A 57,671-nucleotide genomic window follows, 5' to 3' on the forward strand; every position below is an offset into this window, starting at 1 on the left:
ATCGCCGAAGACATCGAAGCCTATCTCGAGGCTCACCAGAACAAGTCGCTGCTGCGCTTCATCACCTGCGGCAGCGTCGACGACGGCAAGTCCACCCTGATCGGCCGGCTGCTCTACGACAGCAAGATGATCTTCGAGGACCAGATGGCCGCCCTCGAGGCCGACTCCAAGCGGGTGGGCACGCAAGGCGGGGCGATCGACTTCGCCCTGCTGGTCGACGGCCTGGCCGCCGAGCGCGAGCAGGGCATCACCATCGACGTCGCCTACCGGTTCTTCTCGACCGACAAGCGCAAGTTCATCGTCGCCGACACCCCCGGCCACGAGCAGTACACCCGCAACATGGTTACCGGCGCCTCGACCGCCGACGCGGCCGTGATCCTGATCGACGCCCGCAAGGGCGTGCTGACCCAGACCCGCCGCCACTCCTACCTCGTCAGCCTGCTCGGCATCCGCAACGTGGTGCTGGCGGTCAACAAGATGGACCTGGTCGACTGGGACCAGGCGGTGTTCGACGCCATCGTCGCCGACTACCGCGCCTTCGCCGACAGGATCGGCCTCTCCGTCTTCACCCCGATCCCGATCTCGGGCCTGGGCGGCGACAACATGGCCGTGCGCAGCCAGCACACGCCCTGGTTCGACGGCCCGATCCTTATGGACTGGCTGGAGAGCGTCGAGGTCGAGGACAGCCTTCAGGCCCAGCCGTTCCGAATGCCGGTGCAGTGGGTCAACCGCCCGAACCTCGACTTCCGCGGCTTCTCGGGGCAGCTGGCCTCGGGCGTGGTCAAGCCGGGCGACCGGGTTAAGGTGCTGCCCTCGGGCCGCGAAAGCCGTGTGTCGCGCATCGTCACCCTGCCGGGCGACCTGGACCAGGCCGTCGCCGGCCAGTCGGTGACCATCACGCTCACGGATGAAGTCGACGTCAGCCGCGGCGACGTGCTGGTCGCCGCAGACAGCCCCTGCGCCGTCGCCGGCCAGTTCGAGGCCACCCTGGTCTGGATGGACGACGAGCCCCTGCCGCCCGGCCGCTCCTACCTGCTGAAGATCGGCGCGCGCCTGGTCGGCGCCAGCGTCACCGAGATCAAGCACCGGGTGAACGTCAACACGCTGGAGCACACGGCCGCCAAGCGGCTGGAGCTCAACGAGATCGCCCACGTCAACCTCTCGCTCGACCAGGCCATCCCGTTCGAGGCCTATGCCGACAACCGCGACCTGGGCGGCTTCATCCTGATCGACCGGATCAGCAACCGCACCGTCGGCGCGGGCCTGCTGAACTTCGCCTTGCGCCGGGCCGACAACATCCACTGGCAGCATACAGACGTCTCCAAGACCTCGCGCGCGGCCCTGAAGAGCCAGCGCGGCCGGGTGGTCTGGCTGACGGGCCTGTCGGGCGCGGGCAAGTCGACCATCGCCAACCTGGTGGAAAAGCGCCTGCACGCGCTGGGCCGCCACACCTACCTGCTGGACGGCGACAATGTGCGCCACGGCCTCAACAAGGACCTGGGCTTCACTGAAGAGGACCGCGTCGAGAACATCCGACGCGTGGCCGAGGTCGCCAAGCTGATGGTCGACGCCGGCCTGATCGTGCTGACGGCGTTCATCTCGCCCTACCGGGCCGAGCGCCGCCTGGCGCGCGAGATCCTGAACGAGGGCGAGTTCGTCGAGGTGTTCGTCGACACCCCCCTGGCCGTGGCCGAGAGCCGCGACGTCAAGGGCCTCTACAAGAAGGCGCGCTCGGGCCAGCTGAAGAACTTCACCGGCATCGACAGCCCGTATGAAGCGCCCGAAGCGGCCGAACTGGTCATCGACACCACCAAGGTCGATCCGGTGGTCGCCGCCGAGCGGATCGTCGAATGGCTGGAAGGCCAGGAGATCTCGTACGAGATCTGATCAGGTCTCCCCCTTCCCCCTTGATGGGGGAAGGGTCGGGGATGGGGTGACCTGCTGAATTGGCGGCGGCTCAGCGTCGAACGCCGCATCGCCCCACCCCTGCCCCTCGCCCAACAAGGGGGAGGGATGAGCGTCACGCCCCCGCCCTCACCCGCGAACTACGTCCCAGCACCAGAGCGCCTGCCAGCCCGGCCGCGCCCAGCCCCGCCATCGCCCAGTACCCCCGCACGCCCAGGGCGTCGAACAGCGGGCCCGAGGCCAGGGTCGCCAGGCCCAGGGTGAAGCCCTGCGACACCGCAGAGTTCAGGGCCTGGGCGGCCGAGGCGCTGCGGGGCGGCGTCAGGCGCTCGATCAGTTGCAGCGAGGCCAGGAAGCTGGCGGCGAAGGTGAAGGCGTGCAGCATCTGCAGCGGGAACAGCGCCCATAGAGGCGGGGCGAAGGCGTAGGCGGTCCAGCGGATCACAGCCGCCCCAGCGCCCATAACCAGCAGGCGTCCGGGGCCGACGCGGCGGCGCCACGACTCCAGGAACCACATGAAGCCCACCTCGGCGGCGACGCCGACGCCCCAGAGCACGCCGATCATCGGCTCGGGGATTTCCTGCTTGCGCCAGAGGATGGTCGAGAAGCTGTAATAGAAACCGTGCGCGCCCTGGATCAGGCCGGCCGTGACCACCGCCAGCACGAACACGCGGTCGGTGAGCAGGCTGCCCAGGCCCTTCCAGCGATCCCGTCTGGCCGGCGCCTCGCCCTCGTCATGCACGCGCTCTGGCGGAACCAGGGCGAAGGCGGCGAAGGCGGTCAGCAGGGCCGCCACGGTGATCCAGACGACGATGACCTCGGCGCCGACCAGGGTCAGCACCACGCCCATGGCCAGGTTGGCGGCGATGAAGGCGCTGGATCCGCTGCCGCGCGGCAGGCCATAGTTGAAGCCTTCCAGCCGCGCCCGGCGCAGGGTCACCACGTCGATCAGCGGCGAGATGGTCGAGAACAGCGTCGCGCCCAGGAGCCAGCAGACCAGCAGGCTCCAGAAGCCCGGCGCGACCAGCATGGCGAGGTAGGCGGCCGCGGCGGCGACCGCCAGCAGGATCATCGGCGAGCGGCGCAGCCGGAAACCGTCGGCCCATACCGCCAGTATCGAGCCGGTGAAGGGCTTCAGCAGCAACGGCGCTGCCAGCACGGCCCCGATCTCGGCCCCCGACAGGCCCTTGGCCCGCAGAAAGGTGGCCACGTAAGGCAGGCTCACCCCGATGACCAGATAGATGGCCACATAGAACAGGCTGAGACGGGCGACGAGCGGCATGGCCGCTCCGTAGAGCGCTGTGCGATGAAGTGGAAGGACTTTCAGACCCTCCCCCTGAAGGGGGAGGTGTCGGCGAAGCCGACGGAGGGGGAACTGGCTTCCCACGCCTACGGCTTCACCAAGTTCAGCAGGGACTTCCCCCTCCGGCCCTTCGGGCCACCTCCCCCTCGGGGGGGGATCTTTTACTCCGCGCCCCCAAACCGCGCGGCCCATTCGGCGATCATGTCGTCGTCGATCTTCTTGAACAGCACTTCGGGCGCGCGGACGGTCTGGCCGGCCGGGACGGTCGAGAGTTCGGCGGCGACGTCAGACGACGGCCAGGCCGGCGGCCAGGCCTGACCGAAGGCCTCGCCGATCTTCTCGGCGGCGAACGGGATGAACGGGGCCGAGATGCGGGCGTAGAGCGCGGCCAGGTTCAGGGCCGTGCGCACGATCACCGCGGCGCGGTCGCGGTCGGTCTTGATCGCCGTCCAGGGAGCGGCTTCCTGCAGGTACTCGTTGCCGACCACCCACAGGGCCCGCAGCGCCTGGGCGCTCTTGCGGATCTCGATGGCGTCCATCTGTTCGGCGAGGTCGGCCAAGCGCTCGGCGACGTCGGCGTAGAGCTTTTCCTCCAGCGGACCGATCTCGCCACCTTCCGGCACGACGCCGTCGAACTTGCTTTCGGTGAACTTCAGGATGCGGTTGACGAAGTTGCCCAGCACGTCGGCCAGGTCGCGGTTCACGGCGCTGGCGAACTGCTCCCAGGTGAAGGCCGTGTCGCTGCCTTCCGGCGAGTTCGAGGTCAGGTACCAGCGCCACAGGTCGGGCGGCAGGATGTCGAGCGCCGCATCCATGAACACGCCGCGTTTGCTGCTAGTCGAGAACTTGCCGCCGTACCAGTTCAGCCAGTTGAAGGCCTTGAGCATGTCGACGCTCTTCCACGGCTCTTCCGAGCCGAGGATGGTGGCGGGGAAGCTGACGGTGTGGAACGCGACGTTGTCCTTGCCCATGAACTGCACGTAGCGGACGTCGCCTGCGCCGGCGTCGGTGCGCCACCACGAGCGCCAGTCGCGATCGGCGCCGCCTTCCGCCCACTCCTGGGTGGCGGCGATGTATTCGATCGGGGCGTCGAACCAGACGTAGAAGACCTTCTCTTCCATGCCCGGACGCGGCAGGCCGTCCTTGGTCACCGGCACGCCCCAAGCCAGGTCGCGGGTGATGCCGCGATCGATAAGGCCTTCATCGAGGTGCTTGTAGGCGATCGACTTGGCCAGGGTCGGCCAGTCGGGGTGGCTGTCGACCCAGGCGCGGATGCGGTCGGCCATCTTGGTCTGGAGCAGATAGAGGTGCTTGGTGTCGCGCACCTCCAGGTTCCGCGAGCCCGAGATCACCGAGTACGGGTCCTTCAGGTCGGTCGGATCCAAGAGGTTGCCGCAGTTGTCGCACTGGTCGCCGCGGGCCTTTTCAAACCCGCAGTGCGGGCAGGTGCCCTCGATATAGCGGTCGGGCAGGAAGCGGCGGTCGTCGATCGAGTAGACCATCTGGTCGACCCGCTCCTCGATCAGCCCCTGGGCTTCCAGGACCTCGGCGAAGTGCTGGGTCAGGCGATGGTTCTGCGGCGAGGACGAGCGGCCGAAATGGTCCCATGACAGGCCGAAGGCGCGGCCCACGTCATGCTGCAGCACGTGCTGCTCTTCGCAGTAGGTCGCAACGTCCTGGCCGGCGGCCGAGGCGGCCAGCTCGGCCGGGGTGCCGTGCTCGTCGGTGGCGCAGATGTAGAGGGTTTCGTGGCCCCTCGCCCGCTGGAAGCGCGCATAGACGTCGGCCGGCAGCATCGAGCCCGCCAGGTTCCCCAGGTGCTTGATGCCGTTGATGTACGGCAGGGCCGAGGTGATCAGAATGCGGGCCATGGGACGGGGCGTCTTTCCGGGGGCGAACAGCGAAGGGGAGATGTCCGCATATAGAAGCCCCCGCGCCGAAGGGAAAGCGTCGCGCGCGTCCCTCGCGATCCGGCGGCAGCCCCTGGCTCCAAAGGGGATGAAGAGCCAGGGGCGCCCCCCGGCGTCAGTTCGTGTCCGCGGCCACCGGATCGGCGGTCGAAACGACGCCGTCCTTGTTGGTGTCGTGGGTCACGAACATCCGCCAGCCCGAATAGGCGAACTCGGCCGGGGTGATGCCGCCGCTCTTGTCGCTGTCGAGCACGCCGAAGCGCACATCGGCCTGGCGCATCTGGCGCACGCGCTCCTCTTCCTTCTTCTCGGCGGTCTCGGTCGAGGCGGCCAGGCGCTTTTCGAGCCGGCCCTTGAACTCGCCGACGTACTCTTCCTTGGACAGCACGCCGTTCTTGTCGGCGTCGATGGCCTTGAAGAGCTGGTCGCGGGTGATGACGAACTCTTCCTTGGTGACGATCCCGTCGCCGTTGACGTCCTGCTCCTTGATGAAGGTGTCGCGGGCGTGCGAGGCGGCCAGGGCCGGGGCGGAGACGGCGGCCAGGACGGCGGCCAGGATCAGGGTGTTGCGGATCATGTCGGCTCTCAGCGCAGGGATTCGAAGGTCAGGGAATAGGTGTGGCTCTGGCCCGGCTGGCCGGCGGCGGCGGGGGCGACGCGGTAGCGAGCCTGCGCCTGGTAGACGCCCGAACGCTCGGGCTTCAGCTCGAAGCGGCCCTGGGCGTCGCTCTTGACGGTGACCGGGGCGGCCTTGGCGTCGGCGTAGCGGTCGCCGCCGGCGCTCAGGGTGATCTCCTGGCCGGCCACGGGCTTGCCGTCGTACAGCACCACGAACTTGGCCGGCTGGCCGGTGGTGATGTCGCTGGGGTGAGTGACCGCCTGGAACTCCAGGCCCTTGCCCACAGGGGCCAGGGCCCCGTTGCTGGGCGCGCCGCGGGTCACATAGACGTCGGCGGTGGTGATGCTCTGCATGTCGACCAGTTCGGCGCCGGCCGGGGCCTTGCCCGGTTCCAGAAACTCCCACTCGCCGTTGACCAGCGTGGCCTTGCCGACGCGGCCGGCGCGCTGGCCGGTGGTGATGCGGTAGGTGCCGGCCGTCTCGACCGGGGCCTCGACCAGGGCCATCTCGCGCAGGTAGGTCGGGGTCAGCGGTTTGCGGACGCCGTCGGGGCCGACCACCGCGTAGGTGTCGGACTTCATCACCACTTCAGGCGTGAAGAAGCTCTCGGTGAACGAGCCCTGGACGGTCACGATCTTGCGGTCGGAGACGTCGAAGGTGCTGGGCAGCATGTAGGGCGAGTGGGCGTGCGCCAGGCCGGACAGGCCAAGGCCCGCCAGCAGCGCCGCCGAAGCGAGCATGGTCTTCATCGGAATCCCCCTCAAGGACGATCGGTGCGTGGTCCAGGCTCCTATTGCGGATGAATCTAAGAATCAATTGCAAATAACTTGACCAAGCCGCCAGACGGTCGTAGCTCCCCATCCAACGAATGCGAACAATTCGCATCTGAGGCCGAAAACCGGGGGTTACTTCTTTTGTCGCGCAACAAACTCGTCTGCTTCGCCGCCGCATCGGCCGGCGCCCTGCTCTCAGCCACGGCCGCCTTCGCTGCCGACGCGCCCGCCGCCGACGGCGCGGCCGAGCTGGACAAGGTCACCGTCACCGCCACCCGCAGCGAAAAGTCGGTGCTGGCCGTGCCGGCCACCGTCAGCGTGGTCACCGAGCGTGAGATCGAGGACGGCCTGATCGCCGACATCAAGGACCTCGTGCGTTTCGAACCCGGCGTGTCGGTGCGCAGCGCCCCCGCCCGCTTCACCGCCGCCGGCGCCTCGACGGGTCGCGACGGCAATGCCGGCTTCAATATTCGCGGCCTGGAAGGCAACCGCGTGCTGGTGCTGGTCGATGGCGTGCGCGTGCCCGACGGCTACGCCTTCGGCGCCCAGTCGGCGGGCCGCGGCGACTATGTCGACCTGGACGTGCTGAAGTCGGTCGAGATCGTGCGCGGCCCCGCCTCGGCCCTCTACGGCAGCGACGGCCTGGCCGGTTCGGTCAACTTCTTCACCAAGGATCCGTCCGACGTGCTGAAGGGCAAGAGCTTCGCCGGCCGCGCCCGCGTCGGCTACAACTCGGCCGACGAGAGCTGGAGCGAAAGCGCCCTGGTCGCCGGCGCCTCGGGCCGCTGGGAAGGCCTGCTGGCCTACACTCGCCGCGACGGCCACGAGACCGAGACCCAAGGCACGAACGCCTCGGCCAACATCAGCCGCACCGTCGCCAACCCCGAGGACAACAGCTCCAACGCCGTCCTGGCCAAGCTGGCCTTCAACCTCGACGACCGCAACAAGTTCACCCTGACGTTCGACCACCTGGACCGCGACGTCGACTGGAACGTGCTGTCGGGCCGCGCCATCGTCGTGACGGGGGGCGCCCCGGCCTCGACCGCAGTCGTCGGCCTGACCGCCTTCGACAAGCTGCGCCGCGACCGCGTCAGCCTGGCCCACGTCTTCACCGGCGGCGAAGGCCTGATCCAGAGCGCCCGCTCCACCCTCTACTACCAGAGCAGCACCACCCGGCAGTTCTCGGCCGAGGACCGCTACACGGCCGCCGACCGCACCCGCGACGCCAAGTTCGACAACGAGGTGTTCGGCGGCGCGATCGAGCTGACCAGCAAGGCCAGCTTCGCCGGGCTCGACCACACGATCGTCTGGGGCGGCGACGCCTCGCTGACCCGCCAGGAAGGCCTGCGCGACGGCACCGTGCCGCCGGCCGGCGAGACCTTCCCCAGCCGCGCCTTCCCCAACACCGACTACACTCTGGTGGGCGGCTATGTTCAGGACGAGTTCGCGGTCGGCCAGGTCACCTTCTATCCGGCCCTGCGCTACGACTATTACAAGCTGGAGCCCAAGAACGACCCGCTGTTCACGGCCAACGTGCCCCAGGGCCAGAGCGACTCGCGCTTCTCGCCCAAGCTGTCGGCCGTGTGGCAGGCTACCGACCTCGTCAGCTTCTTCGCCAACGCCGCCGCCGGTTTCAAGGCTCCTGCCCCGTCGCAGGTCAACACCGGCTTCGCCAACGTCGTCTCGAACTACAAGTCGATCTCCAACCCCGACCTGAAGCCCGAGACCAGCCGCTCGTTCGAGGCCGGCATCCGCCTGGTGCAGCCGACGTGGTCGATCAGCGTCACGGGCTTCACCGGCAAGTACAAGAACTTCATCGAGCAGGTTCAGATCGGCGGCAACTTCACGGCCGCCAACCCGGCGATCTACCAGTTCGTCAACCTGGCCGAGGCCGAGATCAGCGGCGCCGAGGCGCGCGGCGAAGTCTCGCTGGGCGGCGGCTTCGCCCTGATGGGCGCGGCCTCCTACGCTCGCGGCCACTCGACCACCAACGGCGTCAACACCCCGCTGCAGACCATCGACCCGGCGAAGTTCACCGCGGGCCTGGCCTGGCGCGACCCCGAGGGCCGCTTCGGCGGCCAGCTGAGCGCGGTCCACGCCAACAAGAAATCGCTGGGCCGCGTGGGCGTGACCTGCACGGGCGGCTGCTTCGCGCCGCCGTCGTTCACGACCCTCGACGCCACGGCCTACCTCAACCTCACCGACGCGGTCACCCTGCGCGGCGGCGTCTTCAACATCACCGACGAGAAGTACTGGTGGTGGTCGGACGTGCGCGGCCAGTCGGCCGTCGCCATCCCGCCGTCGGCGATGAACCCTGCCGGCACGCCCCTGGTCGTCGACGGCTACACCGCTCCGGGACGCAACTACAGCGTCTCGCTGGCGGTCAAGTTCTAGGACCCCCAAGGTCCTAGCCGAGACACGCGGTCGTAATGTTGCGGCGACCGCGTGGCCCCGTCCTCCTCCGCGCCATGTCGGCCCGGCGCCTGGAGGACGGGGCGTTTTACTGTCTGGAGCAGGCTTCAGCGCCCGCCTTCGCGGCGTCGCAAAAAGAACCGGAAAACGTCGTCGCATCGCCCGGGACAAGCGCGCCGACCCCTGCTAGCAACGGCGCATCCGCAAACGGGAGTTCGCATGCTGCGCCGCCTCTACGACTGGGTCATGGGCCTGGCCGCCTCGCGTCACGCTCCCACGAGCCTGTTCGCCGTCTCCTTCGCGGAGAGCTCGTTCTTCCCCGTTCCGCCCGACGTCATGCTGGCGCCGATGGTGCTGGCCCGGCCCGACCGCGCCTGGCGCTACGCGGCCATCTGCACCCTGGCCTCGGTGCTGGGCGGCATCCTCGGCTACGCCATCGGCTACTTCCTGACCCCGGTGGGCCAATGGATGATGGCCGCCACCGGCCACGCCGGAGGCCTGGCCGAATTCAAGTGCTGGTACGACAAGTACGGCGTCTGGGTGATCCTGGCCAAGGGCCTGACCCCCATCCCCTACAAGCTGGTGACCATCGCCTCGGGCCTGGCGGCCTTCAGCTTCCCGATGTTCATCTTCGCCTCGGTCGTCACCCGCGGCGCGCGCTTCTTCCTCGTCGCCTTCGTGGTCAAGAAGTTCGGCCCGGCGCTGCTGCCGGTGATCGAACGGCGCCTGGCCCTGGTGGCCGGCGGTTTGATCCTGCTCCTTGTCATCGGCCTCGCCGCGAGCCATTTCCTGGGAGGAAGCAGCGGAGGCGCGTGCGCCGTATGACCACCGACACCCCGGCCGTGACCACCGGTCCCCTCGTTCCCAAGCGTCCGCCCCTGGCGTGGGTCGCCAAGCACTGGCCGGTCCTGGCCTTCGCCGCCAGCGCGATCATGCTGGGCGCGGCCCATGCCTTCGAAAGCTTCGGGGGCCTGGCGCCCTGCCACCTTTGCCTGAAGCAGCGCGAGGTCTACTGGGTGGCCGGAACCGTCGGCCTGGTCGCGACCATCCTGCAGCGCACCCCGCTCTGGGCCAGGCTGCGCGCGCCGGCCCTGTGGCTGCTGGGCGCGATCTTCCTCTACGGCGCGGGCCTGGCGGCCTTCCACGCGGGCGTCGAATGGAAGTGGTGGCCCGGCCCCAGCACCTGCACCGGCGGCGGCCTGGCCACCTCCGACGACCTGGTGGCCATGCTGAAGGGCGCCAAGATCCAGCCTCCGATGTGCGACAAGGCCGCCTGGGTGTTCCTGGGCCTGTCGATGGCCGGCTGGAACGCCCTGGTCTCGCTGGGCCTGGCCGTCGTCTCGGCCTTCGCCGCCCTGGGTCGCAAGGAGGCCGTGCGATGAGCGCCGCCGAACAGAAAGCCGTCCCGCCCCGTCCCGGCCGCGGCGCCCAGGCCGCCCGCCTGGCCGAGATCCTGCGCGTCGACCAGGCCGGCGAACTGGCCGCCGTCCACATCTACCGCGGCCAGCAGGCCGTGATGAAGCACGCCCGCGGCCGCGAGCGCATCGCCGAGCAGTTGAAGGAGATGGAGGGCCACGAGCAGGTCCACCTGTCCCGCTTCGACGAGCTGCTGTCCGAGCGCAAGGTGCGCCCGACCCTGATGTCGCCGCTGTGGCGACTGGCGGCCTTCACCCTGGGCGCCGGCACGGCCCTGATCGGCGACAAGGCCGCCCATGCCTGCACCGAGGCCGTCGAGTCGGTGATCGAAAAGCACTATGCCGGCCAGATCGACGAGCTGAGGGACCGCGACCCGGCCCTGGCCGCCGAGCTGTCCAAGTTCCGCGACGACGAGCTGATGCATCGCGACCTGGCCATCGAGGAAGGCGCCCACGAGGCTGCGGCCTACCCGCTGCTCAGCGCCGTCATCCAGACCGGCTGCAAGGTGGCCATCAAGATCAGCGAGAAGATCTAGAACCCCCCCTCTGTCTTTGAGGGAGGGTTTCAATAAGCCCCGGCCTCCCCTACCGATGACGGTTCATCCTCGGGGGGAGCCGCATGTCCGTTTCACCAGTCCAGCGTCTGGCCCTCGCCGCCGTCCTTCCGCTGCTCATCGCCGCCGCGCCGGCCAAGTCGCCCAAGCCCGCGCGCGCCGCGCCAACCGCCCAGACCCTGGCCACCGGCGGGGCGCTGAAGCCCGATCAGGCCGGCGTGCATATCGAGCACGTCGACCTGTCGATCGAGGTGTTCCCCCGGCGCAAGGCCATCGCCGGTGAGGCCGTGCTGGCCCTGCGCGCCGACCGCGAGTTGCCGGTGATCGTGCTGGACCTCGACCGCGAGCTGGCCGTGTCGGCGGTGTCTCTGGACGGCCGCGAACTATCCTCCTCGGCCTGGCGCAATCCCGACGGCCGCCTGTCGATCACTCCGTCCGCGCCGATCCCCGCCGGTCACACCACCGCCGTGCGCATCCGCTATGCCGGCGTGCCGGTCGAGGCCAAGCGCGCCCCGTGGGACGGCGGTTTCGTCTGGACCAGGACCCCCGACGGCCGCCCCTGGATCGCCACGGCCGTGCAGGGCGAGGGCTGCGACCTGTTCTGGCCGTGCATCGACCATCCGACCGGCGAGCCCGATCTCGTCGACCTGCGGATCACCGTCCCGGCAGGCCTGTCGGCGCCGTCGGGAGGGATCCTGATCGACGTCGCCGAGGCGGGCGACGGCCGGCGCACCTTCCATTGGCGCATGAAGACGCCCAACACCTACGCCGTAGCGCTGAACATCGGCCCGTACGTCCACCTGACGGCGGCCTATCGCAGTCGTTTCGGCGACAGCTTCCCCATCGAGTTCTGGGCCATCGAGGGCAACGAGGCCAAGGGCCGCAACCTGCTGGGCCAGTTCGCCCCGATGCTCGATTTCTACGAGGCGATGATCGGTCCCTACCCGTTCCGCTCCGAGAAGATGGGCGCGGTCGAGACCCCGCACCTGGGCATGGAGCACCAGACGCTGAACGCCTACGGCGCCGGCTACGCCCAGGAAATCTACGGCTTCGACTGGCTGTTGAACCACGAACTGGCGCACGAGTGGTTCGGCAACCAGATGACCAATGTCGACTGGGACGACATGTGGCTGCACGAGGCCTTCGGCACCTACATGCAGCCGCTCTATTCGCAGTGGCTGCATGGCGACATGGAGTACATGGTTCGCCTGAACGAGATGCGCGTGAAGAGCTTCAACCGCTTCCCGATCGTGTCGGGCAAGCCCATGGAGGAAGAGGCCGTCTACGACGCCAAGATCGGGCCGGGGACCGACATCTACTACAAGGGCGCCAACATGCTGCACAGCTTGCGCGCCCTGATCGGCGATGAAGCGTTCTTCAAGGCCACGCGCGTGCTGGTCTATGGCCGGCCCGATCCCAGGCCCGGCAATTTCGCGCCGCGCTATGCGGTCACGGCCGACTTCATCAAGGCGGTGAACGAGGCGACCGGCGCCGACTACGGCTGGTTCTTCGACGCCTATCTGCGCCACGCCGAGCTGCCTGACCTGGTCGAGACCCGCGAGGGCGAGGATCTGGTGCTGGCCTGGAAGAGTCCGACGGGCCGCTTCCCCATGCCGGTCGAGGTGAAGGTCGGCGGCAAGGTCATCACCCTGCCGATGGCCGACGGGACGGGCCGCGTGAAGGTGGGCGACGTCGCTCCGGTGATCGTCGATCCCGCCTCGAAGATCCTGCGCCGGCAACCTTACCTGGAAGCCTACCACGCCTGGAAGACGGCCAGGGACGCCGCCGCCAAGGCTCCCCCGGCCAAACCGCGGAAATAGTCATCTTCCGTTGACTGTGTTCCTTCACGGTTTGCGAGGCATGCGGCCTTAGGACTCAGGGCTCCACCGCGAGCCGAGCCCATGCTGACGCCCAACCATGTCGTTATCGCCGCCAAGGCCGTGCTTTTCGCCGGAGCGGCGACGGCCGTGACCTTGATGCTCGGCCCGTTCCAGGGGCTTGAGGAGGCCTTCGGGCTCAGCGACAAGGCCGCTCACGCCCTGGCTTTCGGCGGGCTGACCGCCGTGGCTTTCCTGGCCTTCCCGAGGATGCGCCGCAACGACCTGGCGATCGCCGCGATCCTGCTGGGCGCCAGCGCCGAGATCGCCCAGCTCTTCGCCCATCGCAGCGCCAGCTTCACCGACTTGGCCGCCGACGTCGCCGGCATCGCCGTCGTCTACCTGGCCAGCCATATCGAGGCCGTCCGCCGCGACGCCCGCGAGCGCGGGGCCATGCGCTTCTCCGACATCTCGGCCCAACGCCAGCGTCGTCGTCGCCGCAAGAGCAGCGTCGTCATGCCGGCCGCCTCGGTTTCGCCAGAAAGCGAAGCCGCCCGCGGCAGCTTCGCCTCACGCGCCGCCTCGCGCTTCCCGCGCGAAGCCTGACACCGTCCCCGGATCAGGTGATCCGCTTGACGCTGACCGGGTCGCTGCCCGGGAAGCTTTCTTCCAGGCCCTCGTCCAGCAGGGCTTCCTGGCGGCTTTCCGAGCACTCGACCTTATCGGCCAACTGGTCGTGCTTCTCGTTCTCCGCCAGCGGCTTGTCGGCCACCTTCGAGTGGGGGGCCTCGATGTGACGGTCCTCCGGCCGCAGCTTGCCTTCGGACGCGCAGTCGGCGGTGGTCGCCGAGGTGCCGTGCGTGAAGTGGCGGCCGTCTTCCTTGTGATGCCTGTGACCGATCATGACCGGTTTCTCCCGTGCTTCACCCCATGAGGGCGTCGGAAGTTAAACCCGCAGGCGGCGGCCAGGGTTGCTCCGCCTCCAGACAAGCGGCGCGAAGCAGGCTATGCAAAACGCCATGCGGAAACCGCTCACCTTGCTCGCCTGTCTCCTGCTGGGCGCCTGCGCCGCGACGTCCGCGCGGGAGCCCGCGCCGACGCGCGCCCCTGCGCCCAGGCTAGCGGTCGAGACGCGCAGCTACGCAACGACGCCCCTGGCGCCGACGCCATCCGACCTGCCGCCGGCCGAGGCCTTCGCCGCCGCCAGCTTCACCGCGCCGAACGGCGTGCGCCTGCCCTATCGCCTGCTGTCGCCGACGACCAAGGAGAAGCTGCCGCTGGTGGTCGTGCTGCACGGTTCGGGCGCGGTGGGCCACGACAACAAGGCCCAGATGGGTCCCTTCGTGCGCAGTTGGGCTCGCCCCGGCACCGCCAAGACCTTCCCCGCCTTCGTGCTGGCGCCCCAGGCCCCGCTCCGCACCGCCAACTACGCCAAGGGCGCCGACCGCCTGCTGGCCTCACGCCCAGGGACCAGCCTGCGGGCCATACTGGCGCTGATCGACGACCTGTCGACCCGCCTGCCGATCGACACCGACCGCATCTATCTGGTCGGCTTCTCGATGGGCGGTTCGGCGGCGATGAACGCCGCGGCGCTGGAGCCGGGCAAGTTCGCGGCCGTGGCCGCCTTCTCCGGCGTGCCGCCCGAACGCACCCAGGCGGCCAAGGTCGCCCCGACCCCGGTGATGATCGTCCACGGCGACAAGGACCGCGAGAACCCCTACGCCCCCAACCTGGCCTGGGCCGGCGCCCTGGCCGACGCCGGCGGCGACGTGCGGTTCGTCTCGTACTCCGGCATGGCCCACGTGGTGCCGCCCGACATGATGCATGACGACGCTTGGCGGACCTGGCTGTTCTCGCAGAAGCGCAAGAAGGGTTAGAGCGCGTTAGGCGAAAGTGCAGGCGGTTTCGCCGTCCAACGCGCTCCAGCTCTGGAGGCCCCTTACGCCGTCCAGGTCTCGGCGAAGACCCGCTTGAAGTTGCCGCCCATCACCTTGTCGACCACCCGCGCCGAATAGCCCCGCCTGCGCAGTTCGCCGGCGATGACGGTGAAGCGATCGGGACGGTTCAGCCCGGTCACGAACGGCGGCGGCCCCTCGCCTGGCGCGGCCACGCCAGCGGCCTTGCGCTCTTCCAGGCTCCTGTTCCACTGGGCCATGCTTTCGGGCGAGGTGTCGAACGGCCACAGCAGGGCGTCGCTGCCGATGCCCACATGATCCTCGCCGCACACCTTCAAGGCATGCTCCAGGTGGGCGAAGTAGACGTCCAGCGAGGGCTGGGCCGGCGGAGTTGTCAGGTAGGACAGCTCGTAGATCCCCATCACACCGCCGCGCTCGGCCATGGCCCGCATCAACCGATCAGACTTGTTGCGCGGATGGGCATGCACCGCGCTGGCCCCTGCGTGCGTGATCAGGACCGGCTTGCTCGACGCGGCCACCGCGCCCAGGCTGGATGGCTCGTCGCTGTGACTGACGTCGATCGTCACGCCCAGAGCGTTCATCCGCTCGACGGCGCGGCGGCCAAGCTCCGTCAGCCCCGTGGACGGCGACGACATCGTGCCCGACGCGAACGGCGTGGTGCGGTTGTAGCTCAGCCCCATCACCAGCACGCCAGCGGCGCGGAACTGGTCGATGGCGGCAAGATCGCCCTCCAGCATCTCCGACGCCTCGAACGAATAGATGATCCCGAGCCGCCCCGTCGCCCTGGCGCGGTCGAAGTCGGCGACGGATGCGACCTTGAGGTAGACGCCGGGATTGAGCGCAACGGCCTTGTCGATATTGGCGATGGACTGGGCAGTCTCGGCCCGGGTCTCCGAGCCCGGCCCGCCGATGGTCTGCTTGGCCGCCGTGAGGCCCGAGTTCCTGATCATATCGCGCATCTCGCGATCCAGAGGCTTCTGCGGATCGATCGGCAGCATCAGGTTGCCGTTGATCTTGAAGGCCGGAGCCTTGCCGGCAGCCGTCGCCGCTCCGGACGCGCAGGCCGCCAGCGCAGAGGCCGCCGTTCCCAGGAAGATACGACGCGTGGTGTCCATGGGGTCCTCGATACGAGATATATGTAGGCCCCTACATATCCATGTCGGCCTTTGCCTCGTCCAATGAAATTCCCGCCATGATCCGTTCGAACATCGAACGACGATCCAAGGCGTCGTCGAGCCGGTCGAGCAGGCGGACGATCTCGCCGGCCTCGGCGTCCAGCTCGCGCGCGGCGGCGTTGAAGGCCTCCCACAGCGGGGTCAGCTGCGCGACCATCGCCCGCCCCTGCTCGGTCAGCTCCACCAACCTGCGCCGCCCGTCCTGCGCCGATGCCCGCGAGACGATCAGGCCGGCCTTCTCCATCGAGCGACTGGCCTCGCTGACCGAGACATGGGTGATGCGCAGGATCGTGGCGATCTCGCCGACCCCCATCGGCCGGTCGTGCTCCACCAGCTGGCGCAGGACGCCATACCAGCGCTGCTCGAACCGAATTCCCCTGGCCGCATAGACCCGGGCGCCGTCGCGGTCGAGCCGCTCGGAGGCGCGCCGCAGGCGGGCCGCCAGGGCTTCGCCGCCGAAGCCGCGGCTGTAGTCTTCGGAATCGGCCATCTTACGAATCCGCTGGCGGAGGAACTGCCTCTTCTGGGCCATCCGGATCCAGCAGCCTAGAGGCCGGCGCGCGTCAGGGCCTCTCGCACCACGTCAGGCGCATGATCGATGACCCGCAGATAGGCCAGCATCGCAGCGTCTGGACGGCTCTGGCCCAGCTCCAGATCGCTCAGGGTGGGCAGCGGGATGGCGAAGGCGCTGGCGAACTCGGCCTGGGAGAGGCCGCTGCGCCAGCGCACCGCCTGCACGAGGGCGCGGGACGAGCGGACCTCGCTGGGCGCGACCTGGTCGTCGATGGCGATATCGGTGGTGGTCAGGCGCGCTGCGGCCATAAGGATCGCTCCCTTTGCTGCTCTTCTCCCCGACCGCTCCTCTATACGCGTTCGATTGCACAAATTCGACGGCGCGACGTCGCCAATACGACGGTTCGGCGGCGGCTTGGCCTGGAGGATCAGCCCTGCGGCTTGGCCAGCAGGGCGCGCGCCTTGAGCTCGACCGCCTCGACGCCCTTCAGAGGGTCGCCGGCGTCGTCGAGGATATTGGAGAAGCGCTTGAGGTCCTGGGTCGAGATCCGCTTGATGCGGCGGTCACGCGCCCATTCCATGCCGATCAGCTGACCCAGCTTGCAGGCCTTGGGCAGCAGGGCCGGCTTCTCGGACGGTCCGCCCTTGACCAGCAGCTTGGTGACGATGTCGTTCCAGTTGGGCGAGCCGGGAAAGCACAGGTTCAGGTCCTGGCAGTTGCCGGTCCAGAACCGCTTGTACCAGCGGGCGTGGTCGTCGTTCTCGAAACGCAGGCCGCGCGTGGGCTGGACCACGTTAAGGCAGTCGCCGCGCACGAACTCCTGCGCGGACGCGGAGCCGGCCATCAGGCCGGCGCACAACAGGGCCGTCGCCCCCAAACGAAACGCCAAGTCTTCCTCCTGGAATCCTCCCCCCACGGAGGATGCTCACGGCTCGTTTAATCGCGTGCTTCGGACAGAAATGCGGCCGTCGCTTCAATGACTTCCACGAGCGTGAGTCGCTCGATGGTCACCCCTTCGGGCAGACTTGAAAAGAGCCTCGTGGGGGCTGCCGCATCGAGCATCACGAAAACGCCCCTATCGTCAGCGCGGCGGATCAGACGGCCGAAGGCCTGGCTGATACGGGCGCGGGCGATGGAGTCGTCATAGCCCTTGCCGCCGAACTTGGTCCGGCGAGCCTTGTGCAGAATGTCCGGGCGCGGCCAGGGCACCCGATCGAAGACCAGCAGGCGCAGGCTGCGACCCGGCACGTCGACACCGTCGCGAATGGCGTCGGTGCCCAGGAGGCACGCGTCCTCTTCCGCGCGGAAGATATCCACCAGGGCGCCGGCCTCCAGCGGATCGACGTGCTGGGCGTAGAGCGGCAGGCCCTTGTCGGCCAGGGGCGCCGCGATGCGTTCGTGCACGGCTTTGAGCCGGCGGATGGCGGTGAACAGGCCCAGCGCCCCACCGTTGGCCGCCAGGAAGAGTTCGCGCATGGCCGCCGAGACCTGGCGCGCGTCCTCTTTATTGACGTCGGTGACGACGAAGGCGCGGGCGTTCTTCTCGTAGTCGAAGGGCGAAACCAGGCGCAGCACCTTGGGCGGCTGCGGCAGGCGGGCCGCGCCCGTGCGCATCTCGGCCAGGGCGAAGGGATCTTCCAGGGCCGGGTCCACCAGGGTGGCGCTGGTCACCAGAACGCCGTGGGCGGGGGAAAGCACCGCCGCGCGCAGCGGCTCGGTCGGATCCACCCAGTGGCGGCGACAAGCGGCGTCGACGACACGGCCATAAAGGAAGGTGGCCTCGAACCAGTCAACGAAATCGGGATCGTCCTCGGCGTCCTCGTCGATGGCCTTCAGGATCGAGCGCCAGGCCGGCAGGGTCATGCGCGCCCGGCGGTCCAGGCCTCGCAGCGCGCCCTCGATACGGGCGCGTTCGGACGGCCCCAGGTGTTCGGCGTCCTCGTCGAGCACGTCTTCCAGCTGGCGGGCCAGGGCCAGCAGCGGGGCCTCGACCCCGGCCAGGGCCCGGGCGGCCTCGCCGGCCCGCTCGCGCACGAGGTCGACGGCCGGGCGGGCTGCGCATTGCAGGCCCTGCTCGGCCCCGCCACGCTCGCTGGACCGCGCGCGCAGCTGCTCGATGACGGCCACGAGGTAGTTCTCAATCGGCCCGATCGGATTGACCTGGCCGTCCGGCGGCGCGATGCGGCCCGACCAGCCTTCTCCCGGCAGGGCCGTGGCGGCCTGGATCACCGCGCTCAGCGCCTGACGCGCGCTTTCCTTGTCGCCGAGGATATCGAGCAGCCTCGCTTCGAGCCCCCTGCCCCGGCGGCCGCGCCCCTCGGGACCGCGGATCCAGCGGCGCAGCTCGGCGGCCTCGGCGCCGGAGAGCGCGGCGGAAAAGGCGCTGTCGGCGGCGTCGAACAGGTGGTGGCCCTCGTCGAACACCACGCGCTTGACCGCCGTGGTCTCGTTGTCGCCCTTCAGGCCCCGCGCCGTGCGCGCGCCGTCGAAGGCCGCCTGGGTCATGACCAGGGCGTGGTTGGCGATGACGATGTCGGCGCGCTTGGAGGCCCTCACGGCCTTTTCGATGAAACAGACGCGATAGTGCTGGCAGCCGGCGTGGATGCACTCGCCCCGGCGGTCGACCAGGTTGGCGGCGCTGGCCTGGGCCGACGGCGGCACGGCGAACAGGGTCGGCAGCCAGGCCGGATAGTCGCCGCCGGTCATGTCGCCGTCGCGGCTGACCCGCGCCCAGCGCGCGGCCAAGGCCAGGCCCACAAGATCGCCATTGCCCAGCTGGGCGCTGTTGACCTGCTCCTGCAGGTTCAAGAGGCACAGGTAGTTCTCGCGCCCCTTGCGCACCACCGCCTTGCGGGCCCGCACCTGCGGGTCAGGATAAATGGCGGCGCTCTCGCGCTCGATCTGGCGCTGCAGGGCCCGGGTGTAGGTGCTGATCCACACCGACGGCCCGTTGGCCTCGGCCCAGACGCTGGCGGGCGCGAGGTAGCCAAGGGTCTTGCCGACGCCGGTGCCCGCCTCGGCCAGCATCATCCGGGGCTCCCCCTCGCGCTCACGCGGCTGGAAGGCGAACGAGGCCTCGCGGGCGTAGGCATCCTGGGCTTCGCGCACTTCGTCGAGACCCGCGCGGGACAGCAGCGACTTCAGGCGCTCGGAGGCGGCTTCCGGCTCGATGGGCCGCGACAGCGGCTCGCCGACCGGCGCCTGGTCTTCCCACTCAACCAGGCGGCTCCAGACGTCGAGGCCCGAGCTTCTGAACTGATTGCCGACCGGAACCGAGCGCAGGGCGCCGACCACCGCCGGTCCCCACGACCAGCCGGCCCGGGCCAGGGTCTCGGCCACGGCCAGGGCTTCTTCACGCGACGGACGGGGCGTCAGGGCCAGTTCGCGCAGCAGGAAGTCGGCGGCCTCACGCAGGGTCTGGGCCTGGGCGGCCGCGCCCTTGGGTTCCGGCAAGCCCAGCGCCATGGCCAAGCCCACCGACGACGGCGCGCAGAAGGTCGCCGGCCGGGTGAAGGCGTAGAGCTCCAGCACGTCGAAAATGCCGGGATAGCGCAGCGGCGCGTGCAGGTTCAGGCGCTTGGCGGTCATGGCCGCGTGGGCCACCAGCACCGGCCCATGCTCGAACAGGTCGCGCGCGTCCGGCGGCCGGATCACCCGGCCCTCGCCCGAACCATCGGCCAGCCCCGCGCGCGGTCCGGGCAGAACCACCAGGGCCGGGGCAAGATCAAGACTCGGGGGAAGCGCGCTCACGAGCAGTGATTAACACTTTGGCGCGGGGAAACGAATGGGGAACTCGGCGCACGCCGCCCAACCTCCGTGAAATCCCTGCGAAAGCGGGGACCCAGGTGTTTTATCGTCGAGCGCCGCGCGTTTCAGAAAAAGCCTGGACCCCCGCTTTCGCGGGGATTGGTCGGATGTAGAAACCTATTTCCGCTCACCCGCGCTGGCCGCGCGGACCGGCTTGAACTCCGAACCGGCGTTCCAGTCCGGCCACACCCGCGAATTGGCGATCGCCTTCCCGGCCTCGTAGACCAGGGCCACGTCCTGGGCCGCGCCGCGCAGGTCCCAGTCGGCGCTCCAGGCGTCGCACGGCTGGTGGTAGCAGCGGGCGGTGTAGTCGGCGACCCAGGCGTCGCCGGCCGCACGGCCGCCGTTCAGCAGGTCCGCCCCGCCTCCCAAGCCCATCACCAGCAGCACCGGCACGCCGCGCTTGGCCAGCGAGAAGTGATCGGCGCGGTAGAACAGCGCCCGCTCGGGCTTGGCGTCCGGCGTCACGGTGCGGCCTTGCGCGGCGGCGGCCTTGGCCAGCCCCTGCTCCAACTCGTTCTGCCCGGCGCCGACCAGCACGATGTCCTTGGCGGGACCGGCCGTCTGCAGCACGTCGAGGGTGTAGTTGGCGGCCATCTTGCCGAGCGCGGCGTCGCCGGCCTTCACCGCGTAGTATTCCGAGCCCAGCAGGCCCCGCTCCTCGCCGGTCCAGGCGGCGAAGACGATCGAGCGCTGCGGCGCCGGACCCTGCTTGAAGGCCCGCGCCACTTCGATCACACCGGCCACGCCGATGGCGTCGTCGGCCGCGCCCGGACGGATGGTCTTGCCCTGCGCGTCCGGCGCGCCCACGCCATAGGCGTCCCAGTGGGCGGCGTACATGATGCTCTCGTCGGCGTGGGTCGTACCCGGCAGTCTGGCGACCACGTTGTGGCTGACCATCGGCTCGTGGGCCACCTTGTAGGCCGCCGAGAAGGCCGCGCCCTTCAGCGCCACCGGCTTGAACGACGGATCCCGCGCAGACTTCTTCAGCGCCTCGAAGTCCAGGCCCGAGCGCTTGAAGAGGTCGACGGCCACGTCGCGCTGGATCCAGCCCTGCAGCTGCAGCTTCTCCTTGGCCGGTTCGGGACGGACGATGTCGTAGCCCTCGCCGTTCGAGGCCTTCACCGTGCTCCAGCCATAGCCGGCGCCGAGGGTCTCGTGGACGATCAGGGCGCCGACTGCTCCGCGCCGCACGGCCTCCTCGTACTTGTAGGTCCAGCGGGCGTAGTAGGTGGCCGCCTTGCCGCCGAACTTGCCGTAGGCGGGCTTCCCCTCGATCGCTTCCAGGTCCGGGTCGCTGATCAGGAAGACGGCGACCTTGCCTTTCAGGTCCACGCCCTTGAAGTCGTCCCAGCCGCGCTCGGGCGCGGAAACGCCATAGCCGACGAAGATCAGCGGCGCATCCTTGATCGCCACCTTGTCGACCGGCAGGAGGGTCATGACCTGGGCCTGCTCGCCCTGGGCCAGGGTCATGGCGCCGCCGGCCGTGGCGAAGCTCATGGCCACCGGGCCGTCGATGCGGGTGTGCACCAGCGGCACCTTCTGGGTGTAGGAGCCCGCATCGCCCGCCGGCTCCAGGCCCAGCGCCTTGAACTGGCCGGCGATGTAGTCGGTGGTCTTCTGCTCGGCGGGGCCGCCGGGCGCGCGGCCCAGGAACTCGTCCGAGGCCAGCACGCGGGTGATCTCCGACAACCTGGCCGGATCGACCGGGCCGCTATCCTGCGCGTGGGCCAGGGCCGGCAAGGCCAGGGCGGCGGTCAGCAGAAGGGCGGCGCGGCGGGACATGGCGAACTCCGAAAACTTTCGGGGGCGACCCTAGGAAGCTTGGCGGCCGAGAGCAAACTTCGCACGCTGTTCGATCTGAACTGTCGATTCCCCGCCAGAAACAGAACAGGAACATGCTATAGCCACCGCGATGGTTCCGGCCGACCTGCTTCCTCTGCGCTTTTCCGAGTGGTTCGCCGCCCGCGGCTGGTCTCCGCGCGTCCACCAGCTGGCGATGATCGAGAAGGCCAAGGCCGGCCGCGACGCCCTGCTGATCGCCCCCACCGGCGGCGGCAAGACCCTGGCTGGCTTCCTGCCCAGCCTTATCGAACTCTACGAACGCCCGCCCCGCAACGCCCCGGCCGGCGTTCACACCCTCTATATCTCGCCGCTCAAGGCCCTCGCCGTCGACGTCGAGCGCAACCTGATGACGCCCATCCGCGAGATGGGCCTGCCCATCGTCGCCGAGAGCCGCACCGGCGACACCGGCGAGAGCCGCAAGGCCCGCCAGCGCATCCGGCCGCCCGACATCCTGCTGACCACGCCCGAACAGCTGGCCCTGTTCTGCGCCTGGGAAGGCGCGCGCGAGTATTTCGCCGACCTGTCGTGCGTGATCGTCGACGAGGCCCACGCCATGTGGCCCTCCAAGCGGGGCGACCTCCTGGCCCTGGGCATCGCGCGACTGCAGACCTTCGCACCGCGGATGCGCCGGGTGGGCCTGTCGGCGACGGTGGACGACCCGGATCTGGTGCGGCGGTGGCTGGGACGCGGCGCAGCCCAAAAAGAACCTCCCCCTCTGGGGGAGGCGGCGGCGCGCGCCGGTGGGGGGACGGTTTCAGCTTTCGAGACGCCCGAAACACTCCCCCCTCCGTCGGCTTCGCCGACACCTCCCCCACAGGGGGAGGTTCCTTCCGTTTTGGGCTCGTCCGTCGACCTCGTCCACGGCTCCGGCGGCGCCCAGCCGGTGGTGGAGGTCCTGGTCTCCGGCGGCCGCGTGCCCTGGGCAGGGCACACGGCCCAGCACGCCATGGCCGAGGTTTACGCCATCATCGCCGCCAGCCGCACGGCGCTGGTGTTCGTGAACACGCGCTTCCAGGCCGAGTTCGCCTTCCAGGAACTGTGGAAGCTCAACGACGAGGGCCTGCCGATCGCCCTGCACCACGGCAGCCTGTCGGCCGAGCAGCGGCGCAAGGTCGAGGCGGCCATGGCCCGGGGCGAGCTACGGGCCGTCGTCTGCACCTCGACCCTGGACATGGGCATCGACTGGGGCGACGTCGACCTCGTCATCCAGCTGGCCGCGCCCAAGGGAGCCTCCAGGATGGTCCAGCGGATCGGCCGCGCCAACCACCGGCTGGACGAACCCAGCCGCGCTCTCTTCGTGCCCGCCAGCCGCTTCGAGATGCTGGAGTGCCGCGCCGCCGCCGACGCCATCCTGGAAAACCACCTCGACGGCGAGCCGGCCCGCGTCGGCGCCCTCGACGTCCTGGCCCAGCACGTCATGGGCTGCGCCTGCTCCGAGCCGTTCAAGCTGCTCGACCTCTATGACGAGGTCCGCACCGCCGGCCCCTATGCGGACCTGTCGTGGGAAGACTTCGAGACGGTCGTCGATTTCGTCTCCACCGGCGGCTACGCCCTGAAGACCTATGACCGCTTCCGCCGGATCGTGGAGGACAAGGATGGCTTCTGGAAGGCCCGCAACGCCCAGGCCATCCAGCGCCACCGCATGAACGTCGGCGCCATCGTCTCGCCGGCGGTAGTCAACGTGCGCATCGGCGGCGGTCGTCGCCCCATGGGCGGCCGCAAGATCGGCGAGGCGGAGGAAGGCTATTTCGAGCAGCTGGCGCCGGGCGACACCTTCGTCTTCGCCGGCCAGGTCTGGCGGTTCAACAGCCTGGTGGGGGCCGACGCCTTCGTGACCCCCGCGCCCGACAAGGACCCGAAGATGCCCAGCTGGGGCGGGTCGAAGTTCCCGCTGTCGACCTATCTGGCCGGCCGCGTGCGCAAGATGATGCACGATGAGGCCGAATGGACCGCCCTGCCCCCCGACGTGCAGGAATGGATGGCCTACCAGAAGCTCCGCTCGCTGATCCCCGACGAGGACGAGATGCTTCTGGAGACCTTCCCGCGCGGGAAGCGCTTCCACATGGTCCTATATCCGTTCGAGGGACGGCTGGCGCACACCACCCTGGCCATGCTGCTGACCCGCCGGCTCGACCGGCTGGGCGTCGGGCCCCTGGGCTTCGTCTGCAACGACTATGCGCTCAACATCTGGTCGCTGAAGCCGATGGACGAGCTGGATCTTTCCGATCTGTTCGCGGAGGACATGCTGGGCGACGACCTTGAGGACTGGCTCAACGAGAGCTTTCTGATGAAGCGGGCCTTCAAGGCCTGCGCCCTGGTCGGCGGGCTGATCGAGCGGCGCTATCCCGGCGAGGAGAAGTCGGGGCGGCAGGTGACCTTCTCGACCGACCTGATCTACGACGTGCTGCGCAAGCATCAGCCCGACCACCTGCTGCTGCGGTGCGCCCGCGCCGATGCGGCGACCGGTCAGCTGGACGTGGCGCGCCTTGGGGATCTACTGGCCCGCATCAAGGGCCGCATCCGCCATGCGGCGCTGGACAAGGTTTCGCCCTTCGCCGTGCCGATCATGCTGGAGATCGGCCGCGAGCGCGCGCCCGGCGACGCGGCCAGCGACATGATCCTGGCCGAGGCGGAGGAAGACCTGATCGCGGAGGCCCTGTCTTGACCAAGTTCCAGTCCAGCGACTGCGGCGGCCTGGCGGTGCTGGTGGCCCAGCGCCTAGTGCTGCTGCGTGGCTCCGGCGCCCTGTGGCTGGAGGCCGAGCGCGCCCTGGTGGTCGCCGACCTGCACTTCGAGAAGGGCTCGTCCTACGCCGCGCGCTTTGGCCAGATGCTGCCGCCCTACGACACTCGCGAGACCCTGAACCGACTGGAGGCGGAGGTCGCGGCCCTGACGCCGGCGACGCTGATCTTCCTGGGCGACAGCTTCCATGACGGCGCGGCCGAGGATCGCCTGGCCGCCGACGACGCAGCGCGCCTGCGGGCCCTGTCTGTCGGCCGCGACCTGATCTGGGCCGTGGGCAACCACGACGCCGACGGCCCTCGCGCCCTGCCCGGCCAGATCATCGACGAGCTGGCCGTCGGCGGCCTGATCCTGCGCCACGAGCCCGAACCCGGCGCCCAGCCCGGCGAGGTGGCCGGCCACCTGCATCCCGCCGCCCGCGTCTCAAGCGGACGCGGAAGCGTGCGCAAGCGCTGCTTCGTCACCGACGGCCAGCGGCTGATCCTGCCTGCGTTCGGAGCCTATACGGGGGGCCTCAACATCCTCGACCAGGCCTTCTCGAACCTGTTCGCCGCTCCGCCCCTGGCCGGCGCCCTGGGCGGCAAGCGGGTGCATGCGGTGGGGCCGCGCTCGCTGCGGCCGGACTGAAGGCAAGCTTCACGCTAGGATCGCTGGCGCTACCAGCGGCGTTTGCCCGGAAACGTCCACCCGGGAGACCCCGCCCCATGCGCCCGCTGATCCCGAGCCTCACCGCCCTGCTGGTCCTGTCGGGCTGCGCCACCCATCCCGCGCCGCGAGACACCGTCGCCAGGCTCGACGCCAGCCATCCGCGCTACGACAGCGCCAAGTGCCGCAAGGCCCGCGCCGAGGCCGAGCAGTACAACGAGCACCGGATCGTCCGCGCCGTGGTCGGCGTCGGCGGCAACGTGGTCATGCCCTTCGCCGGCGCGGCGGCGGGCGGCGCGCTGACCCATCGGCTGGAAAAGAAGAAGGCCAAGCTGAACCACGCCGTGGCCAGGGCCTGCCTGGACGATCCGCTGGCGCGAAAGGCCGTGGCGACGCGCTAGAGCGCCAGCGCCTGTTCCAGCGCGAAAGCCAATGACAAAGCCGCACCCGTGGTCAGCAAGGTGCGCAGGCGAGGCCGCCAGGCGGGGCCTTCATGGCTGGTGACGTCCCACAGCCACTGCAGCAGGAACACGAACAGGAAACCGGAAAGCTGCCAGGCCGGGCCGAAGCGCTCGGCGCCCAGCATCAGCGCCACCCCGGCCAGCGGCGGCAGCAGCGACAGGCCCAGCGTGGCCCACCGCGGACGGACGTGGTCAATCTCGAGCCCGCAGCGCACGCCGCCGAGATAGGACAGCATGGCCGTCGAATAGGCCAGCAGCGCCACTAGGGCCGGGCCGCGCTGGCCCGGAGGCCCATAGCAGAACAGACCGGACGCGACGATGAAGGGCGCCAGGGTGAAGAGGCCGAACACCCATACGGCGCGGGGAACCGGCACGCGTTCGCTCACGTGTTCCGTCATCAGCTCGTCACTCCTCCGGCAGGCCCGAAGGCCTTCCCCCGCCCCGTTCACGACCGCCGGCGTCCCGGGCGATCGCGTGAATCCTAGTCCAGACCGCGCCCTGGATTGTTTCATCCGGCCCGGTTTGCGTCGAAACGGTGACTATTACCGAGGTCGGCGGTCAGGTCCACGCCGGAAGTGGACGGCAAAACGCCCCCGGAGCGTGCTCCGAGGGCGCTGCGGTGCTTCAGAAGGCTGGCTGCGCTATCGGGCGAAGGCCGACAGCCGGCTCAGCGTCTCGCCGTCCAGGGCGCCGGAAGCCGGCAGGTTCTGGTCGCGCTGATAGGCCTGGACGGCCATCCGCAGGGCGGGCGACGACACGCCGTCCTTCGGCCCCTGATAGTAGCCGAGGCTGGACAGGGCGCGCTGGGCGGTGGCGGTACCAGCCGACGGCGCGGCGGCGGTCGCCACCTGGGTCGTGCGCGGCGCGGCGGCCAGGCGCGAGCGGAAGGCTTCAGCCGACCGCTCGGCGATGCGCTGGCTTTCCGGCGTCAGCTGACCGCGCAGCGCCGTGGCGCGGGCGCGGGCGTCGGCGTCGCCGGCGCGGGCCGCGATCAGGTACCAGCGATAGGCCTCCGCGGGGTTCTGGGCGACGCCCCGGCCGTTCTCGTACAGCTGGGCCAGGTTGAACTGGCTGTCGACGAGGCCGGTCTCGGCCGCCTTGCGGAACCAGTTGGCAGCCGTGGTCAGGTTCTTGTCGCCGCCGTCGCCGCGATAGGCGAACAGGGCGATATTGTGCATGGCGCTGGGATCGCCTCCCTGGGCCGCGCGCTCGTACCAGCGACGGGCTTCGCCCAGGTCCTTCCTGACGCCGCCCTCGCCCATCTCGGCCATCTTGGCGAGCAGGAACTGGGCCTTGGGCTGGCCGAGATTGGCGGCCTTGCGCAGCGGAACGAGGCCGCCGCGATCCTTGGCCTCCAGGCGGCTGACCGCTTCGGCGAACAGGGCCGAACCCTCGTCGACGGCGGCCGGAGCCGGCGTCTCGGCGTCGACCGGCGTGGCGCTGGTCTGAACGGCCGGCGTGACGACGGCCATGGACACGCGCGGCTGGGCCGGGGTGGTGTCGGCTTCGCCGGTCTTGATCTCGACGTCGGTCGCGCGACCGGCGATAGCCCGGGCCACGCGGTCGTTCAGCTGGCCTTCGCCGTCGCGCGGCAGCAGGGTCAGGCCGGCGGCGCCGACGCCCAGGGCCGCGGCGCCGGCCGAAACCAGCAGGGCGGTGACCAGGGTCGAGGACGCGCCGCGCTTGTCCTTCTTCTGCAGAGCCTTGCCGAAGCCGGAGAACAGCGACTTGGCGGCGGCCTTGTCGGCCTTGGTCTTCGCCTTGGCCTTGGTCTCGGCGCCGGCGGCCGCAGCGCGGGCGGCGGCGCGGGCCTGCTCGATGACCTCGCGGGTCGACAGCGCGCGCGGCGGCGCGATCGGCAGTTCAGGCTCGGGATCGAAGGCGTCGGCCTCGAACGACGGCGCCTCGACCGGCGGGGTCGCGGCGAAACCGTCGGCGGCCTCGAAGTCCTCGTCGGCGAAGCCCGGGGATTCCGGTTCCTCGACCGGGAAACCGGCGTCGAAGCCGCCCGAGGCCGACCAGCCGGTGTCGACGGTCGGCGCCTGAGCCTGGGCCTGGACCTGAGCCGGCGCCGGCGCGGCGGGGGCGGCGAAGCTGGGCTGCGGGAAGGCCGGCTGGTCGAACACGTCTTCCGAAACGGCCTCGCCGCCGAACGAGAAGCGGTCGGCGTCGAAGGGCGACGGCGCGGCCTGGCGAGCCGGAGCGACCGCGGGGGCCGGCGTCTCGGCCAGGCGACGCTGGGCGTCGGCCAAGCGGGTGTCGATCTTCTCGCGGGCCTCGTCGAGCAGGCGCGCGGTGCGCTCCTCCGACTGGCGGATGCGGTCGAGCAGTTCCTGAGAGCTGCGCTCGGCGCGCTGGTTCAGGCGGTCGGTAACCCTAACCACCTGATCGCCGACGTCGTCGATCGCCAGGGCGTTGCGGCGCTCCGAGGCGCTGATGCGCTCGGCCAGCTTCTCGGTGATGCGAGCGATCTCGACGCCAAGCTTCTCGAGAGCCTGGGCCTGGACGCTGTCGGCGCGATTGAGCTTGTGCTCGACGCTGGAGGCGATGCGGGCCACCTCGCCGCCGACCTGCTCGATGGCGTTGGCCTGGCGGGCTTCGGAGGTCTGGATGCGGCGGTTGAAGGCGTCGGCCAGGCCCACGACCTCGCGGCCCATGCGCTCGATCGCCTGGGCCGAGCGGGCCTCTGCGGCCTGGATGTGGGCGGTCATCTCGCCCAGCTTGCGCTCCATGCGGTCGAAACGGCCGTCGGCCGTTTCGCGCAGCTTGGCGGCCATCTCGGCGCGAGCGGCCTCCATCTTGGCCGACAGGCTGCCGGCCAGCTCCTCAAGACGCTTCTGGGCGCTGCCGCCGTCGCCCTCGACGGCCGACAGGCGGGTGTCCAGAGCCTGGAACGAACCGCCCAGCTGCTGCAGCGCCTCGGCGGTGCGGGCCTCGGCGGCCTCCAGGCGTTCCTGCAGACGGGCGACGACCTCGTCGACCACGCCGGCGGCCGGCGCGGCATCGCGGGCGGCGACCTTGGCTTCCAGGGCCGCCAGGGTCTCGCGGGTGCGGCCCTCGCCTTCATAGAGATGGTTGGCCACGCGGCCGACGGCGCTTTCCAGCGCGCGCAGGGCCTCGGCAGAGCGCGGGCCGGCGGCCTCGTTCTCGATGCGGCGCAGGCGTTCGGCGTTGCGGCTCTGCTCGGTCTTGATCTCGTCGGCCAGGCCTTCGAAGCGTGCGGCGACGGCGATCTGTTCGCGCTCGGAGTGCGACAGGCGCTGCAGCGCACCGCGCACCGACTGGTCGATGCCCGTGATGGCCTGGGCCGAACGGGCCTCGGCGGCCTCGATGCGCTGGGTCAGGCGGTCGAGCGCCGACGCCATGCGGCCCACCTCGTCGGCGGGATGCTCGGGCGCCTCGATGCGCGGCGGCGCCTCGGCGCGGTCGGCTTCAAGGTAAACGGATCGGCCGTTCGAACGGCCAGTATCGTTAACGGGATCGGCGGGAGGCGCATCGAAACCGGCGGAATCGCCCTCGATGATCATCCGGTTCAACCACTCGCCGAGGGTCATGCCCGAGCGACGGGCGAGGTCCTTGGCGACCTCCCGTGCCTTCGGGTCAATTCCCTTTACGCTCCATGGCGCTGCAGCAGTCATGCGAATCGCTCTCCCCGCACCTGGGGACCCACGCTAGTCACCGATTCCTAGCGTGTAAACGCGACGGAAAACGCTAGATTTAGCGTTCCTGTGGACAGGTTAACAGACACAGTTACCAAGGTATGTACAGATGATTTGGTTCCCATGTGTTAATGCATATTAACCTATTGCCAGGCCGATTGTCGCAGGCCATCTGCGCTCCATGGAAATGACGACCACCCTGATAGCCGGCGCGACGACGATCGCCCTCACCGTCCTGTTCGGCTGGCTGGGCGCGCGTCCTTCCAACCCTGCAAAGGGTCCGCGCATGGCGCCGTGGCGTCCGCTGATGATGGCGACGGCTGTGGCGACCCTGCTTCTGGCCGCTCACGCGCTCAATCTGCTGGGATTTAAGACGGGCGACCCGCGCTATTAGGCCGCGGCCGCTTGGTCAGGCCCGACATGCCGCCGGACGACAGCAGACCGATGTCGGCGAGCAGGAAAGGGATGGCCCAGCGGCGAGGCGCGGCAATGTAGCGCGGCTGCCAGACGGGATCGTACTTGTCCTTGTAACGCCGCACGCCCTGGAAATTGTAGATTCCCTCGCCGCGCTCGTAGAGCAGGCGACCCACGCGCGACATGATCGGGGCCAGCGGCCGGTCGTCCAGGCCCGCCAGCGGAGCCATGCCGAACTCGAACGCCGTATAGCCCTGCGCCTTGCCCCACTGCAGGAGCTCGACGAACAGGTAGTCCATGATGTTCTTGGGCGCCTCGTCGGAGTAGCGCATCAGGTCCATCGAGAACGATGCCTTGTGGGCCGTGGTCCAAAGCGTGGCGAAGGCGACGATACGGCCTTCCGAGCGCACCAGGGCGACCGGGAACTCGGCCACGTAGCGCGGATCGAACCCGCCCATGGAAAAGCTCTTCTCGCCGCCGGCGTGGTGGCCCAGCCAGGCGTCGGAGATCACCCGCAGCTCGGCCATCACGGTCATGGCGGCGCCGGCCGGCAGAACCTCGAACGCCGCCCCGCCCTCGCCGGCCTTGCGCCAGTTCCGGCGCAGGACCTCGCGGCGGCGGCCGGCCAGGGAGAAGCTCTCCAGCGGCACGATGGCGCTCTCGCCGGTCTTCTGGATGGCGAGGCCAAGATCGACGGTGTCGGGCAGGTCTTCCGGGCCCAGGGCATAGAAGCCGGCCCGGGCCGCGTGGGCGTCGGCCAGCTCGCGGAAGCGCCAGAACAGCTCCATGCGCTCGTCGTGGCGGCCGATCGGCGGGCCAAGCGCGATCCAGGAGCGGCGGCGCACGCCGAACATCAGGAAGCTTTCGCCCGAGGCCGAGAACAGGAAGCGCTTGTCGCCGAGCAGGGCAAGGTTCGAAGCCGGCTCGGCGGCTTCGGCCTTGGCCAGGATGGCGCGCACGCGGTCGAAGTCGGGGTCGGTGTCGTCGACCACGGGGGGCGTGGCCGGGGTGGCGATCAGGCGCCAGACGCCGATGCCCATCAGCACCACCGCCGCGGCGATCGACGAGCGGATGGCGCGGGCGGCCTCGCGGTCGCCCATGATCCGCATCCACGAACGGTCGGCGTATTCGACGTGGTTGAACATCCACCAGCCCAGGAACGCCGCCCCGCCGATGGCGGCGGCCGCCGACAGCAGCCAGCCGGGCGTGATCTCCATGCGCGACAAGGCCGCCTTGCGCGGGAAGGCCTCGTGGAACGGCAGGATGGCCACGAGGAAGGCGGTCAGGGTCGCCGTCTCCTCCCAGTTCAGACCCTTGAAGATCGCCAGGATCGCCCCGGCCGCCAGCATCACCAGGCTCGCCCACCAGGCGGCGTCCAGGCGCGCGCGCAGGCCGAACGCCAGAAGCACCAGAACGAGGCCGATGATCGACGAGACGAAGTGGCTGATCTCGATCAGGGCCGAGGGAGCGAAGGCCAGCAGAATGGCGAAACGCGTCGGCTCCGACGGCGTCGCGCCCGACGCCAGCAGCAGCACGCCGGCCGAGGCGGCCAGGATGGCCGCGAGAGTCGGGGCGACCGCCAGGGCGGCGGGTCTCAGTTCTGGCGCGGACATCAAGACCCCTGAACGGCGAATCCCGGACCGGGAAACGTCATCGGTGCTTCTATAACGCGCCTGGGCGCGTCTCGTCGCGCATGGCGATGCGAACGATCGTTTGAATCGACTTGCCCCCAGCGTTCCGTGGCGTAGTCTGCTGCCGAAGCGGGCCTCCAAGCGCCCGGCACGATCCAGGGAGAGCCCGCCATGGCCGACTTCGGCGCCACCGAACTCGACACTTTCCGCGCCGAGACGCGCGCCTGGCTGGAAGCCAACTGCCCGCCGTCCATGCGCACGCCGATGACGGACGAGAAGGAAGCCCCCTGGGGCGGCCGCAAGGCCGAATGGAAGAACCCCGAGGCCAAGCTCTGGCTCGACCGTATGGCCGAAAAGGGCTGGACCGCGCCGATGTGGCCGACCCAGTACGGCGGCGGCGGCCTCTCGAAGGCGCAGAACAAGGTGCTGGAACAGGAACTGCGCCGCATCAAGGCGCGCCCGGCCCTGATGAGCTTCGGCGTCTGGATGCTGGGGCCCGTGCTGCTGGAATACGCCACCGAGGAACAGAAGCAGCGCTTCCTACCGTCGATCGTGCGCGGCGAAACCCGTTGGTGCCAGGGCTACAGCGAACCGGGCGCGGGCTCCGACCTCGCCTCGCTGCAGACCAAGTGTGAGGACAAGGGCGCCCACTGGCTGATCAACGGCCAGAAGGTGTGGACCAGCTATGCCGACCAGGCCGACTGGATCTTCTGCCTGGTGCGCACCGATACGAGCAAGAAGCACGAAGGCATCTCGTTCGTGCTGTTCGACATGACCTCGCCCGGCGTCGAGGCCCGGCCGATCAAGCTGATCAGCGGCTCCTCGCCCTTCTGCGAGACCTTCTTCGACAATGTGAAGGTCCCCAAGGAGCAGCTGGTCGGCAAGGTCAATGGCGGCTGGGAGATCGCCAAGCGGCTGCTGCAGTACGAGCGCCAGAACATCTCGGCTTCCGGTTTCGGCGGCGGCGCGGGCCTGGACGTGGTCGAGGCCGCCAAGACCCATGTCGGCGTCGACGACAAGGGCCGCATCGCCGACGGCGACCTGCGCGCCCGCATCGCCACCCACAAGATGGACGCCCACGCCTTCCTGCTGACCGTGCGCAGAGCCGAGGCGGAGTCCAAGACCGGCTCTGGCCCCAGCGCCGCCGTCTCGATCATCAAGTACGCCGCCGCCAAGATGAACCAGGAACGCACCGAGCTGCTGGTCGAGGCCCTGGGCCTCCAAGGTCTTGGCTGGGAAGGAGACGGCTTCACCCCCGACGAGATCGCCGCCCTGCGCTCGATGCTGCGCGCCAAGGGCAATTCGATCGAAGGCGGCACCAGCGAGGTCAATCTCAACGTCGTCGCCAAGCGCGTGCTTGGCCTGCTCGATCACCAGTGACAGCCTTCCGCCGAGCCGCGGAGACCATGTCATGATCGAGTTCTGGTACGAGTTCGCCTCCACCTACTCCTACCCCGCCGCCATGCGGGTGGAGCACCTGGCCGCCCAGGCCGGGGTGGCGGTGCTGTGGCGGCCGTTCATCGTCGGCCCGCTGTTCAACGAGCAGCAGGGCCTGACCGACAGCCCGTTCAACGCCTTCCCGGTGAAGGGCGAATACATGTGGCGCGACCTGCAGCGGGTCTGCGACCGCGAGGGCCTGCCGCTGCATCATCCCAGCCAATTCCCCCGCAACAGCCTGCTGGCGGCTCGCGTCGCGATCTGCGGGCTGGAAGACGGCTGGACGCCGGCCTTCAGCCGCGCCGTCTACCAGGCCAATTTCGTCGACGACCTCGATATCGGCAGCCCCGAGGTCCTTGCCCCCCTGATCGCCGGCGTCGGGGCCGGACCCGAGCACGTGCTGGCCGCCGCCCAGTCGGCGCCGGTCAAGGACCAGTTGAAAGACCATGTGCGCCAGGCCCGCGAGCGCGGCCTGTTCGGCGCCCCTTCCTTCGTCACCGCCGACGGCGAGCTCTTCTGGGGCAACGACCGTCTCGAACAGGCCCTCGACTGGGCCGCCCGCCATCAAGACCTGGAGAGCGCCTGACATGGCCGTCCTGACCGAAGAACAGACGATGCTGCGCGACGCCGCCAAGGCCTGGTCGCAGGAGAGCGCGCCGGTTTCCGCCCTGCGACGGCTGCGCAACGAGGGCTCGAAACAGAGCTTCGATCCGGCCGCCTGGAGCGAGATGGGCCAGATGGGCTGGGCCGGCGTCGTGGTCCCGGAGGCCTATGAAGGCTCGGGCTTCGGCTATCTGGGCCTGGGGCTGATCCTGGAAGAGACCGGCAAGACCCTGGCCGCCTCCCCCCTCCTCTCCACCGCCCTGATCGCCGCCTCGGCGCTGGAACTGGGCGGCTCCGACGCCCAGAAGGCCGCTTGGCTGCCGAGGATCGCCACGGGCGAGGCGGTCGCCACCCTGGCCATCGACGAAGGCGCCCATCACAACCCGACGCGCATCGCCCTGACGGCGACCACGAGCGGCGACGGCTACGCGTTGAACGGCGTCAAGACCTTCGTCCTCGACGGCGAGGCCGCCGACCTGCTGATCGTCGCCGCCCGCACAGGCGGGACGAGCGGCGACACCGACGGCGTCACCCTGTTCCTCGTGCCGGGCGACGCAGCCGGAGTCGTGCGCACGCATCTGTCGCTGGCCGATAGCCGGGGCGCGGCCCAAGTCGCCTTCGACGGCGTCGAGGTCGACGTCGAGGCGGTGCTGGGCGAGGTCGGCAAGGGATGGGCGATCCTGGAGCCGGTGCTCGATCGCGCCTATGCGGGCCTGGCCGCCGAGATGCTGGGCACGGCCAGCGCCGCTTTCGAGATTACGCTAGACTATCTGAAGACCCGCACCCAGTTTGGCCAGGTGATCGGCACTTTCCAGGCCCTGCAGCACCGCGCGGCCAAATGGTTCACGGATCTGGAGACCACCCGCTCCTGCGTCGAGGCCGCTCTGGAGGCCCTGGATGGGGGCGCGGACGCCCGGGCCCTGTCGTCCCTCGCCAAGGCCAAGGCCAGCGAGGTGCTGCATCTGGCCTCCAACGAGATGGTCCAGATGCACGGCGGCATCGGCATGACCGACGAGCACGACTCCGGCCTCTACATGAAGCGCGCCCGCGTGGCCGAGGCCCTGTTCGGCGGGGCCTCGTTCCATCGCGACCGCTATGCGCGGCTTATGGGGTTTTAGGAAGCGGAGCGTAGCTTCGCTCTAGGAACCGCTCTTCCCGCGACAGGTTCTCCTGCCTCATCCGTAAAGGCAGGAGATAACCTCATGAGCACCGATCCTCACGACAAGGCCGACGTCGAAAAGCGCCTCTGGAAAGAGATCGAGGACGCCCGCTTCGGCATGCTGGGCCTGGTCCAGTCCCACCAGCACTACCAGCCGATGACCGCCTTCGCAGAACCTGAGACCGGCCGGATCTGGTTCTTCACGCGCGACGACACCGACCTGGCTCAGGCCGTGGCGGCCGACGGGGGCGATGCGATGTTCGTGGTCCAGGCCAAGGACGGCGACTTCCAGGCCTGCATCGGCGGCCGCCTGAGCCGCGACCACGACACAGCCCGCATCCAGCGCTGGTGGTCGCCGATCGTCGCGGCCTGGTACCCGGACGGCAAGGACGATCCGCACCTGACCCTGCTGCGCCTCGACGCCCGAGACGCCGAACTGTGGATCTCCAAGGGCGGCGCTGTCCGTTTCGCCTGGGAGATCGCCAAGGCCAACCTCACCGACAGCAGGCCCGACCTCGGCGATCGCGCCCATCTGGGCCTTGGCGGATAAGTCGGCCTACTGACGGTACAGACCTGCCTGGCCGCGCCGCCCCCCGCCGGCGCGGTCACCGGTTGCAGAGGTCCGTCAACACGACCGCGCGCCGTTGATTTCTTTCTAGTTTTGCAAAGCCTCAACACTCTTTGTCGGGAACCCGACATACCTCGGAAATCGCGAGATTTTCCCAGAACGAGAGCCACAATATAGGCTCGACTCGATTTACCCCCGACCGCACCTGCATTGCGTCGGCTACCTGACAGCGCCGCACCCCAGTCCTGCCTATAGCTTGCAACCCTTGCCGCAAGCCGGCGTTCGATTCGCCATGACAGGGCCTCTACATCCCTTGAAGAACCGTCTGCTCGCTTCCCTGCCCCCCGAGGACTTCGGCTATATCGCCGCCCAGCTGTCCCACCAGGACCTGGAAAAGGGGAAGCTGCTGTACGATCCCGGCGACCAGATCGACACGATCTACTTCCCGCACGACTGCGTCATCTCGCTGATGACCCTGATGGAGAACGGCGCGGCTATCGAGTCGGCCACCATCGGCCGCGAGGGCGGGCTTGGCCTGATGGCCGCGATCTCGCCGCGCCAGTCGCTGTCGCGCGCCATCGTTCAGGCGCCGGGCGGCGCCTCGCGCATCAGCGCCTCGGCCCTGCGCGAAGGAGCCGAGCGCAGCGCGGTGCTGCGCGACTTGATCGAGCGCCACAACGAGGCCCTGTTCGGCCACGCCATCCAGTCGGTGGCCTGCAACGCGCTGCACGCGGTGGAGGCCCGTTTCTGCCGCTGGCTGCTGGGCTTCCGCGACCGCATAGACGTCGACACCATCAACCTGACCCAGGAGTTCCTGGCCGACATGCTGGGCGTCCAGCGCACCACGGTCACGGCCGTGGCCGGCGCCCTGCAGGCCAAGGGCCTGATCCGCTATCGCCGCGGCATCGTCGACATCCTCGACCGCCCCGGCCTCGAAGCCATCGCCTGCGAATGCTACGGCGCGGTGAGGAAGGGTTACGAGCGGCTGCTGCCGGAGCCGTTCGGCTCCTAAAGATCCCCCCCTCTGGGAGGTGGCCCAGAGGGCCGGAGGGGGACATTCTCAACCGCCGAGGCGCTGGCCGTCCTCCCCCCGCCGATCGCAAAGCGATCGCCTCCCCCAGAGGGGGAGGTTCCTACTACCGCTTGCGCACCGGGAACGGCGCGTGCGCCAGACGCAGCAGATTGGCCGCGCCGGGAGCGCCGAAGGGCGTACCGGCGACGATCAGGATGCGCTCGCCGGGCTTGGCCAGGTCCAGCTCCAGGGCCCGGGCGGCGGCGTCGGTGGTGACGACCTCCAGGCTGTCGGGCTGGGCGCTGACACGCGGCTCGACGCCCCAGACCAGGGCCATGCGGCGCACGGCCTCGATCTTCGGCGACAGGGCCAGCACCGGCTGCAGCGGTCGTTCCCGGGCGAGGCGGCGAGCCGTGGCGCCCGTGGTGGTGAAGGCCACCAGACACTTGGTCGAGCCCGACTTGGCCGCACCGGCGGCGGCGACCACCAGCACGTCGGCGTCCTCGTCGACATGCGGCTGCTCGGCCTGCATCAATTCGGGCCAGCGGGGGTCGCGTTCGACGCGCTCGATGATGCGGTTCATCATCGCCACCGACTCTTCGGGATAGTCGCCGGCGGCGCTTTCGGCCGACAGCATCACCGCGTCCGCGCCCTCGTACACGGCGTTGGCCACGTCGGAGGCCTCAGCGCGGGTCGGGGTCGGCGAGCTGGTCATCGACTCCAGCATCTGGGTGGCGACGATCACCGGAATCCCGCGCTCACGGGCGGCGCGGAGGATTTCCTTCTGCGCCACCGGCACTTCTTCCGGGGCCATTTCGACGCCGAGGTCGCCACGGGCCACCATGACGCCGTCGCAGAGGTCGAGGATCGGACCCAGGGTCTGCAGCGCCTGCGGCTTTTCGATCTTGGCCAGCACGGCGGCGCGGCCTTCGACGATGCGACGCAGCTCGGCCATGTCTTCGGGCGCTTGCACGAACGACAGGGCGATCCAGTCGACGCCCAGGCGCAGGGCGAAGGCCAGGTCCTCGCGGTCCTTCGGGGTCAGCGGCGACATCGGAATGATGACGTCCGGCACGGCCACGCCCTTGCGTTCCGACAGCTTGCCGCCGTTGACGACCGTGGTGTTGGCGTAGCCGGGGCCGGCTTTGGTCACGGTCATCCGCAGCTTGCCGTCGTCGAGCAGCAGGGTCGCGCCCGGCTTCATCGCCGTCAGGATTTCGGGATGGGGGAGATGAACCCGCGTTTCGTCGCCCGGGGTCGGATCGGAATCGAACCGGAAGGCCTGGCCGGGCTTCAGCTGCACCGGACCGTCGGCGAACTTGCCGACGCGCAGCTTGGGCCCTTGCAGGTCGGCCAGGATGCCCAGCGGACGCCCGACCACCGCCTCCGCCGCACGGATGGCGGCGTAGACGGCGGCATGGGTTTCGTGGGCGCCGTGGCTGAAGTTCAGACGGAAGACGTCGGCGCCGGCCCTGGCCAGCTTGACGATCATTTCCGGCGAACCCGAGGCCGGGCCGATGGTGGCGACGATGCGGGAACGACGCGCGCGGATCATGCGGCCGCTCCTTTGTCAGTTTGGGGGATTACTTGGGACAGAAAGCGTCGCCCTCGTTGGACGCCAACTGGATTTCGGTGACCGAAATCGTCAGCGGCCCCGAGGTGCTCAGGCCGAACGGAGACGAAACGTGCGCCATCTGGGCGCCCGCTGCTTGGAAACAGGAAAGTTTGATCTTGGCAGAACGCCATTCGCCGATTTTCAAGCCTGACAACGTTGACGTTACGTCTAGCCTCCCACCGCAGGATTCGCCACAACCGACAGTCAGATAAACCGGCGCAACCGGCGCCTTGTCGACTCGCCATCGCACGAGCACCGCCATGTCGCCCGTCGTCTGGCGCGACAGGTCGACTGGCGGCCCCTGCACGGCCAGAAGGCCTTCGCCCTCCCCGCTCCAGGTCGCCTGACGGCCGTTTTCCTGGGCGCCGGCGTCGATCGTCTTGACCGCGCCCGCCCCCGAGAAGCTCAGCATCCACGGCGCCGGCACGCGGCCGGCCACGAAATAGCGGTCGACGCTGGAGGCGGTTCCAAGCTCGCCGGCGCTCTCCGACAGCGCCCCGACCTTGGCCGGCTTGGCGTAGCTCAGGCCGTACCCATAGGCGAACTGCGGATCGTAGCCTTGCTGGCCACGATTCAACGGACCCTGGTCGGCGCGCTTGGGCCAGCTGAACGACAGCTTGCCGGTGAAGTCGCGCCTGGACTTGCCGTCCTTGCCCGCCACCAGCACGTCGGCGACGCCGCCGCCTTCCGAGCCCGGCAGCCAGGCGGCGACGAAGGCGTCCGAGGCGTTGATCTCGGGGTTCACCCACAGCGGACGGCCCGACAGGAATACCGCCACCACCGGGATCCCTTGCGCCTTCAGCTTCCTGAGCAGCTCCAGGTCGGTCTTGCCGTTCGGCTGGTAGGCCAGGTTGGCCACGTCGCCCTGGAACTCGGCATAGGGATCCTCGCCGAACACCACGATGGCCACGTCGGGCTTGGCGCCGGCGAACTTGCCGTCCCTGGCCAGGGTCGCCTTGCCGCCGGCCGCCTCCACCGCCTCCTTCAGCCCGCGCCAGATCGACTGGCCGTTGGGGAAGTCGCTGTTCTTGTTGCCCGTGCCCTGCCAGGTCAGGGTCCAGCCGCCGGCCGCCTTGCCGATATCGTCGGCGTCGCCGGCCACCAGCACGTTGGCGCCGGCCTTGATAGGCAGCACGCCGTCGTTCTTCAGCAGCACCAGCGACTTGGAGACAGCCTCGCGAGCGATGGCGCGATGATCGGCCGAGCCCAGGCGATCGAACCTGCCCTGCACCTGCGGCGCGACGCGGTCGAACAGGCCGGTCTTGACCTTCACGCGCAGGATGCGGCGCACGGCGTCGTCCAGCCGCGCCATCGGGATCTCGCCCGACTTCACCTGGCGGACGGTGTTCTCGTAGAGGCCCTTCCAGCTGTCTGGGGCCATATACATGTCGAGCCCAGCGTTCATCGCCTGCGGGCACGAGACGTTGGAGCAGCCCTGAAGCTGGCCGTGGGCGTTCCAGTCGCTGACCACGAAGCCCTCGAAGCCCATCCGCCCCTTCAGGACGTCGGTGATCAGGGTCTTGTTGCCGGTGATCTTCTGGCCGTTCCAGCTGGAGAACGAGGCCATCACCGTCAGGATGCCGGCGTCGATGCTGGGCGGATAACCCTGGGCATGGACCGCCACCAGCTCCTGCTCGGAGATCACCGCATTGCCCTGGTCGCGACCGTCCTGGGTGCCGCCGTCGGCCAGGAAGTGCTTGGCGCTGCCGGCGATGCGGCCCGGCGCGATCGGCTTGCCTGCTTCCAGCCTGCCTTGCAGGCCCAGGGTCATCGGACCCGAATAGCTGGCGACGATCTCGGGATCCTCGCCGTAGCCCTCATAGCTGCGACCCCAGCGGTCGTCGCGGGGCACGGCCACCGTCGGGCCGAAGGTCCAGTCGCCGCCCACCACCGCCACCTCTTCGCCAGTGGCCTGGCCGATGCGCTCGATCAGGGCCGGGTCGCGCATGGCGCCCAGGCCGACATTGTGCGGGAAGATCGTCGCGCCGACGATGTTGTTATGGCCGTGCACGGCGTCGATGCCGAACATCAGTGGGATCGGCGTGCGGCCCGGACGCTTGGCCAGGGCCTCCTTGCGGTAGGCGTCAACCAGGTCGGTCCAGGCCTTGGGCGTGGCGCGGTCGTTGCCGTCCGGCGCCGAATTGCCGCCGGCCAGGATCGAGCCCAGTGGATAGGTCGCCAGGTCCGCCGGAGTCATCGAGGCGATATCGCCCTGGATCGTCTGGCCGACCTTCTCCTCGACGCTCATCTTGCTCATCAGCTGGGTGATGAAGGCCTCGGTCCTGGCGTCGGTGAGGCTGGAAGGACTCTTGGCCGCCGGCCACTGTTCGGGATGGGCCGTGGTCTGCGGGGTCGTCGCGATCAGGCTCGGCTTGGCCGCCAGCGCCGGCAGGGCCAGGCCCACGGTCAGGGCCAGCGACGAGGCGCGAAGGAGCGGACGGCGAAGCTTCATGACGGAGCCCTTGAAAGCGAGAAAATCGGAAAAGATCGGCGCGGCGAGCCCGCCGCGCCGCAGTGGGAGCAACCCCTTGCAGGAGGGGCCTCCAGCCACCGCCTTCGGCCGGAGGGGGGACCGAACAGCCGAAGGCGGCATCCCGTCGACGAAACAGCGTCGACGCTGGAGCGGGATGAATGGCGAAAATCGGAGACAAGGCTCGGCGGCGTGGTCGCGCGCCGATCGGCCAAAGCGGTTTCCTTCCCTGGTTTCGTTGCGTGGCCGCCCAGCCCGCCGCCCTTCGAGGCGCGTGGCGATAGCGGTCACATCGATCAGACACCATATATTGACAGCGCTGTCTATCCTCTTTTTGTATCGTTGCGTTGCGAGGCGCGGCGCGGCGCGGCCCCGCCGTCAGGCCGCCGGTCGCCTCCGCCCCGCTATCTGGTCCAGCGCCGTGTCGTGCAGGGGCGCAGCCTGAACGATCTCGGCCACGCGCCGTCGCCAGCCGGCCAGCCCCTCGCGCACCTGCGACAGGTTTGAGAGATCGACCAGCGGATCGTAGGCGGCGGGCCGCACGCCCATGCCCTCCAGCACGTAGAACCACGACAGCTCGGTGAAGAGTTCGGTCGGCCGGTGCGGGATGCGTCCCGTGCCGCGATAGAGCGCCAGCCGTTCGGCCAGGTCCGGCGGCAGCGTCGCGGCGGCCCGCTCGCGCCAGAACGGCTCCTCGCGCCGGGTGGGCTGGTAGTGCAGCACGATGAAGTCGCGCGCAGCCTCGTACTCCGCGATCAGAGCCGCATTGTAGTCGGCGATGTTGGCGCCATCGAAATCCTTGTCCGGAAAATGGTCGAGCAGCTTCAGCAGGCCGCTGGTCACGAAGTGGATGCTGGTCGACTCCAGGGGCTCGATGAAGCCCGAGGCCAAGCCCAGCGCCACGACGTTGCGGCTCCAGAACGCCTTGCGCCGTCCGCCCGTGAACTTCAGAACGCGCGGCTCGGTCAGCAGCTTGCCCGCCTCCCGCTCCAGGTCGGCCAAGGCCTCGTCGTCGCTGACATGGGCGCTGGAATAGACATAGCCGTTGCCAGTGCGATGGCGCAGCGGGATCCGCCAGCGCCAGCCGGCCGGCCGCGCGGCGGCCTGAGTGAAGGGCGGCGGGTTCGCGTCGCGCACGGTGAGGCCGGCCACCGCCCGGTCGCACGGCAGGAAGGCGCTCCAGTCCTCGTAGCCGGTCTTCAGGGCCCCCTCGATCAACACGCCGCGGAAGCCCGAGCAGTCGATGAAAAGGTCGGCCGCCAGCCGCTCGCCGCCGTCCAGGACCAGGGCCTCGACGAAGCCGTCGGCCTTCAGCGTCGCGCCCTCGACCCGCCGCTCCAGCCGGCGCACGCCGCGCTCTTCCGAGTAGGTCCGCAGGAACCTCGCCACCAAGCCCGCGTCGAAATGCAGGGCATGGCGCATTCCGCCCAAAGGCCCCTGCCCTCGCCCGTCCGCGAAGGCCATGCGGCTGGCGTCGCCCAAGGCCGCGGCCAGGCTGTAGGCCTCGACGCGCGGATCATCGCCCGCCGACCGCAACCTGTGCCAGATGTGATGGAACGGACGCCGGTCGACCGACGGTCCGAAGGCGCCGAACGGATGCCAGTAGCGTTCGCCCACGGCCCGCCAGTCGTCGAAGCGGATGCCCAGTTTGAAGCTGCCCTCGGTGGCGGCCATGAACTGGCCCTGGTCGATCTCGAGCAGCCGCAGGAAGTCGACGATCGGCGGAATGGTCGCCTCGCCCACCCCGACGGTGGGGATCTCGGCGCTCTCGACCAGGGTGATGGTCGTTTGCGTCCCACGCAGCACCTGGGCCAGCGCGGCGGCGGCCATCCAGCCGGCGGTCCCGCCGCCGAGGATAGCGATCGAGCCGATGGCGCGATCCATGGCGTTTCCTCCCCGTTCGCGCCCTCTTGCGGAGCGCGTGTCAGGAAAAGAGCCGGCGGCGGGCTCGCAGTTCGTCCGCCGCCGGCGTGAGAGGCCTTACATGCCCAGCTTGAACCGCGCGCCCAGCACGATACGGCGATCGGCCGTGGCGTAGCGGAACGGCAGGTTCTCCCACTGCAGATAGCGGCCGGTGGGCTCCTCGGTCAGGTTGATGCCCTCAAGCACGATCTTGATCGCTGGGGTCACCTGGTAACCGACCTGGGCGTCGAGCTGACCATAGGCCCGCTCCCACGTGCCCAGGCTGTGGCGGTCGGTTCCCGAGCCGAACGAGAAGTCGCCCTGATAGCTCTTGTCGCGCCAGGCATAGGAGACGCGGGCCTCGAAGCCGTGGCCCTCGTAGAAGCCCTGCAGGTTGAAGGCGTGCTTGGCCACGCCCGGGATCGGCAGGTTGTCGTCGTAGTCGTTCGACTTGGAGGTCTCGGAGTCCGAGAAGGTGTAGTTGGCGTTGAAGCCGAACCCGTTCTCGAAGGCGTATTGCGCCGCCAGTTCGACGCCCTTGATGCTGCCGCCATCGCCGTTCACCGGCGCGGTGTAGACACCCAGGGTCGCCCCCTCGACCGAGCCGTCGGCCACGGTGCGCGGCACGGTGTCGGTCTGGATGAACGAGTCGACGCTCTTGTAGAAGAACGCGCCCGAGATGATGCCGCTACGCCCCAGATACCGCTCGTAGGCGATGTCGAATTGCGAGGCGCGGTACGGGTCGAGGTCCGGATTGCCGCCGCTGCCGTTGGTGTAGAGGAAGCGGTTGAGGTTGGGACCCGGGGTCGAGCTGCGGGTGAAGTTGAAGGCCGAGCCCTGACCGAGCTGGAACAGGTCCTGACGGGAGACGACCCGGGCCGCCGACACGCGCACCTTGTCGCTGTCGTTGACGTCGAACACCGCGCTCGCGCTGGGCAGGACGTCGGTATACTCGCGGGTGGTCTTGATGGCGTCCGGATTGCCGATGACGCCGTTCCAGCTGTCGGTGCCCCAGTACCAGGGCGTGGTCGGCGTGCCGCTGGAGTCGATGGTCAGCTCGGTGCGGACCACGCGGACGCCGGCGTTGACGTGATAGCGATCATCCGAGCCGCCCAGGTCGACCATGCCGTAGCCGGTCGTCGTGCGCTCCTTGATGCGGAACGACTGGATCGGGTCGGCGAACTTCTGGAACGGCGTCGAGGAATAGAGGTTCGACAGCCAGGCGACCGGATTTTCCATCTGACTGCGGTTCTGGAACAGCGCCGTGATGCCGCCGACCGTCAGCGTCTCAAACCGCTCGGGGTTCGACGCCGCCGTCTGATAAGGCGTGATCAGGGCCGGCGAAGCGCCGAAGCGACCGTCGTCGGTGGCGGTCTGGCCGCAGTTCGGACGGCCCGGCGTGCCGGCCGGCAGGCCGCACGACTTGAAGCCGATGGCTCCGTCCTGGAAGTAGCCGTACGGGGTCCAGTCCTGGCCGTAGGTCCGGCCGTTCAGCTCGCCCTTGCCGGAATAGTCGGCCAGCAGTTGCCAGAACTCCGAGTCGATCTTGCGCTCGGCGTAGCGGAGGCCGGCGCTGATCACCAGGTCGCCGCTCTCGCCGAACTCGGGCCGCCACTTCAGATCGCCGCGGATCGAGGTGTTGTCGATCTGGGTGTCTTCACCGAACACCCAGTGCGACTTGGCGAACACGCTCGAAGGCGTGGTGAATTGAGCCGCGTTGGCCGGGGTGAAGCGCGGGTTGTCGCCGTTGGCGTAGCTGTAGGTGAAGGTCGCCGGCGCGGTGGCGTTGGGCGTCAGGCCCGCGGCCGTGCCGTTGCGCACGGTGTACTGGGTGTAGCGCACGTCGTTGTTGGCGCTGGCGCTCTCGTAGTCGGCGGTGGAATAGGCCGCGCGCACGCTGCCGCTCACCCGCCCGCCGTTGTCCCAGTTCAGGGCGACCTGGAAGTTGTCGGTCTTGGCCTGCGAGTCCTGCAGATACGAGGTGCCCTCGGCCGAGTTGGCGGTGACCGTGCCGCTCTGCAGCACGCCGTTGCCGTCGACGCTGGCGCCGGCCGCATAGGTGGCGTTCTCGTTGGCGAAGGGGAACTTGATCGAGGCTTCGCTGGTCTTGATCTTCAGGTCCGAGTGGAACCAGTCGCCGGTCAGCTGCAGCGACTCGGTCAGGGCGAAGTCGAGGTTCAGCGAGGCGCCCAGACGCTTGCGTTCCTGATCGCGATAGGTGGCGTAGCGGTATTCCGGCGACCACACGTCGAGGGTTCCGCCGCCGACCACCGGACGGTCGTTGAACGCCCAGCCGCCCCGGTTTTCGCCGCCCAGCACGTCGGTGTGGATCTCGGTCTTGTCGTACGAGACCGTGCCCAGCACGGCGAAGCGATCGCTGAACTTGTAGCCCAGCACCAGCGAGCCCGTCGGGTTCCAGTCGGTGTCGCCGGCCTTGTTGCCGCGCAGGTCGCCGGCGATCGTGATGTCGTCACGCAAGCTGCGGGCGTTGCGGGTCTTCAGGTTGATGATGCCGCCCAGGCCGCCTTCCAGCAGCGAGGCGTCGGGCGACTTGTAGACGTCGACGCCGCCGATCAGTTCAGACGGGATGCCTTCCAGCGAATTGGTCTGGTTGATCTTGCCCTCGCCCAGACGGAACAGCTCCATGCCCGAGACGAAGATGTCGTTGTTCAGAACAGTGACGTTCTGGTCCAGGCCCCGGATGCGCACCCGAGTGCCCTGGCCGTTCTCGCGGTCGATCTGCACGCCGGGCAGGCGCTGCAGCGACTCGGCGATGTTCTGGTCGGGGAACTTGCCCATGTCCTCGGCGGTGACCGACTCGATGATCAGGTTCGAGTTCTTCTTGGCCGACAGCGCGCTCTGTAGCGAGGCGCGGAAGCCGGTGACGATCACCTCCTCAACCGAGGATGGTTCCTGGGCAGAGGCCGGCGCCGCCGCCTCGGTCGCGGCGGTCTGGGCCAGGGCCTGGCCCGCACCCAGCAGAACGAACGAGGACGCCGCCGCCATCAGCGCGACCTTCGTCGCATAAGTCTTCGAAATCATGAGCATTCCCCTAGGTTACGGCCGCAGAGAGCCGATCTCCGCCGACAGGGTCGACGTGAGTAAGTTCGCCAGTTTTTCGGGATGCCTTGCGCATCCTCCCTTGTTCTCCGGCCCTTCTCGGGGGTCGGCGGATGCAACCTAGGAGCAATGCGACAGCGCTGTCAATGGACAACGCTGTCAATCGCGTAACAAAATTCTCTTTGGGTATTTGTACGATTTATCGACTGATAACCGCGAAGCCTTGCGGCAAAAGGCTTCGCGGCGCCGATCATGCCGCCGGCGGGAGGCCGGCCGCGAGGACCGTGATCAGCCGATCTGTTCGATGATGTGTTCGCGCAGTTCGGCGCGGGTGAGTCCCGGCCAGGCCCATTCGGTACGGGCCGGCGCCGTCACGGCGCGCGATTGCGGTTGGGTGCGGGGCTTCCCTTGAAGGGCGGCCGCGCGGAGAGTGTTGGTCTTCATGTAGTTCCAGATAACGGGCCGAGCGAAATGCCGGGCCCAAACGATAGTCACGGGAGAAAAACCCAAGGGGCGGCGTCGAAACGCACACGAGAATGGGCGGTGAAGCACATGCGACGCGCGGCTCGAGGGCCACTGGCGATCAGCGCTTGCATGGAGATGGTGTATCGGCGGCGACATTCAACCCCGCCGACGAAAAAGGCTGGCAGAATCTTCTGCCGAAGACCGGATGGACGTTCGCCCGTTCCCTACCCCGCCGCCGGTCCGGTGCTCTCGCGGAGCACCAGCTCGAAGTCAAGCAGGCGCGAGGGCGGCGCGGCGCCGTCCTCGCCCTTCAGGTCGCCGCTCAGCAGCAGGTCGGCGGCGGCCGCGGCCATGGCCTGGATCGGCTGGCGCACGGTGGTCAGCTGCGGCCAGACGACCTTGGCGCCGGGCGTATCGTCGAAGCCGGCCACCGACAGGGTCTCGGGCACGTTCAGCCGCAGGCGGTTGGCCACGGCCATGACGCCAAGCGCCATGTCGTCGTTGGAGGCGAAGATGGCGGTGGGGCGATCCGCGCCCGCCAGCAGGGTCTCGGCCGCCTCGAAACCCGAGCGGAACGAAAACCAGCCCTGGGCCACGCGATCCTCGCGCACGGCCAGCCCGTGGTCGGCCATGGCCTTGGCGTAGCCGTCGTAGCGCAGATGGGCCGCGCCGTGATCGGGGTGGCCCTTGATGAAGGCGATGTCCTTGTGACCCAGCTTGATCAGGTGGGCGGTCATCTCGTAGGCGGCGGCCATGTCGTCCATGCGCACATAGGCCGAACGGTCCAGATCCTTGTCCGGCGAGAGGCGTACGTACGGCACGCCCTCGGCGTCCAGCACGTCGAGCACGCGCACGTCGTCGCAGACCGGCGGGGTCAGGATCACCCCATCCATGCGCAGGGTGGCCAGCATCGGCGCCACCTGCTCCTCGACGTCGCCCTCGGAATCAAGCGGCTCGACGATCAGGTGATAGCCTTCCGTCCTGCACCGTCCGATGGCCCCCAGCTGCACGTCGGTGACGTAGGCGGGGCTCGGGTTGTCGAAGAACACCCCGATCAGATAGGCCTTCGACCCCGCCAGGCTTCGGGCCGAGATGTTGGGCCGGTAGTTCAGCGCCGCCACGGCCTCCTGCACCCGATCGCGGGTGTCGGCCTTGACGTTGGGCTCGCGGTTCAGCACCCGCGACACGGTCTTGATCGAAACGCCCGACATGCGGGCGACGTCGTGGATCGTAACCTTGGCGTTCAAGAAATGGCCTCGCGCGGCGTTGATTCAGCCTTCAAGCGAGACAACAAGCCATGACAACCTTGTCAAGGCGACCCCTTTTTGAACGAAAGGGCTGAGAACGAGGGTTCTAGCGGCGATTTCCGCCGCGGAAACCTCGTCCTTCGACAGGCTCAGGATCAGGTTTCTATACGTCCTGAACGCCGGCATGGTCCTCATCCTGAGCTTGTCGAAGGACGAGGACCATGCACTGGCTCCGGGAAAACCAACCCTACGAAATCGAAGCCTGGCCGTCCGGCGTCATCGCCACGGCCGCGCCGATCAGCGCGGTGTGCGGGTGCAGGATCACGTGGGTCGGAATGTCCTTCACGTAGTCCGACAAACGGCCCTTGGCCTCGAAGCGCTCGCGGAAGGCGCTGGCTTCCAGCAGGTCGATGATCCGGGGGGCGATGCCGCCGGCGATGAACACCCCGCCCCGCGCGCCCAGCGCCAGGGCCAGATCCCCCGCCGTCGAGCCGAGGATGGCGCAGAACCGCTCCACCGTAGCCTTGCAGCATTCACGGCCGGCCACGGCGCCTTCGGTGATCGCCTTGGCGGCCAGTTCCTCAACCGGACGCCCCTCGATCTGGGCCAGCAGGACGTGCAGGTCCTCCATGCCCGGCCCCGCCAGGATGCGCTCGACCGACACGCGGCCGTACTTGGCCTGCAGGCCGCGCAGGATCTCGATCTCGATCTCGTCGACCGGGGCGAACGAGATGTGGCCGCCCTCGGTGGTCAGCGGCGTGTCGCAGCCGTGGCGGCGCACCATGCCGGCCGCGCCGAAGCCGGTGCCGGGGCCGATGATCGCCAGATCCCCCTCGCCCGAGGTCGGCAGCGGGCCGATCTGGCGCAGATCCTTGGGCGACAGGCGCGGCGCGGCCAGGGCCTGGGCAGTGAAGTCGTTGATCAGGCGGGCGTTACGGAAACCGCCCGCGCGGCGCAGGCTGTCTTCCGACAGGCGCCAGTCGATGTTGGTGAAGTGAACGGCGCCATGCTCGATCGGGCCCGCCACCGCGACCACGGCCTGGTCGGGGTGCTTGACCCCCACCTTGGCCAGATAGTCCTCGATGGCGTCCTCGGCCGTGTCGTAGTCCTCGCCCTTGTAGGCGGTGGGCTCGATAAGGCGAGGGTCCGGCCCGTCGAAATCGACCAGGGCGAAACGGGCGTTGGTGCCGCCGATATCGCCGACCAGACCCAGCCCGTGTGCGTTGGCGCCGTTCATGGGTTTCCCGTTCCCTTTAAGCAAACAGCACGGACGCGCCGGCGTCGGCGGCGCCGACCCCGTGTCGCATCCAGCCGAACAGTTCGCGCCCGAAGCCCGGCTTGGACGCCGGGACTGGTGCAGGCGTGCGGGCGAGGAGTTCCGCCTCGTCCACATGGATGAAGAGTTCGCCGGTGTCGGCGTTCATGGTGATCACGTCACCATCCTGGACGTAGGCCAGCGGGCCGCCCTTGGCGGCTTCCGGCGTCACGTGGATGGCGGCCGGCGTCTTGCCCGAGGCCCCCGACATGCGACCGTCGGTGACCAGGGCCACCTTGTGGCCGCGGTCCAGCAACACCGAGATCGACGGCGACAGGTTGTGCAGTTCGGGCATGCCGTTGGCCGACGGCCCCTGGAAGCGCACCACCACCACCACGTCGCGGTCGAGTTCGCCGCGCTTGAAGGCGGCGATGAAGTCTTCCTGCTCCTGGAACACGGCGGCGGGCGCGGTGATCACGTGGTGCTCGGGCTTCACGGCCGAGATCTTGATCACCCCGCGACCCAGGTTGCCGGCCAGCAGCTTGAGGCCGCCTTCCTTGCTGAAGGGGTTCTCGACCGGGCGCAGGATGGCCTCGTCCAGCGAGGTCTCGGGGCCTTCGCGCCACTTCAGCTCGTCGCCGTGCAGGTAAGGCTCCTGGTGATAGTTCGAGAGACCTGGCCCCGCGATGGTCAGCACGTCCTCGTGGGCCATGCCGGCCTTCAGCAGTTCGCGGACCACGAAGGCCATGCCGCCGGCGGCCTGGAAGTGGTTCACGTCGGCCGAGCCGTTCGGATAGACCTTGGCCAGCAGCGGCACGGCCTTGGAGATGTCGTCCAGGTCTTCCAGGGTCAGGATGATACCGGCCGCACGGGCCATGGCCACGATGTGCAAGGCGAGGTTCGTCGAGCCGCCGGTGGCCATCAGGCCGACCACGCCGTTGACCACGGCCTTCTCGTCGATGACGCGGCCGACCGGGATCCACTCATTGCCCTTGTGTGTGACGGCGGCCACGCGGCGGGCGGCTTCCTTGACGAGCGCACTGCGCAGCGGGGTATTGGGATGCACGAAGGCCGAGCCGGGCAGGTGCAGGCCCATCAGTTCCATCAGCATCTGGTTGGTGTTGGCCGTGCCGTAGAAGGTGCAGGTGCCTGGACCGTGATAGCTGGCGCTTTCAGCGGCCAGCAGTTCGTCGCGCCCGACCTTGCCCTCGGCGTAGAGCGCACGGATGCGGGCCTTTTCCGAATTCGGCAGGCCCGAGGTCATCGGGCCGGCCGGCACGAACACCGCCGGCAGGTGGCTGAAGGCCAGGGCCCCGATCACCAGGCCCGGCACGATCTTGTCGCAGACGCCCAGGTACATGGCCGCGTCGAACGCGTCGTGGGTCAGGGCGACGGCCGTGGCCATGGCGATGACGTCGCGCGAGAAGAGGGACAGCTCCATGCCCGGACGCCCTTGCGTGACGCCGTCGCACATGGCCGGCACGCCGCCGGCGAACTGGGCCGTGGCGCCGGCCTCGCGGGCCGCTTCCTTGATCAGCGCCGGATACTCTTCCAGCGGCTGGTGGGCCGACAGCATGTCGTTATAGGCCGAGACGATGCCCAGGTTGGGCGCGTTCGGATCCAGCGCCCGCACCTTGTCGGCGGCCGGCGAGGCGGCGAAGGCGTGGGCCCAGTTGGCGCAGGACAGCTTGGCGCGGCCCGGCTGGGCCAGGGAAGCGGCCTCCATCTGGGCGAGATAGGCCTCGCGGGTCGGACGACTGCGCTCGATGATCCGCTGGGTGATCGCGGCGATGACGGGATTGAGGGCCATCAGAAACTACTCCGCCCAGAGGATGCGGACCGGGGCGCGGTCCTGCTTCAGGATCCTGGCGATCGGCAGGTTCGGATCGACCTGCCCTTCCAGGAGCTCGCGCTTGGCCTGGCCGGTGACCAGCAGCACGATCAGCGATGACTGAATCAACGCCTGGAAGGTCAAGCTGATCCGCGGCAGGTCAGGGGCCGGCTCGCCCTTCGGCGCGGCCACGACCAGGCGATCGGTGTCAGGATCCAGGCCCACGGCCAGGGCGGGGTTGCCGGGAAACAGCGAGGCGAAGTGGCCATCGGCGCCGACGCCCAGCAGCACCACGCCGAACGGCAGGGCCTGGGCCACGCCTTCCTGCGCCTTGTCGGCCGAGGTCTGCTGGTCGACACCCTCAAAATAAAGCGGCGCGAAGCTCGCCTTGGCGGCCTCGCCCACCAGCAGGTGACGGCGCACCAGGCCCTCGTTGCTGCCCGCATGATCGGGCGGCACGAAGCGGTCGTCGCTGAGGGTGACGGTGACCTTGTCCCAGGGAACGGTCAGGGTCGCCAGGCGGTCGTAGACCGGGGCTGGCGTCGTGCCTCCGGTGGCGGCGAAGCCAGCCTTGCCATGGCTGGCCACGGTGGTGGTCAGGGCGCCTGCGATGGTCGAGGCGGCCGCGTCGTACAGCGCCTCGCGGGTCGGGAAAACTTCAAGCTTGGGCATGTTGCGGGTACCCTTTTTACGACTTCCAGCCGCGGCCTTGCGGCGCGATCAGCGAGGCGGCGCTGGGCGGCCCCCAGGTGCCGGCGGCGTAGGTCGCCGGCTCAATGCCAGCTTCGGCCCAGGCCTTGGCCACGCCGTCGACGAACCGCCAGGCGGCCTCGACCTCGTCGCGGCGGACGAACAGGGTGCGGTCGCCGCGGAACGCGTCCAGCAGCAGCTTCTCGTAGGCGATCCGGCGCCGGGCGCCCGGCGCAGCCATGTTCAGCGACAGCGGCAGCGACTGCAGGCGCATGCCCTCTTCCGACAGGCCCGGACGCTTGGTCATCACCGACAGCGAGATGTCTTCTTCCGGCTGCAGGTCGATGACCAGCCGGTTGGCCTGCATCTCGCCCTGGGTCACCTGGCCGAAGATGTTGTGCGGCACGGGCTTGAACTGCACGACGATCTGGGTGCGGCGGTCGGGCAGGTTCTTGCCGGTGCGCAGGAAGAACGGAACGCCCGCCCAACGCCAGTTGTCGATCGCCACCTTCATGGCAACGAAGGTCTCGGTCTTCGACGGCTGGCCGACCTCCTCGGCATAGCCGGCGCGGGCCGTGCCCTCGACCACGCCCGCCACATACTGGCCGCGGACGGTGTCGTGCGCCACGTTGTCCTTGGTGAAGGGGCGCAGGGACCGCAGCACCTTGACCTTCTCGTCGCGGACGGCGTCCGGATCGAAGCCCGACGGGGCCTCCATGGCGACAAGGCAGAGCAGCTGCAGCAGGTGGTTCTGCAGCATGTCGCGCAGGGCGCCGTACTCGTCGTAATAGGGCCAGCGATCACCGACCTTCTCGGTCTCGGCGATGGTGATCTGGACGTGGTCGATCGACTTGTTGTCCCACAGCGGCTCAAACAGCACGTTGGCGAACCGGAGGGCCGTCAGGTTCTGGACCGTCTCCTTGCCCAGATAGTGGTCGATGCGGAAGATCTGGCTCTCGTCGACCACGGCGCCGACGGCCGCGTTGGTGGCCTTGGAGCTTTCGAGATCTCGGCCGATCGGCTTTTCCAGCACGAGACGCGTCGACGGACCGGTCAGGCCGGCGGCCTGCAGGGCCTGGCAGGCGGACGGATAGAGGCTGGGCGAGACGGCGAAGAACACCGTCAGCTGGTCGTGGCCGCCGATCTTGTCGGCCAGGGCTTTGGCCCCCTCCTCCTTGGTGATGTCGATCGAGAGATAGTCGAGGCGGGCGGCCAGGCGCTCCCAGGCGGCCTCTTCGACATTGGCGCGCTTGCCCAGGTGCTCGCGCACCAGCTTGCGATAGCCCGCGCCATCCAGCTCGCCGCGAGCGACGCCGAAGATGCGCAGGTCGCGCGGCAGCAACCGGTCGACTTCCAGGAAATACAGCGACGGCAGAAGCATTCGCAGGGCCAGGTCGCCAGCGCCTCCGAGGAGCACCAGGACGTCGCGGCCCGCCTCACCGTTATCGGCTTTTTTCTTGGTCAATTTCGTCCACCCTATGACAACGTTGTCATGACATGCCCGTTCGTGCTTGGCAAGCACACGGTCGACCCAGGCCCGTCGCGACCGCCGGCGCGGCCCCTACCTAGGCCCTTTGTCGACCGGTCGCCATAAGACCAATCGCTTTTCCAGAACGCGTGACAAAGCTTGTCCGCACCGTCTTTTTCGGGGCATCACCTGCACATGAGCACGACCCTGCGCCGCGCTGTCCTGGAGGACGCCGAGACCCTTTCGGCCCTCGGGGCCCGCACCTTCAGCGAGACCTTCGCGCACCTCTATCCACCCCAGGATCTGGAAACCTTCCTGGCCTATGCCTATGGCCTGGAGCGCACTCGCGCCGACCTTGCCCATCCCGACAAGGCGACCTGGATCCTCGAACTCGACAGCCAGGCCATCGGCTACGCCCTGGCCGGCCCGTGTGATCTGCCTCACCCCGACGTGGCGTCGGACCATGGAGAGTTGAAGCGAATCTATGTGCTCAAGGACCATCAGGGCGGCGGTCGCGGCTCGCTGCTGCTGAACACCGCGCTGGACTGGCTGGAGAAGGACGGCCCGCGCCCCCTGTGGATCGGCGTCTGGTCCGAAAACCACGGCGCCCAGCGCCTCTATGGCCGCATGGGCTTCGAAAAGGTGGGCGAATACTTCTTTCCGGTCGGCGAGATCAGGGACCTGGAGTTCATCCTGCGACGAGGGTGAGGGCTGCTAGCCCCGGCCCAGCAATATCCACTTTCCTCGCCTTTGTGGCGTCTGAGCGGCCGCCGCCACGTCCCCTCGCCAAGAGGGCAAGGGAGGCCGTCGAATGCGCTGACGGCGGACTTATCCCTCAATGCCCCGGACGCGGCTCGAACGAGCGCTTCTCATCCTTCATCTCGACGCATTCCTTGGCGGGCTTCTGGCCGTGCTGGGCCTTGGGCTCCGCCTTGGAGAACGCGTAGTCGGTGGTCGGCTTCTGGTGCTGGAACAGCTTGGTCATCATGGCGGCGCTCCCGTCCTTCGAACATCACTCTAACGCGCCTTTGCGGCGCTTCTCGTTGATCCGGCTCAAGCCGCCTCGCACAGCACGTCAAGCTGCTGCACGTCGACGGCGACACTGAGTTCGGACAGGCCCGGATCGCCGATCACCGTGCCCGAGACCGGCAGCGCCTCCGCGGGCGTGCGGGTCGCGGCCACGCGGATCAGGTCCTCGGACTCGGCCAGGCCGTTGGTCGGATCGAATTCGGTCCAGCCCAGGTCCGGCAGGAAAACCTCGCACCAGGCATGCGTGGCTCCCGCCCCGCGAATGCCGCCCTGCGACGGGCTGTAGATATAGCCGCTGGCGAACATCGCCGCGTAGCCCAGCCGCCGCAGCGCCTCGACCATCAGCCAGGCGAAGTCGCGGCAAGTGCCCGCCCCGCGGGCAACGGTCAGGGCCGGGCTCTGGGTGCCCTCGGCCGCCCGCACCTGGTACTCGAACTGGTCATGGATGGTGGCGTTCAGGCGCAGCAGGAAGTCCAGCGCCGGCTCGTCCGGCCGCTCCATCTGTTCGCGCAGCCAGCGCAGCATCACCCTGTCGGCGTCTTCGGTGGCCGGGCGGATGAACGGGTCGAGCACCGCCCGGTCCTCGCGGGCGTAGACGATGGGCGAGACGGTATGCGGGTCATCGATCGCCTGATCGGTCAGGGGCGCGGGAAAGCGGTCGATGACCAGTCTGCTGGTGATGGTCAGGAAATCGGCCTCGCCCTCCGGCTGGAAGGTGCAGACGCAATTGCCGCTGGCGTCGTAGCTCCAGCGCGTCTGGCCGGGCAGCGACGTGGCCAGCGAGGCCTCGACGATGCGGATGGCGTGGCTGTCGCGCGGCCGGATCAGCAGCCTGTGCGGCCCGAACGACACCGGGCGTTCGTAGCTGTAACGGGTCTCGTGGGTGATGCCGAGCCGGGCCATGGGGCCACTCTAACCCCCAGCCTCCGCGATCGTTCCTCACATGCCGGTGATTCGTGCAGATGATCGGAAGCTGAGCTTCACCGCCCTGGCCCCTCTCTCTTTGAAAGAGGGCTTTGCTTTACGCCGCGAACCCGGCTTCGGCGAAGGCCAGCATCCGCTCCAGCAGGGACACGACGTCGGCCTCGCTGGTCTGGCCTTCGGACAGTACGTTCAGGCGGTCGAACTCGGCGAAACGGTTGTTGTGCAGCATGCCCAGGGTGAAGTGCAGCCGCCAGTAGACCTCTTCCGGCGACAGGTCGGGACGGGCCTTCAGCAGGGCGTCGGAAAAGCGGCGCAGGTGCGAGACGTCGGTCTTCAGCACCTGGCGGATCTCGTCGGTGCCTTCGCTGCGGGCGCGGATCAGGAACTGCAGCGAGATGCGGCGTTCGTGGTCGGGGGCCAGCCAGCGCAGCGGCGGGGTCAGCAGGGCCGCCAGGATCTCGCGCACCGGCGGAACGCCCTCGTTGCGGTCGTTGGCCTCGTGCAGCATCCGGGCCCGCTCGCGGTTGAGCTCGGCCGTGCGGCGCTTGAAGATCTCGAACAGCAGGGCGTCCTTGGAGCCAAAATGATAGTTCACCGACGCCAGGTTCACGCCCGCCGCGGCGGTGATGTCGCGCACCGACACGTTCTGAAAGCCATGCAGGGCGAACAGCCGCTCGGCGGCCGTGAACACCAGGTTCTTGGTGACGGCTTCGGTTTCCTGCGCCTCGGCGTCCTGGCCGGCGGCGATCTCGGTGGTCGAACTCAAGACTTCAATCCCCTTTACCCCTAGGGAACCCTTACAAGCGTTCGAATTTGGCGCAAGCGTCAAGATGCGCCGAGGTCTGAGGAATTTCGTTCAAGACGCGCGGCGGCCACGCTCCCAAGCCTGCGTCATCGACGACATTTGACCGACGACGCGGCGCATCCCACAGTGACGTCGTCAGCACCAAGAGGCGCGATGCCCCGGCACGGCGAGACGATCGGCCAGACCCCGGATTGGCTGCCGCACGAGCGGCCGATGATGCCCGGCTCGCCCTCGACGCCGGACTTCCCCCTGCCCTTCCGCGTCGTCCACGGCCTGATCAGCCTGCTGATCGGCGTGACAGGCTCGCTGGGCACGGCGCTGATCTCGGTCAACCTGCCGGCCATCCAGGGCTCGCTGGGCCTCACGCCCACGCAGGGGGCCTGGCTGACCACGATCTACGTCATGACCAACATCTCGATGAACCTGCTGCTGGTGAAGTACCGCCAGCAGTTCGGGATCCGCCGGTTCACCCTGGTCTTCCTCAGCCTCTACACGGTGGCCGCCTTCGCCCACCTGTTCCTCGACAACTATCCGATGGCCCTAGCCCTGCGGGCGATCAGCGGCGTGGGCGCCGCCGCGCTCAGCGCCCTGGCGATGTTCTATATGTTGCAGGCCTTCCCGGCCTCCTTCCGGATGGGGGCGCTGGTGCTGGGCGTGGGAGTCTCACAGCTCGGCGCGCCGCTGGCCCGGGTGATCTCCACCGGCCTGCTGGACGCGGCCTACTGGCACGGGCTCTACGCGCTGGAGGCGTGCCTGGCCGCCGCGTGCCTGGCCGCCGTGCTGCTGTTTCGCCTGCCGCACGGCGTGCGCATCCATGTGTTCGAAAAGACCGACCTCCTGACCTTCGCCCTGCTGGGCGGGGGCCTTGGCCTGATCGTCGCCGTCCTGGGCCTGGGCCGCATCGTCTGGTGGTTCGAGGCGCCTTGGCTCGGTGGCGCCTTGGCCGCCGCTGTCGTGATGATCGCCGTCGCCTCGCTGGTCGAGCACGGCCGCATCCATCCGCTGATCGACACCCGCTGGGTGGCCACCGGCGCCTTCCTGCGCTTCTGCCTGAACATAGCCCTGGTGCGGCTGATCCTGTCCGAGCAGAGCGTCGGGGCCGCCGGCCTGATGAACGCCCTGGGGCTGGCCGCCGAGCAGCAGCGCTGGCTCTATGGCGTCGTCCTTCTGGCCACCATCGCCGGCGTGGTGGTCAGCGCCACGACCCTGAACCAGAAGACCCTGGCCCCGCAGTTTCTCGGCTCGATCCTGCTGATCGCGCTCGGCGCCTTCCTCGACGCCCGCGCCACGGTGCTGACCGCGCCGGTGAACCTCTATCTGAGCCAGGCCCTGCTGGCCTTCGCCGCCGCCATGTTCCTGGGGCCGGCCTTCATGTTCGGCATCGGCCAGCTGCTGACCCGGGGCCTGGGCTCGATCATCACCTTCTCGGTGATGTTCGGCGTGGCCCAGAACCTCGGCGGCCTGTTCGGCGCTTCGCTGCTGGGCACGCTGCAGACGGTACGGGCCCAGCACCACGCGGTCTATCTGGCCGAGCATCTGACAGGATCAGACCCATCCGTCGCCGCAACCTTGCAGGCCTATGGCGGGGCCTACGCCGCCACCCAGGGCGACCCGGCCTTCCGCGCCGCCGACGGCGTCGCCCTGCTGACCCAGCAACTGGTCCAGCAGGCCAATATCCTGGCCTTCAACGACGTCTTCCGGGTGATCGGGATCATCGCCGTCGCCCAGTTCTTCTACGCCGCCCTGCTGTTCGTGCTGCTGGCCGTGCGCGCCAAGCGCCAGGGCGCCGCCCCTCCGGCTCCTCCCCAGACATCATCCAAGCCCGCCTCGGAACCCGCATGACCGACGCCGCCGCCCCGCCGCCCGCCAGCCCGCCGCCCAAGCCTTCCCCACAGCCCGAGGACCGCGCCGCCGCAGCCGCACCGCCTCCGGCCCGGCCCAAGCCGCCCGGCGTCTACGCCATCGTGCTGACCGCCCTCGTCACCCTGGCCGTCGTGCTGCTGATCCTGTTCCTGTGGAAGCTGCCGCCCTTCGCCGGCTCGGTGCAGCGCACCGACAACGCCTATGTGCGCGGCCAGGTGACGGTGATCGCACCCCAGCTCAGCGGCTATGTGACGAAGGTTCTGGTGCAGGATTTCCAGACGGTGCGCGCCGGCCAGCCCCTGGTCGAGATCGATCGCCGCATCTATGGCCAGCGCCTGGACCAGGCCCGCGCCACCCTGGCCGCTCGCGAGGCGGATCTGGCCAACTCGACCCAGGCCCAGGCCTCGCGGGAAGCGGCGCTGGCCGCCCGTCACGCCGATATCGGCTCGGCCCAGGCGCAGCTCGAACGCGCCCGCGCCGACATGGCCCGCGTGGCCGACCTCGCCACCGACGGCTCGGTTTCCTTGCGCGAACGCGACCAGGCCCGCGCCGCCCTGCGCGCGGCCGAGGCCCAGGTGGTCGCCGCCCAGGCCGGCCGCGACATCGCCCGCCAGGACGTCCGCTCGGTGGGCGTCTCGCGCCAGGGGCTGGAGGCCGCCGTGGCCGCCGCCCGCGCCGCCCTGCGTCTGGCCGAGATCGACATGGACAACACCCTGGTGCTGGCCCCCGCCGACGGGCAGCTGGGCCAGAT

47 protein-coding genes (2 of these 47 cut by a window edge) are annotated in these 57,671 nt (G+C 69.0%); 20 read left to right on the plus strand and 27 right to left on the minus strand.

All coding sequences use genetic code 11. The features are described from left to right. Nucleotides 1-1,887, plus strand: the 3' portion of a protein-coding gene (gene cysN, locus DDF67_RS15275; protein WP_109101722.1) for a sulfate adenylyltransferase subunit CysN. It extends 21 nt beyond the left edge of the window; only the last 1,887 of its 1,908 coding nucleotides appear in the window; its start codon lies off the left edge, out of view; its stop codon occupies nucleotides 1,885-1,887. A 133-nt stretch (nucleotides 1,888-2,020) separates the two neighbouring features. Here cysN and DDF67_RS15280 read toward each other — a convergent pair whose 3' ends face one another. The 4 genes from DDF67_RS15280 to DDF67_RS15295 all read right to left on the minus strand — a co-directional run bounded on the left by DDF67_RS15280 (nucleotide 2,021) and on the right by DDF67_RS15295 (nucleotide 6,486). Further along, nucleotides 2,021-3,187, minus strand: coding sequence for an MFS transporter (locus DDF67_RS15280; RefSeq protein WP_109101723.1), 1,167 nt, complete (start codon nucleotides 3,185-3,187; stop codon nucleotides 2,021-2,023). Between the two features lie 182 nt (nucleotides 3,188-3,369). Beyond that, entirely contained in the window at nucleotides 3,370-5,079 is a 1,710-nt protein-coding gene (metG, locus tag DDF67_RS15285) for a methionine--tRNA ligase (protein WP_109101724.1), read from the minus strand. Between the two features lie 154 nt (nucleotides 5,080-5,233). Continuing rightward, entirely contained in the window at nucleotides 5,234-5,695 is a 462-nt protein-coding gene (locus DDF67_RS15290; RefSeq protein ID WP_109101725.1) for an EF-hand domain-containing protein, read from the minus strand. Nucleotides 5,696-5,703: 8 nt separating this feature from the next. Beyond that, on the minus strand, nucleotides 5,704-6,486 hold the full coding sequence (locus DDF67_RS15295) for a DUF4198 domain-containing protein (RefSeq protein ID WP_233247668.1): 783 nt from the start codon (nucleotides 6,484-6,486) through the stop codon (nucleotides 5,704-5,706). Between the two features lie 165 nt (nucleotides 6,487-6,651). Between DDF67_RS15295 and DDF67_RS15300 the strand changes: the two genes are divergently transcribed. From DDF67_RS15300 to DDF67_RS15325, 6 genes are all read left to right on the plus strand, one after another. Then, nucleotides 6,652-8,904 (plus strand): TonB-dependent hemoglobin/transferrin/lactoferrin family receptor, encoded by a 2,253-nt coding sequence (locus tag DDF67_RS15300; protein WP_109101726.1) that lies wholly within the window; start codon nucleotides 6,652-6,654, stop codon nucleotides 8,902-8,904. Between the two features lie 237 nt (nucleotides 8,905-9,141). Next, nucleotides 9,142-9,747, plus strand: a complete 606-nt coding sequence (locus tag DDF67_RS15305) for a YqaA family protein (protein ID WP_109101727.1) — start codon at nucleotides 9,142-9,144, stop codon at nucleotides 9,745-9,747. Next, entirely contained in the window at nucleotides 9,744-10,304 is a 561-nt protein-coding gene (locus DDF67_RS15310) for a disulfide bond formation protein B (RefSeq protein ID WP_109101728.1), read from the plus strand. Before DDF67_RS15305 ends, DDF67_RS15310 begins: the two co-directional genes overlap by 4 nt. Beyond that, entirely contained in the window at nucleotides 10,301-10,873 is a 573-nt protein-coding gene (locus DDF67_RS15315) for a demethoxyubiquinone hydroxylase family protein (RefSeq protein ID WP_109101729.1), read from the plus strand. Before DDF67_RS15310 ends, DDF67_RS15315 begins: the two co-directional genes overlap by 4 nt. Nucleotides 10,874-10,956: 83 nt before the next feature. Further along, nucleotides 10,957-12,711: a M1 family metallopeptidase gene (locus DDF67_RS15320; protein WP_109101730.1), complete on the plus strand. Its 1,755-nt coding sequence runs from the start codon at nucleotides 10,957-10,959 to the stop codon at nucleotides 12,709-12,711. Nucleotides 12,712-12,792: 81 nt separating this feature from the next. After that, nucleotides 12,793-13,314, plus strand: coding sequence for a VanZ family protein (locus DDF67_RS15325; protein ID WP_109101731.1), 522 nt, complete (start codon nucleotides 12,793-12,795; stop codon nucleotides 13,312-13,314). 13 nt (nucleotides 13,315-13,327) lie between these two features. On the opposite strand, the gene DDF67_RS15330 is transcribed toward DDF67_RS15325, so the two are convergent. Next, complete coding sequence (locus DDF67_RS15330) at nucleotides 13,328-13,612, minus strand: hypothetical protein (protein WP_109101732.1); 285 nt, start codon at nucleotides 13,610-13,612, stop codon at nucleotides 13,328-13,330. A 133-nt stretch (nucleotides 13,613-13,745) separates the two neighbouring features. Between DDF67_RS15330 and DDF67_RS15335 the strand changes: the two genes are divergently transcribed. Continuing rightward, nucleotides 13,746-14,585 (plus strand): carboxylesterase family protein, encoded by an 840-nt coding sequence (locus DDF67_RS15335; RefSeq protein ID WP_158278061.1) that lies wholly within the window; start codon nucleotides 13,746-13,748, stop codon nucleotides 14,583-14,585. Between the two features lie 62 nt (nucleotides 14,586-14,647). Here the strand turns inward: DDF67_RS15335 and DDF67_RS15340 are convergent, their stop codons facing one another. The 6 genes from DDF67_RS15340 to DDF67_RS15365 all read right to left on the minus strand — a co-directional run bounded on the left by DDF67_RS15340 (nucleotide 14,648) and on the right by DDF67_RS15365 (nucleotide 21,905). After that, nucleotides 14,648-15,739 (minus strand): dipeptidase, encoded by a 1,092-nt coding sequence (locus DDF67_RS15340; RefSeq protein WP_109101734.1) that lies wholly within the window; start codon nucleotides 15,737-15,739, stop codon nucleotides 14,648-14,650. A 31-nt stretch (nucleotides 15,740-15,770) separates the two neighbouring features. Continuing rightward, on the minus strand, nucleotides 15,771-16,289 hold the full coding sequence (locus DDF67_RS15345; protein ID WP_109101735.1) for a MarR family winged helix-turn-helix transcriptional regulator: 519 nt from the start codon (nucleotides 16,287-16,289) through the stop codon (nucleotides 15,771-15,773). 56 nt (nucleotides 16,290-16,345) lie between these two features. After that, a complete protein-coding gene (locus tag DDF67_RS15350; RefSeq protein ID WP_109101736.1) occupies nucleotides 16,346-16,621 on the minus strand; it encodes a helix-turn-helix domain-containing protein in 276 nt (91 codons plus the stop codon). A 119-nt stretch (nucleotides 16,622-16,740) separates the two neighbouring features. Beyond that, nucleotides 16,741-17,202: a hypothetical protein gene (locus DDF67_RS15355; RefSeq protein ID WP_233247669.1), complete on the minus strand. Its 462-nt coding sequence runs from the start codon at nucleotides 17,200-17,202 to the stop codon at nucleotides 16,741-16,743. A 47-nt stretch (nucleotides 17,203-17,249) separates the two neighbouring features. After that, nucleotides 17,250-20,063, minus strand: a complete 2,814-nt coding sequence (locus DDF67_RS15360; protein ID WP_109101737.1) for an ATP-dependent DNA helicase — start codon at nucleotides 20,061-20,063, stop codon at nucleotides 17,250-17,252. A 174-nt stretch (nucleotides 20,064-20,237) separates the two neighbouring features. After that, on the minus strand, nucleotides 20,238-21,905 hold the full coding sequence (locus tag DDF67_RS15365) for a M20/M25/M40 family metallo-hydrolase (protein ID WP_109101738.1): 1,668 nt from the start codon (nucleotides 21,903-21,905) through the stop codon (nucleotides 20,238-20,240). A 130-nt stretch (nucleotides 21,906-22,035) separates the two neighbouring features. Between DDF67_RS15365 and DDF67_RS15370 the strand changes: the two genes are divergently transcribed. The 3 genes from DDF67_RS15370 to DDF67_RS15380 all read left to right on the plus strand — a co-directional run bounded on the left by DDF67_RS15370 (nucleotide 22,036) and on the right by DDF67_RS15380 (nucleotide 25,753). Then, on the plus strand, nucleotides 22,036-24,630 hold the full coding sequence (locus tag DDF67_RS15370; protein ID WP_109101739.1) for a ligase-associated DNA damage response DEXH box helicase: 2,595 nt from the start codon (nucleotides 22,036-22,038) through the stop codon (nucleotides 24,628-24,630). Beyond that, nucleotides 24,627-25,334 (plus strand): ligase-associated DNA damage response endonuclease PdeM, encoded by a 708-nt coding sequence (gene pdeM / locus DDF67_RS15375; protein ID WP_109101740.1) that lies wholly within the window; start codon nucleotides 24,627-24,629, stop codon nucleotides 25,332-25,334. The genes DDF67_RS15370 and pdeM overlap by 4 nt, the downstream gene beginning before the upstream one ends. A 77-nt stretch (nucleotides 25,335-25,411) precedes the next feature. Beyond that, nucleotides 25,412-25,753, plus strand: a complete 342-nt coding sequence (locus tag DDF67_RS15380; protein WP_109101741.1) for a hypothetical protein — start codon at nucleotides 25,412-25,414, stop codon at nucleotides 25,751-25,753. Here the strand turns inward: DDF67_RS15380 and DDF67_RS15385 are convergent. Next, nucleotides 25,750-26,211: a DUF3429 domain-containing protein gene (locus DDF67_RS15385; RefSeq protein WP_109101742.1), complete on the minus strand. Its 462-nt coding sequence runs from the start codon at nucleotides 26,209-26,211 to the stop codon at nucleotides 25,750-25,752. The two genes, DDF67_RS15380 and DDF67_RS15385, sit on opposite strands and share 4 nt — an antisense overlap. A gap of 243 nt (nucleotides 26,212-26,454) precedes the next feature. Continuing rightward, nucleotides 26,455-29,451 (minus strand): SEL1-like repeat protein, encoded by a 2,997-nt coding sequence (locus DDF67_RS15390; RefSeq protein WP_109101743.1) that lies wholly within the window; start codon nucleotides 29,449-29,451, stop codon nucleotides 26,455-26,457. A 208-nt stretch (nucleotides 29,452-29,659) separates the two neighbouring features. Here DDF67_RS15390 and DDF67_RS15395 point away from each other — a divergent pair, with 208 nt between their 5' ends. Then, nucleotides 29,660-29,866, plus strand: a complete 207-nt coding sequence (locus DDF67_RS15395) for a hypothetical protein (RefSeq protein ID WP_332888330.1) — start codon at nucleotides 29,660-29,662, stop codon at nucleotides 29,864-29,866. On the opposite strand, the gene DDF67_RS15400 is transcribed toward DDF67_RS15395, so the two are convergent. Beyond that, the gene (locus DDF67_RS15400; RefSeq protein WP_109101744.1) at nucleotides 29,841-31,499 is read right to left on the minus strand and encodes a phosphatidylglycerol lysyltransferase domain-containing protein; all 1,659 of its coding nucleotides are present in this window, start codon (nucleotides 31,497-31,499) and stop codon (nucleotides 29,841-29,843) included. The two genes, DDF67_RS15395 and DDF67_RS15400, sit on opposite strands and share 26 nt — an antisense overlap. Nucleotides 31,500-31,688: 189 nt before the next feature. On the opposite strand from DDF67_RS15400, the gene DDF67_RS15405 reads away from it, so the two are divergent. The 5 genes from DDF67_RS15405 (at nucleotide 31,689) to DDF67_RS15425 (ending at nucleotide 36,296) form a co-directional block, all read left to right on the plus strand. Then, complete coding sequence (locus tag DDF67_RS15405; protein WP_109101745.1) at nucleotides 31,689-32,897, plus strand: acyl-CoA dehydrogenase family protein; 1,209 nt, start codon at nucleotides 31,689-31,691, stop codon at nucleotides 32,895-32,897. Between the two features lie 31 nt (nucleotides 32,898-32,928). Continuing rightward, complete coding sequence (locus DDF67_RS15410) at nucleotides 32,929-33,540, plus strand: 2-hydroxychromene-2-carboxylate isomerase (protein ID WP_109101746.1); 612 nt, start codon at nucleotides 32,929-32,931, stop codon at nucleotides 33,538-33,540. Nucleotide 33,541: 1 nt separating this feature from the next. Continuing rightward, on the plus strand, nucleotides 33,542-34,675 hold the full coding sequence (locus DDF67_RS15415; RefSeq protein WP_109101747.1) for an acyl-CoA dehydrogenase family protein: 1,134 nt from the start codon (nucleotides 33,542-33,544) through the stop codon (nucleotides 34,673-34,675). A gap of 84 nt (nucleotides 34,676-34,759) precedes the next feature. Then, nucleotides 34,760-35,266, plus strand: coding sequence for a pyridoxamine 5'-phosphate oxidase family protein (locus tag DDF67_RS15420; RefSeq protein WP_109101748.1), 507 nt, complete (start codon nucleotides 34,760-34,762; stop codon nucleotides 35,264-35,266). A gap of 331 nt (nucleotides 35,267-35,597) precedes the next feature. Then, nucleotides 35,598-36,296: a Crp/Fnr family transcriptional regulator gene (locus DDF67_RS15425; protein ID WP_233247670.1), complete on the plus strand. Its 699-nt coding sequence runs from the start codon at nucleotides 35,598-35,600 to the stop codon at nucleotides 36,294-36,296. Between the two features lie 124 nt (nucleotides 36,297-36,420). Here the strand turns inward: DDF67_RS15425 and pyk are convergent, their stop codons facing one another. From pyk to zwf, 10 genes are all read right to left on the minus strand, one after another. After that, entirely contained in the window at nucleotides 36,421-37,851 is a 1,431-nt protein-coding gene (gene pyk, locus DDF67_RS15430; RefSeq protein WP_109101750.1) for a pyruvate kinase, read from the minus strand. A 28-nt stretch (nucleotides 37,852-37,879) separates the two neighbouring features. Beyond that, complete coding sequence (locus tag DDF67_RS15435) at nucleotides 37,880-40,363, minus strand: glycoside hydrolase family 3 protein (RefSeq protein WP_109101751.1); 2,484 nt, start codon at nucleotides 40,361-40,363, stop codon at nucleotides 37,880-37,882. A gap of 396 nt (nucleotides 40,364-40,759) precedes the next feature. Next, nucleotides 40,760-42,265, minus strand: a complete 1,506-nt coding sequence (locus tag DDF67_RS15440) for a tryptophan halogenase family protein (protein WP_109101752.1) — start codon at nucleotides 42,263-42,265, stop codon at nucleotides 40,760-40,762. A 96-nt stretch (nucleotides 42,266-42,361) separates the two neighbouring features. Continuing rightward, nucleotides 42,362-45,325: a TonB-dependent receptor gene (locus tag DDF67_RS15445; RefSeq protein ID WP_109101784.1), complete on the minus strand. Its 2,964-nt coding sequence runs from the start codon at nucleotides 45,323-45,325 to the stop codon at nucleotides 42,362-42,364. A 306-nt stretch (nucleotides 45,326-45,631) separates the two neighbouring features. Beyond that, the gene (locus DDF67_RS25765) at nucleotides 45,632-45,787 is read right to left on the minus strand and encodes a hypothetical protein (RefSeq protein WP_199229251.1); all 156 of its coding nucleotides are present in this window, start codon (nucleotides 45,785-45,787) and stop codon (nucleotides 45,632-45,634) included. 245 nt (nucleotides 45,788-46,032) lie between these two features. Beyond that, nucleotides 46,033-47,055: a LacI family DNA-binding transcriptional regulator gene (locus DDF67_RS15450; RefSeq protein WP_109101753.1), complete on the minus strand. Its 1,023-nt coding sequence runs from the start codon at nucleotides 47,053-47,055 to the stop codon at nucleotides 46,033-46,035. A 247-nt stretch (nucleotides 47,056-47,302) separates the two neighbouring features. Next, on the minus strand, nucleotides 47,303-48,292 hold the full coding sequence (gene glk / locus DDF67_RS15455; protein ID WP_109101754.1) for a glucokinase: 990 nt from the start codon (nucleotides 48,290-48,292) through the stop codon (nucleotides 47,303-47,305). 16 nt (nucleotides 48,293-48,308) lie between these two features. After that, complete coding sequence (gene edd, locus DDF67_RS15460) at nucleotides 48,309-50,120, minus strand: phosphogluconate dehydratase (protein WP_109101755.1); 1,812 nt, start codon at nucleotides 50,118-50,120, stop codon at nucleotides 48,309-48,311. Between the two features lie 6 nt (nucleotides 50,121-50,126). After that, nucleotides 50,127-50,813, minus strand: a complete 687-nt coding sequence (gene pgl, locus DDF67_RS15465; protein ID WP_109101756.1) for a 6-phosphogluconolactonase — start codon at nucleotides 50,811-50,813, stop codon at nucleotides 50,127-50,129. 16 nt (nucleotides 50,814-50,829) lie between these two features. Beyond that, nucleotides 50,830-52,296, minus strand: coding sequence for a glucose-6-phosphate dehydrogenase (gene zwf / locus DDF67_RS15470; protein ID WP_109101757.1), 1,467 nt, complete (start codon nucleotides 52,294-52,296; stop codon nucleotides 50,830-50,832). 198 nt (nucleotides 52,297-52,494) lie between these two features. On the opposite strand from zwf, the gene DDF67_RS15475 reads away from it, so the two are divergent. Then, nucleotides 52,495-53,007: a GNAT family N-acetyltransferase gene (locus DDF67_RS15475; protein ID WP_109101758.1), complete on the plus strand. Its 513-nt coding sequence runs from the start codon at nucleotides 52,495-52,497 to the stop codon at nucleotides 53,005-53,007. 127 nt (nucleotides 53,008-53,134) lie between these two features. Here the strand turns inward: DDF67_RS15475 and DDF67_RS25565 are convergent, their stop codons facing one another. The 3 genes from DDF67_RS25565 to DDF67_RS15485 form a co-directional block, all read right to left on the minus strand. Then, nucleotides 53,135-53,287, minus strand: coding sequence for a hypothetical protein (locus DDF67_RS25565; RefSeq protein ID WP_158278062.1), 153 nt, complete (start codon nucleotides 53,285-53,287; stop codon nucleotides 53,135-53,137). Nucleotides 53,288-53,352: 65 nt separating this feature from the next. Further along, on the minus strand, nucleotides 53,353-54,231 hold the full coding sequence (locus tag DDF67_RS15480) for a transglutaminase family protein (protein ID WP_109101759.1): 879 nt from the start codon (nucleotides 54,229-54,231) through the stop codon (nucleotides 53,353-53,355). Nucleotides 54,232-54,349: 118 nt separating this feature from the next. After that, the gene (locus tag DDF67_RS15485) at nucleotides 54,350-55,018 is read right to left on the minus strand and encodes a TetR/AcrR family transcriptional regulator (protein WP_109101760.1); all 669 of its coding nucleotides are present in this window, start codon (nucleotides 55,016-55,018) and stop codon (nucleotides 54,350-54,352) included. 192 nt (nucleotides 55,019-55,210) lie between these two features. Here DDF67_RS15485 and DDF67_RS15490 point away from each other — a divergent pair, with 192 nt between their 5' ends. Next, nucleotides 55,211-56,899 carry an MFS transporter gene (locus DDF67_RS15490; protein WP_109101761.1) on the plus strand — a complete coding sequence of 563 codons (1,689 nt, stop codon included), beginning with the start codon at nucleotides 55,211-55,213 and terminating at the stop codon, nucleotides 56,897-56,899. Beyond that, nucleotides 56,896-57,671 carry the 5' portion of an HlyD family secretion protein gene (locus DDF67_RS15495; protein ID WP_109101762.1) on the plus strand. The gene runs 382 nt beyond the window's last position, so 776 of the gene's 1,158 nt are visible here — the first part of the coding sequence; its start codon is at nucleotides 56,896-56,898; its stop codon lies beyond the right edge, outside the window. Before DDF67_RS15490 ends, DDF67_RS15495 begins: the two co-directional genes overlap by 4 nt.

Source organism: Caulobacter endophyticus (genome assembly GCF_003116815.1).
GTDB lineage: Bacteria > Pseudomonadota > Alphaproteobacteria > Caulobacterales > Caulobacteraceae > Caulobacter > Caulobacter endophyticus.

Coding starts and splice junctions, on each gene's coding strand:
- DDF67_RS15435 (WP_109101751.1), bottom strand. CDS start 40,363: ATGAAGCTTCGCCGTCCGCTCCTTCGCGCCTCGTCGCTGGCCCTGACC.
- DDF67_RS15345 (WP_109101735.1), bottom strand. CDS start 16,289: ATGGCCGATTCCGAAGACTACAGCCGCGGCTTCGGCGGCGAAGCCCTG.
- DDF67_RS15490 (WP_109101761.1), top strand. CDS start 55,211: ATGCCCCGGCACGGCGAGACGATCGGCCAGACCCCGGATTGGCTGCCG.
- DDF67_RS15395 (WP_332888330.1), top strand. CDS start 29,660: ATGACGACCACCCTGATAGCCGGCGCGACGACGATCGCCCTCACCGTC.
- DDF67_RS15480 (WP_109101759.1), bottom strand. CDS start 54,231: ATGGCCCGGCTCGGCATCACCCACGAGACCCGTTACAGCTACGAACGC.
- DDF67_RS15390 (WP_109101743.1), bottom strand. CDS start 29,451: ATGACTGCTGCAGCGCCATGGAGCGTAAAGGGAATTGACCCGAAGGCA.
- DDF67_RS15445 (WP_109101784.1), bottom strand. CDS start 45,325: ATGATTTCGAAGACTTATGCGACGAAGGTCGCGCTGATGGCGGCGGCG.
- DDF67_RS15380 (WP_109101741.1), top strand. CDS start 25,412: ATGCGCCCGCTGATCCCGAGCCTCACCGCCCTGCTGGTCCTGTCGGGC.
- DDF67_RS15410 (WP_109101746.1), top strand. CDS start 32,929: ATGATCGAGTTCTGGTACGAGTTCGCCTCCACCTACTCCTACCCCGCC.
- DDF67_RS25565 (WP_158278062.1), bottom strand. CDS start 53,287: ATGATGACCAAGCTGTTCCAGCACCAGAAGCCGACCACCGACTACGCG.
- pgl (WP_109101756.1), bottom strand. CDS start 50,813: ATGCCCAAGCTTGAAGTTTTCCCGACCCGCGAGGCGCTGTACGACGCG.
- DDF67_RS15295 (WP_233247668.1), bottom strand. CDS start 6,486: ATGAAGACCATGCTCGCTTCGGCGGCGCTGCTGGCGGGCCTTGGCCTG.
- DDF67_RS15290 (WP_109101725.1), bottom strand. CDS start 5,695: ATGATCCGCAACACCCTGATCCTGGCCGCCGTCCTGGCCGCCGTCTCC.
- DDF67_RS15315 (WP_109101729.1), top strand. CDS start 10,301: ATGAGCGCCGCCGAACAGAAAGCCGTCCCGCCCCGTCCCGGCCGCGGC.
- DDF67_RS15365 (WP_109101738.1), bottom strand. CDS start 21,905: ATGTCCCGCCGCGCCGCCCTTCTGCTGACCGCCGCCCTGGCCTTGCCG.
- DDF67_RS15330 (WP_109101732.1), bottom strand. CDS start 13,612: ATGATCGGTCACAGGCATCACAAGGAAGACGGCCGCCACTTCACGCAC.
- DDF67_RS15320 (WP_109101730.1), top strand. CDS start 10,957: ATGTCCGTTTCACCAGTCCAGCGTCTGGCCCTCGCCGCCGTCCTTCCG.
- DDF67_RS15475 (WP_109101758.1), top strand. CDS start 52,495: ATGAGCACGACCCTGCGCCGCGCTGTCCTGGAGGACGCCGAGACCCTT.
- DDF67_RS15400 (WP_109101744.1), bottom strand. CDS start 31,499: ATGTCCGCGCCAGAACTGAGACCCGCCGCCCTGGCGGTCGCCCCGACT.
- DDF67_RS25765 (WP_199229251.1), bottom strand. CDS start 45,787: ATGAAGACCAACACTCTCCGCGCGGCCGCCCTTCAAGGGAAGCCCCGC.
- DDF67_RS15350 (WP_109101736.1), bottom strand. CDS start 16,621: ATGGCCGCAGCGCGCCTGACCACCACCGATATCGCCATCGACGACCAG.
- DDF67_RS15325 (WP_109101731.1), top strand. CDS start 12,793: ATGCTGACGCCCAACCATGTCGTTATCGCCGCCAAGGCCGTGCTTTTC.
- DDF67_RS15415 (WP_109101747.1), top strand. CDS start 33,542: ATGGCCGTCCTGACCGAAGAACAGACGATGCTGCGCGACGCCGCCAAG.
- DDF67_RS15280 (WP_109101723.1), bottom strand. CDS start 3,187: ATGCCGCTCGTCGCCCGTCTCAGCCTGTTCTATGTGGCCATCTATCTG.
- DDF67_RS15440 (WP_109101752.1), bottom strand. CDS start 42,265: ATGGATCGCGCCATCGGCTCGATCGCTATCCTCGGCGGCGGGACCGCC.
- edd (WP_109101755.1), bottom strand. CDS start 50,120: ATGGCCCTCAATCCCGTCATCGCCGCGATCACCCAGCGGATCATCGAG.
- metG (WP_109101724.1), bottom strand. CDS start 5,079: ATGGCCCGCATTCTGATCACCTCGGCCCTGCCGTACATCAACGGCATC.
- DDF67_RS15405 (WP_109101745.1), top strand. CDS start 31,689: ATGGCCGACTTCGGCGCCACCGAACTCGACACTTTCCGCGCCGAGACG.
- glk (WP_109101754.1), bottom strand. CDS start 48,292: ATGAACGGCGCCAACGCACACGGGCTGGGTCTGGTCGGCGATATCGGC.
- pyk (WP_109101750.1), bottom strand. CDS start 37,851: ATGATCCGCGCGCGTCGTTCCCGCATCGTCGCCACCATCGGCCCGGCC.
- DDF67_RS15420 (WP_109101748.1), top strand. CDS start 34,760: ATGAGCACCGATCCTCACGACAAGGCCGACGTCGAAAAGCGCCTCTGG.
- DDF67_RS15305 (WP_109101727.1), top strand. CDS start 9,142: ATGCTGCGCCGCCTCTACGACTGGGTCATGGGCCTGGCCGCCTCGCGT.
- DDF67_RS15385 (WP_109101742.1), bottom strand. CDS start 26,211: ATGACGGAACACGTGAGCGAACGCGTGCCGGTTCCCCGCGCCGTATGG.
- DDF67_RS15370 (WP_109101739.1), top strand. CDS start 22,036: ATGGTTCCGGCCGACCTGCTTCCTCTGCGCTTTTCCGAGTGGTTCGCC.
- DDF67_RS15340 (WP_109101734.1), bottom strand. CDS start 15,739: ATGGACACCACGCGTCGTATCTTCCTGGGAACGGCGGCCTCTGCGCTG.
- DDF67_RS15310 (WP_109101728.1), top strand. CDS start 9,744: ATGACCACCGACACCCCGGCCGTGACCACCGGTCCCCTCGTTCCCAAG.